Origin of the sequence: Brachybacterium phenoliresistens (assembly GCF_039530785.1) — a bacterium.
GTDB lineage: Bacteria > Actinomycetota > Actinomycetes > Actinomycetales > Dermabacteraceae > Brachybacterium > Brachybacterium phenoliresistens.
Window position 1 is genome coordinate 171,771 of sequence record NZ_BAAAOW010000001.1, and the last position, 57,671, is coordinate 229,441.

The 57,671-nt window shown below is 73.2% G+C and carries 48 protein-coding genes (2 of these 48 cut by a window edge); 37 read left to right on the forward strand and 11 right to left on the reverse strand.

Translation table 11 applies throughout. From position 1 onward, the window contains the following. The 8 genes from polA to aroD all read left to right on the forward strand — a co-directional run. Positions 1 to 2,190: the 3' portion of a DNA polymerase I gene (gene polA / locus ABD234_RS00775; RefSeq protein ID WP_038370277.1), read on the forward strand. The gene continues 528 nt to the left of window position 1, outside the view; 2,190 of the gene's 2,718 nt are visible here — the last part of the coding sequence; the start codon falls outside the window, past its left edge; it ends in the stop codon at positions 2,188 to 2,190. A gap of 266 nt (positions 2,191 to 2,456) precedes the next feature. After that, complete coding sequence (gene rpsA, locus ABD234_RS00780) at positions 2,457 to 3,935, forward strand: 30S ribosomal protein S1 (RefSeq protein ID WP_038370276.1); 1,479 nt, start codon at positions 2,457 to 2,459, stop codon at positions 3,933 to 3,935. 136 nt (positions 3,936 to 4,071) lie between these two features. Beyond that, positions 4,072 to 4,902 carry an HAD-IIA family hydrolase gene (locus ABD234_RS00785; protein WP_038370275.1) on the forward strand — a complete coding sequence of 277 codons (831 nt, stop codon included), beginning with the start codon at positions 4,072 to 4,074 and terminating at the stop codon, positions 4,900 to 4,902. 176 nt (positions 4,903 to 5,078) lie between these two features. Continuing rightward, positions 5,079 to 5,864, forward strand: a complete 786-nt coding sequence (locus ABD234_RS00790; protein WP_038370274.1) for a hypothetical protein — start codon at positions 5,079 to 5,081, stop codon at positions 5,862 to 5,864. A gap of 26 nt (positions 5,865 to 5,890) precedes the next feature. Next, positions 5,891 to 7,123, forward strand: a complete 1,233-nt coding sequence (gene aroC, locus ABD234_RS00795) for a chorismate synthase (RefSeq protein WP_038370273.1) — start codon at positions 5,891 to 5,893, stop codon at positions 7,121 to 7,123. After that, the gene (locus ABD234_RS00800) at positions 7,120 to 7,674 is read left to right on the forward strand and encodes a shikimate kinase (protein ID WP_232226153.1); all 555 of its coding nucleotides are present in this window, start codon (positions 7,120 to 7,122) and stop codon (positions 7,672 to 7,674) included. The genes aroC and ABD234_RS00800 overlap by 4 nt, the downstream gene beginning before the upstream one ends. Continuing rightward, positions 7,671 to 8,753: a 3-dehydroquinate synthase gene (gene aroB, locus ABD234_RS00805; protein WP_038370271.1), complete on the forward strand. Its 1,083-nt coding sequence runs from the start codon at positions 7,671 to 7,673 to the stop codon at positions 8,751 to 8,753. Before ABD234_RS00800 ends, aroB begins: the two co-directional genes overlap by 4 nt. Further along, positions 8,750 to 9,493: a type I 3-dehydroquinate dehydratase gene (aroD, locus tag ABD234_RS00810; RefSeq protein WP_038370270.1), complete on the forward strand. Its 744-nt coding sequence runs from the start codon at positions 8,750 to 8,752 to the stop codon at positions 9,491 to 9,493. The genes aroB and aroD overlap by 4 nt, the downstream gene beginning before the upstream one ends. A gap of 87 nt (positions 9,494 to 9,580) precedes the next feature. Here aroD and ABD234_RS00815 read toward each other — a convergent pair whose 3' ends face one another. Continuing rightward, positions 9,581 to 10,408, reverse strand: a complete 828-nt coding sequence (locus tag ABD234_RS00815) for a trimeric intracellular cation channel family protein (protein ID WP_051486417.1) — start codon at positions 10,406 to 10,408, stop codon at positions 9,581 to 9,583. Between the two features lie 41 nt (positions 10,409 to 10,449). Between ABD234_RS00815 and coaE the strand changes: the two genes are divergently transcribed. The 3 genes from coaE to uvrB all read left to right on the forward strand — a co-directional run bounded on the left by coaE (position 10,450) and on the right by uvrB (position 14,510). After that, positions 10,450 to 11,160, forward strand: coding sequence for a dephospho-CoA kinase (gene coaE / locus ABD234_RS00820; protein ID WP_084148183.1), 711 nt, complete (start codon positions 10,450 to 10,452; stop codon positions 11,158 to 11,160). Continuing rightward, positions 11,157 to 12,206, forward strand: coding sequence for a nitronate monooxygenase (locus ABD234_RS00825; protein ID WP_038370269.1), 1,050 nt, complete (start codon positions 11,157 to 11,159; stop codon positions 12,204 to 12,206). The genes coaE and ABD234_RS00825 overlap by 4 nt, the downstream gene beginning before the upstream one ends. Before the next feature lie 198 nt (positions 12,207 to 12,404). Beyond that, the gene (gene uvrB, locus ABD234_RS00830; RefSeq protein WP_038370268.1) at positions 12,405 to 14,510 is read left to right on the forward strand and encodes an excinuclease ABC subunit UvrB; all 2,106 of its coding nucleotides are present in this window, start codon (positions 12,405 to 12,407) and stop codon (positions 14,508 to 14,510) included. 3 nt (positions 14,511 to 14,513) lie between these two features. On the opposite strand, the gene ABD234_RS00835 is transcribed toward uvrB, so the two are convergent. Next, positions 14,514 to 15,194, reverse strand: coding sequence for an MBL fold metallo-hydrolase (locus ABD234_RS00835; RefSeq protein ID WP_038370267.1), 681 nt, complete (start codon positions 15,192 to 15,194; stop codon positions 14,514 to 14,516). An 86-nt stretch (positions 15,195 to 15,280) separates the two neighbouring features. On the opposite strand from ABD234_RS00835, the gene uvrA reads away from it, so the two are divergent. From uvrA to secG, 9 genes are all read left to right on the forward strand, one after another. Further along, complete coding sequence (gene uvrA / locus ABD234_RS00840; protein ID WP_038370266.1) at positions 15,281 to 18,148, forward strand: excinuclease ABC subunit UvrA; 2,868 nt, start codon at positions 15,281 to 15,283, stop codon at positions 18,146 to 18,148. 3 nt (positions 18,149 to 18,151) lie between these two features. Further along, the gene (gene uvrC / locus ABD234_RS00845) at positions 18,152 to 20,044 is read left to right on the forward strand and encodes an excinuclease ABC subunit UvrC (RefSeq protein ID WP_038370265.1); all 1,893 of its coding nucleotides are present in this window, start codon (positions 18,152 to 18,154) and stop codon (positions 20,042 to 20,044) included. A 23-nt stretch (positions 20,045 to 20,067) separates the two neighbouring features. After that, the gene (rapZ, locus tag ABD234_RS00850) at positions 20,068 to 20,967 is read left to right on the forward strand and encodes an RNase adapter RapZ (RefSeq protein ID WP_051486416.1); all 900 of its coding nucleotides are present in this window, start codon (positions 20,068 to 20,070) and stop codon (positions 20,965 to 20,967) included. Next, a complete protein-coding gene (locus ABD234_RS00855; RefSeq protein ID WP_084148182.1) occupies positions 20,964 to 22,031 on the forward strand; it encodes a gluconeogenesis factor YvcK family protein in 1,068 nt (355 codons plus the stop codon). The genes rapZ and ABD234_RS00855 overlap by 4 nt, the downstream gene beginning before the upstream one ends. After that, positions 22,015 to 22,992, forward strand: coding sequence for a DNA-binding protein WhiA (gene whiA, locus ABD234_RS00860; protein ID WP_038370264.1), 978 nt, complete (start codon positions 22,015 to 22,017; stop codon positions 22,990 to 22,992). Before ABD234_RS00855 ends, whiA begins: the two co-directional genes overlap by 17 nt. Before the next feature lie 186 nt (positions 22,993 to 23,178). Continuing rightward, positions 23,179 to 24,183, forward strand: a complete 1,005-nt coding sequence (gene gap, locus ABD234_RS00865; RefSeq protein WP_038370263.1) for a type I glyceraldehyde-3-phosphate dehydrogenase — start codon at positions 23,179 to 23,181, stop codon at positions 24,181 to 24,183. 117 nt (positions 24,184 to 24,300) lie between these two features. Beyond that, entirely contained in the window at positions 24,301 to 25,500 is a 1,200-nt protein-coding gene (locus ABD234_RS00870; protein WP_038370547.1) for a phosphoglycerate kinase, read from the forward strand. Continuing rightward, entirely contained in the window at positions 25,497 to 26,273 is a 777-nt protein-coding gene (gene tpiA / locus ABD234_RS00875; RefSeq protein WP_038370262.1) for a triose-phosphate isomerase, read from the forward strand. Before ABD234_RS00870 ends, tpiA begins: the two co-directional genes overlap by 4 nt. Positions 26,274 to 26,372: 99 nt before the next feature. Further along, positions 26,373 to 26,615 carry a preprotein translocase subunit SecG gene (gene secG / locus ABD234_RS00880; protein ID WP_038370546.1) on the forward strand — a complete coding sequence of 81 codons (243 nt, stop codon included), beginning with the start codon at positions 26,373 to 26,375 and terminating at the stop codon, positions 26,613 to 26,615. A gap of 84 nt (positions 26,616 to 26,699) precedes the next feature. Here the strand turns inward: secG and ABD234_RS00885 are convergent, their stop codons facing one another. The 5 genes from ABD234_RS00885 to tkt form a co-directional block, all read right to left on the reverse strand. Beyond that, positions 26,700 to 27,233: a hypothetical protein gene (locus ABD234_RS00885; protein WP_156954011.1), complete on the reverse strand. Its 534-nt coding sequence runs from the start codon at positions 27,231 to 27,233 to the stop codon at positions 26,700 to 26,702. 384 nt (positions 27,234 to 27,617) lie between these two features. Beyond that, positions 27,618 to 29,321 (reverse strand): 6-phosphogluconolactonase, encoded by a 1,704-nt coding sequence (pgl, locus tag ABD234_RS00890; RefSeq protein ID WP_038370260.1) that lies wholly within the window; start codon positions 29,319 to 29,321, stop codon positions 27,618 to 27,620. After that, entirely contained in the window at positions 29,318 to 30,853 is a 1,536-nt protein-coding gene (gene zwf / locus ABD234_RS00895; RefSeq protein WP_038370258.1) for a glucose-6-phosphate dehydrogenase, read from the reverse strand. The genes pgl and zwf overlap by 4 nt, the downstream gene beginning before the upstream one ends. Positions 30,854 to 30,924: 71 nt before the next feature. Beyond that, on the reverse strand, positions 30,925 to 32,037 hold the full coding sequence (gene tal, locus ABD234_RS00900) for a transaldolase (protein ID WP_038370257.1): 1,113 nt from the start codon (positions 32,035 to 32,037) through the stop codon (positions 30,925 to 30,927). 107 nt (positions 32,038 to 32,144) lie between these two features. Beyond that, the gene (gene tkt / locus ABD234_RS00905; RefSeq protein ID WP_038370256.1) at positions 32,145 to 34,262 is read right to left on the reverse strand and encodes a transketolase; all 2,118 of its coding nucleotides are present in this window, start codon (positions 34,260 to 34,262) and stop codon (positions 32,145 to 32,147) included. A gap of 321 nt (positions 34,263 to 34,583) precedes the next feature. Between tkt and ABD234_RS00910 the strand changes: the two genes are divergently transcribed. From ABD234_RS00910 to ABD234_RS00960, 11 genes are all read left to right on the forward strand, one after another. Further along, a complete protein-coding gene (locus ABD234_RS00910) occupies positions 34,584 to 35,540 on the forward strand; it encodes a heme o synthase (RefSeq protein ID WP_038370255.1) in 957 nt (318 codons plus the stop codon). Between the two features lie 15 nt (positions 35,541 to 35,555). Next, positions 35,556 to 36,521: a tyrosine recombinase gene (locus ABD234_RS00915; protein ID WP_051486414.1), complete on the forward strand. Its 966-nt coding sequence runs from the start codon at positions 35,556 to 35,558 to the stop codon at positions 36,519 to 36,521. Positions 36,522 to 36,691: 170 nt separating this feature from the next. Further along, on the forward strand, positions 36,692 to 37,564 hold the full coding sequence (locus ABD234_RS00920; protein WP_038370254.1) for a ParA family protein: 873 nt from the start codon (positions 36,692 to 36,694) through the stop codon (positions 37,562 to 37,564). Continuing rightward, positions 37,564 to 38,418, forward strand: coding sequence for a pseudouridine synthase (locus tag ABD234_RS00925; RefSeq protein ID WP_051486413.1), 855 nt, complete (start codon positions 37,564 to 37,566; stop codon positions 38,416 to 38,418). The genes ABD234_RS00920 and ABD234_RS00925 overlap by 1 nt, the downstream gene beginning before the upstream one ends. Further along, complete coding sequence (locus ABD234_RS00930) at positions 38,415 to 39,566, forward strand: prephenate dehydrogenase (RefSeq protein ID WP_051486412.1); 1,152 nt, start codon at positions 38,415 to 38,417, stop codon at positions 39,564 to 39,566. Before ABD234_RS00925 ends, ABD234_RS00930 begins: the two co-directional genes overlap by 4 nt. Before the next feature lie 19 nt (positions 39,567 to 39,585). After that, complete coding sequence (gene der / locus ABD234_RS00935) at positions 39,586 to 41,832, forward strand: bifunctional cytidylate kinase/GTPase Der (RefSeq protein ID WP_084148181.1); 2,247 nt, start codon at positions 39,586 to 39,588, stop codon at positions 41,830 to 41,832. Positions 41,833 to 41,895: 63 nt separating this feature from the next. Next, on the forward strand, positions 41,896 to 42,369 hold the full coding sequence (locus ABD234_RS00940; protein ID WP_038370253.1) for an NUDIX hydrolase: 474 nt from the start codon (positions 41,896 to 41,898) through the stop codon (positions 42,367 to 42,369). Further along, entirely contained in the window at positions 42,366 to 42,998 is a 633-nt protein-coding gene (locus ABD234_RS00945; protein WP_344353412.1) for a hypothetical protein, read from the forward strand. Before ABD234_RS00940 ends, ABD234_RS00945 begins: the two co-directional genes overlap by 4 nt. Positions 42,999 to 43,135: 137 nt before the next feature. Continuing rightward, a complete protein-coding gene (locus tag ABD234_RS00950) occupies positions 43,136 to 44,524 on the forward strand; it encodes an extracellular solute-binding protein (RefSeq protein WP_038370251.1) in 1,389 nt (462 codons plus the stop codon). Then, a complete protein-coding gene (locus ABD234_RS00955) occupies positions 44,521 to 45,471 on the forward strand; it encodes a carbohydrate ABC transporter permease (protein WP_038370250.1) in 951 nt (316 codons plus the stop codon). Before ABD234_RS00950 ends, ABD234_RS00955 begins: the two co-directional genes overlap by 4 nt. Next, positions 45,468 to 46,337 carry a carbohydrate ABC transporter permease gene (locus tag ABD234_RS00960; RefSeq protein ID WP_038370249.1) on the forward strand — a complete coding sequence of 290 codons (870 nt, stop codon included), beginning with the start codon at positions 45,468 to 45,470 and terminating at the stop codon, positions 46,335 to 46,337. Before ABD234_RS00955 ends, ABD234_RS00960 begins: the two co-directional genes overlap by 4 nt. A 106-nt stretch (positions 46,338 to 46,443) precedes the next feature. Here the strand turns inward: ABD234_RS00960 and ABD234_RS00965 are convergent, their stop codons facing one another. Next, entirely contained in the window at positions 46,444 to 47,631 is a 1,188-nt protein-coding gene (locus ABD234_RS00965) for an acyltransferase family protein (protein WP_084148180.1), read from the reverse strand. A 122-nt stretch (positions 47,632 to 47,753) separates the two neighbouring features. Between ABD234_RS00965 and ABD234_RS00970 the strand changes: the two genes are divergently transcribed. Together ABD234_RS00970 and ABD234_RS00975 are read left to right on the forward strand one after the other, a co-directional pair. Next, positions 47,754 to 49,025, forward strand: coding sequence for a sensor histidine kinase (locus tag ABD234_RS00970; protein ID WP_051486411.1), 1,272 nt, complete (start codon positions 47,754 to 47,756; stop codon positions 49,023 to 49,025). Continuing rightward, positions 49,022 to 49,642 (forward strand): response regulator, encoded by a 621-nt coding sequence (locus ABD234_RS00975; protein WP_038370248.1) that lies wholly within the window; start codon positions 49,022 to 49,024, stop codon positions 49,640 to 49,642. Before ABD234_RS00970 ends, ABD234_RS00975 begins: the two co-directional genes overlap by 4 nt. Positions 49,643 to 49,702: 60 nt before the next feature. Here the strand turns inward: ABD234_RS00975 and ABD234_RS00980 are convergent, their stop codons facing one another. Beyond that, positions 49,703 to 50,587, reverse strand: a complete 885-nt coding sequence (locus tag ABD234_RS00980; RefSeq protein WP_051486410.1) for a formyltetrahydrofolate deformylase — start codon at positions 50,585 to 50,587, stop codon at positions 49,703 to 49,705. Between the two features lie 127 nt (positions 50,588 to 50,714). Next, positions 50,715 to 51,794: an NADH:flavin oxidoreductase/NADH oxidase gene (locus ABD234_RS00985; RefSeq protein WP_038370247.1), complete on the reverse strand. Its 1,080-nt coding sequence runs from the start codon at positions 51,792 to 51,794 to the stop codon at positions 50,715 to 50,717. A 173-nt stretch (positions 51,795 to 51,967) separates the two neighbouring features. On the opposite strand from ABD234_RS00985, the gene ABD234_RS00990 reads away from it, so the two are divergent. Continuing rightward, positions 51,968 to 52,468: a universal stress protein gene (locus ABD234_RS00990; protein ID WP_038370246.1), complete on the forward strand. Its 501-nt coding sequence runs from the start codon at positions 51,968 to 51,970 to the stop codon at positions 52,466 to 52,468. Here ABD234_RS00990 and ABD234_RS00995 read toward each other — a convergent pair. Further along, on the reverse strand, positions 52,432 to 53,160 hold the full coding sequence (locus ABD234_RS00995; protein ID WP_051486409.1) for a DedA family protein: 729 nt from the start codon (positions 53,158 to 53,160) through the stop codon (positions 52,432 to 52,434). The genes ABD234_RS00990 and ABD234_RS00995 overlap by 37 nt on opposite strands. A gap of 212 nt (positions 53,161 to 53,372) precedes the next feature. Between ABD234_RS00995 and ABD234_RS01000 the strand changes: the two genes are divergently transcribed. The 3 genes from ABD234_RS01000 to ABD234_RS01010 all read left to right on the forward strand — a co-directional run. Beyond that, on the forward strand, positions 53,373 to 54,548 hold the full coding sequence (locus tag ABD234_RS01000; protein WP_051486408.1) for a sensor histidine kinase: 1,176 nt from the start codon (positions 53,373 to 53,375) through the stop codon (positions 54,546 to 54,548). Next, positions 54,541 to 55,257, forward strand: coding sequence for a response regulator (locus ABD234_RS01005; RefSeq protein WP_269518582.1), 717 nt, complete (start codon positions 54,541 to 54,543; stop codon positions 55,255 to 55,257). The genes ABD234_RS01000 and ABD234_RS01005 overlap by 8 nt, the downstream gene beginning before the upstream one ends. A 100-nt stretch (positions 55,258 to 55,357) precedes the next feature. After that, a protein-coding gene (locus ABD234_RS01010; protein WP_038370245.1) for a PEP/pyruvate-binding domain-containing protein crosses the window boundary here: on the forward strand, positions 55,358 to 57,671 show its 5' portion. The gene runs 161 nt beyond the window's last position; 2,314 of the gene's 2,475 nt are visible here — the first part of the coding sequence; the start codon lies at positions 55,358 to 55,360; its stop codon lies beyond the right edge, outside the window.

Sequence of the window (57,671 nt, forward strand, 5' to 3'; positions counted from 1 at the left end):
TACCAGCTCGCCCCGGCGCGCTACCCGGACCTGGCCGCCCTGGTGGGGGAGAGCGCCGACAACCTGCCCGGTGTGCCCGGCGTCGGCCCCAAGACGGCGGCGAAGTGGATCCAGAAGTACGGCGACCTCGAGGGCGTGCTCGAGCACGCCGAGGAGATCGCCGGCAAGGCCGGACAGTCCCTGCGCGAGAACATCGACGGCGTGCGCCGCAACCGCCTCATGAACGCCGCGGTCACCGACCTCGAGCTCCCCGTTGATGCGTCGGCCTTCACCCTCGGCCGCGGCGACCGCACCGCCGCGCTCGCGGTCTTCGACGAGCTCGCCTTCGGCGACACGACGCGTCGCGACCTCCCGGACCTCTTCTTCCCCGAGGGCGCCGCGGCGCCGGAGCCCCTCGCGGGGCAGGAGGTCCCCGCGGATCTCCCGATCGCCGGGGCCGAGGATCTGCGGGCGCTGCTCGCGGCGGCCCCCTTCGAGCTGGCGCTGGATGTCGCCGACGACGTCCGCGGCGGGGCGCTGCTGGGCATCGCGACCACCGGACGCCGCGGCGTCCTGGCCCTCGAGCAGCTGGACCAGGACGCCTCGTCCGCCCTGGCCGAGGTGCTGGACTCCGCCGAACTCGTCCATGTCGCCGACGTCCCCGCCGTGCGCGTCTGGCTGCGCGCCCAGGGGTACGAGCTCACCGCCCCGGTGCGGGACCTGGCGCTGGAGGCCTTCGTGCTGCGGCCGGGCGCCCGCAGCTACGACGCCGAGAGCCTGGCGCACGACCTGCTCGGCACCGTCCTGGATCCGCGCCCGCGCAGGCCCACGCCGGCGACCCTGAAGAAGGAGACGGCGGAGGCACGCGCCGAGCACCTCGCCGTGGCCTCCGCCCGGCTCGCCGACTCCGCGGCCGCGCTGCTCCCGGTCGCCGCGCACCTGGATGCGGCGCAGGAGGAGGAGCCCTGGACGCGGCCGCTGCTCGAGCAGCTGGAGGTCCCGCTGCAGCGGGTGCTGGAGACCCTCCATGAGCGGGGCATCGCGATCGACCGGCCCACCCTGGACCAGCTCAAGGACGAGTTCGACGGCTTCGTCGCCCAGGCCCGCCGGGAGGCCGGGGCGATCGTGGGGGAGGAGGTCAACCTCGCGTCCCCCAAGCAGCTGCAGGCCGTGCTGTTCGAGACCCTGGCCCTGCCCAAGACCCGCAAGATCGCCTCGGGCTACTCGACCGATGCGGAGTCGCTGATCGACCTGCGGGACTCCCTGCCTCCGGAGTCCTCGGGCCATGCCTTCCTGTCCTGGCTGCTGCGGTTCCGCGAGATGAGCAAGCTCACCGGGTACGTGAGCGGGCTGGACGCGGCGACCGACGGCACCGGCCGCGTCCACACCACCTTCCAGCAGACCGCCGCCGCGACCGGCCGGCTGGCCTCGACGGAGCCGAACCTCCAGAACATCCCCGTGCGCACGGCGGAGGGGCGCCGGCTGCGCGGCGTCTTCGCCGCGGGCGACGGCTACGAGGCGCTGCTGACCGCCGACTACTCGCAGATCGAGATGCGCATCATGGCGCATCTGTCCGAGGACGCCGGCCTCATCGAGGCCTTCCGCTCGGGGGAGGACCTGCACCGCTTCGTCGCCTCCCGGGTGTTCTCCGTCGCCCCGGAGGACGTCGATGCGGCCATGCGCTCGAAGACGAAGGCCGTCAGCTACGGCCTGGCCTACGGCCTGAGCGCCTTCGGCCTCGCCCGTCAGCTGCGGATCAGCCAGGCCGAGGCGACCGCCCTGCGGGACGGGTACTTCGAGCGCTTCGGCGGCGTGCGCGACTACCTGCGCGCCAGCGTGGACCGTGCCCGGGAGACGGGCTACACCGAGACCATCCTCGGGCGCCGCCGCTACCTCCCCGACCTGCGCAGCGACAACCGCCAGCGCCGGGAGAACGCCGAGCGGGTCGCCCTGAACTCGCCGATCCAGGGCAGCGCGGCGGACATCATCAAGCTCGCCATGCTCGCGGTCGAGTCGCGGATGCGCGAGGCCGGGCTCGGCTCCCGCATGCTGCTGCAGGTGCACGACGAGCTCGTGGTCGAGGTCGCCCCGGGAGAGCTCGAGCAGGTCCGCGAGATCGTCGTGGACGGCATGGACGGCGCCTACGAGCTGTCCGTGCCGCTCGAGGTGGGGGTGGGCATCGGCCGCACCTGGCTCGACGCCGCGCACTGAGCGGGCCGAGCGCCGCGCCGTGCGCGGGGGCCGATGGGCATGCCCGCCGGGCCCCCGCGCGCCCGGCGGGTCCGCTCGGGGGCGCTGCGAGCGCATCCCGGGCGCGCACCGGGAGCACGCCCGGCGGCATGTGCGACGGGGCATGCGGAAAAGCCGTCGTCACCGAGACGCGGCCCTGCTATGCTTGAGTCCGTCTGTGCGCTGACCGCGCCCGGATGTTCGTCCCCGTTCCTACTCATTCCTGTTCCTACGGAGTTCCGACCTACATGACCGACACCACCGCCCCTCAGATCGCCATCAACGACATCGGCACGGCCGAAGATCTCATGGCCGCCATCGATTCGACCATCAAGTACTTCAACGATGGCGACATCGTCGAGGGCACCGTGGTGAAGGTCGATCGCGACGAGGTCCTGCTCGACATCGGCTACAAGACCGAAGGCGTCATCCCGTCCCGCGAGCTCTCCATCAAGCACGACGTCGACCCCTCCGAGGTCGTCGAGGTCGGCGACGAGGTCGAGGCCCTGGTCCTCCAGAAGGAGGACAAGGAGGGTCGCCTGATCCTGTCCAAGAAGCGCGCCCAGTACGAGCGCGCCTGGGGCACGATCGAGCAGATCAAGGAGGACGAGGGCGTCGTCACCGGTCACGTCATCGAGGTCGTCAAGGGCGGCCTGATCGTCGACATCGGCCTGCGCGGCTTCCTCCCCGCCTCCCTCGTCGAGATGCGCCGCGTCCGCGACCTGCAGCCGTACGTCGGCCAGGAGATCGAGGCCAAGATCATCGAGCTCGACAAGAACCGCAACAACGTGGTCCTCTCGCGTCGCGCCTACCTGGAGGAGACCCAGTCCGCGGTCCGCTCCGACTTCCTGCAGACCCTGCAGAAGGGCCAGGTCCGCGAGGGCGTCGTGTCCTCGATCGTCAACTTCGGCGCCTTCGTCGACCTGGGCGGCGTGGACGGCCTCGTGCACGTCTCCGAGCTGTCCTGGAAGCACATCGACCACCCCTCCGAGGTCGTCGAGGTCGGCACCAAGGTCAAGGTCGAGGTCCTGGACGTCGACATGGACCGCGAGCGCGTCTCCCTGTCGCTGAAGGCGACCCAGGAGGACCCGTGGCAGCTGTTCGCGCGCACCCACGCCATCGGCGAGGTCGTGCCCGGCAAGGTCACCAAGCTGGTCCCCTTCGGTGCGTTCGTCCGCGTCGAGGACGGCATCGAGGGCCTCGTGCACATCTCCGAGCTGGCCGTGCGCCACGTGGATCTGCCCGAGCAGGTCGTCACCGTCGACCAGGACGTCTTCGTCAAGGTCATCGACATCGATCTCGAGCGTCGCCGCATCTCGCTCTCGCTCAAGCAGGCCAACGAGGGCGTCGACCCCGAGGGCGACGACACCACCTTCGACCCGGCCCTCTACGGCATGGCCGCGGAGTACGACGCCAACGGCGAGTACAAGTACCCCGAGGGCTTCGACCCGGAGACCAACGAGTGGCTCGAGGGCTACGACGCGCAGCGCGAGGAGTGGGAGGCCCAGTACGCGGCCGCCTACGAGCGCTGGACCGCGCACAAGGCCCAGGTCGCCGAGGCGCTCAAGGCCGACGAGGAGTCCGCTTCCGGCGCCAGCACGCAGACCGAGTCCGCTGCTCCGGCCCCGGCCGCCCAGGCCTCCTACCAGTCGAGCTCCTCGGACGAGGGCACGCTCGCCTCGGACGAGGCCCTGGCCGCCCTGCGCGCCAAGCTCACCGGCAACTGATCGGACCGGAGGCCGGCCGCGCGCCGGCCTCCGCCTGATCGCCCGACGGGGCACCACCGCATCGGTGGTGCCCCGTCGTCGTCCGCGGCGGGCGAGCGCGGTGGCCCGCGCGGGGAACCTCGGGCAGACTGTCCTCATGACCACCACTTTCGATGACCGTCCTGTCAGCACCTGGCTCACCGACATGGACGGGGTGCTCGTCCATGAGCAGATGGCGCTGCCGGGGGCGGCGGAGTTCATCGCCGAGCTGCAGCGCTGCGGGCGCCGCTTCCTGGTCCTCACCAACAACTCGATCTTCACGCCTCGGGACCTGCGTGCCCGTCTCGCGCGCGCCGGGATCGACCTGGAGGAAAACGCGATCTGGACCAGCGCCCTGGCCACCGCGCAGTTCCTGTCCGAGCAGTCCCCGGGCGGCTCCGCGTACGTGATCGGAGAGGCCGGCCTGACCAGCGCCATGCACGAGGCCGGCTTCATCCTCTCGGACACCGACGTCGAGTTCGTGGTGCTGGGGGAGACGCGCACCTACTCCTTCGAGGCCATCACGCGGGCGATCCGCCTGATCGGCTCCGGGGCGAAGTTCATCGCGACGAACCCGGACGTGACCGGGCCCAGCCCGGAGGGGCCGCTGCCGGCCACCGGGGCGGTCGCGGCGATGATCACGGCCGCGACCGGCATCCAGCCCTACTACGTGGGCAAGCCCAACCCGCTCATGATGCGCACGGCGCTGAACCGCATCGAGGCCCACTCGGAGACCTCCGTGATGATCGGCGACCGGATGGACACCGACGTGAAGTCCGGCCTGGAGGCGGGCATGCGCTCGATCCTCGTGATGACGGGGTCGACGCGTCCGGAGGAGATCACCCGCTTCCCGTACCGGCCCTCGCTCGTGCTGGACGGCATCAAGGACGTGGTGCCGCTGATCGACGGTCTCACCCCCCTTCCCTCGGTCGAGCTCGACGAGGACTGAGAGGTCCCGGGGCGGCGGATGGTTGACGCCCACGCGTCCGCATGCCATGGTGTTGCTCGGTTGATGATTCGGTAAAGCCGTGGTCAAGTGTCCAGGTTCTTCGGGCCTGGCGGGCCACGGAGCATCGGCCGGAGGCGTTGCACGGCGCCTCGCACCGACAGCAAGGAAGTCCCCGCATGCCGTACCGCCCCCGTCGCACCGCCGTCGCGACCGTCGCCGCCCTGACCGCCCCGGTCCTGGCCGGCCTCGGGTTCGCCGCCGCCGCCTTCGCGACCGCCCCGGCGGTCCCCGCCCATCTGCCGACGGAGCCGTCCGCCGCGGAGACGACGGACTCCGCGCCCGCCCCCACCCAGCTCATCGCCGCCGGGCCGGGGGTCTTCACCCCGGAGCAGCGCGCCGGCAGCGACCGCACGGTGCCCCGCGACCTCGTCGAGGACCGCCTGGCCGAATGGGTCGCCCTGCCCGGCCAGGTCGACGACGCGTTCTGCACCGGCACCCTGTCCACGGAGAGGCCCGGGCAGTTCTCGACCTGCTCCATCACGGACGCGTCCGGGCAGAAGCAGACCTACTACGGCTACGTCGCCGAGAGCCTCGCCTACGGCTCCGACTTCCAGCTGTTCTACGCCGAGGGGGCGCCGCTGTCCGACGAGGCGACCGCCGTGCTCACCGACGAGGACGCCGCCGTGATCGTGTATCCCGTCTATGACGAGACCTCCGCGGTCAAGCCCCGCTCCCTGACCTCCCAGCGGGCGGTCTCCGCCGGCAACCGGATCCTGGAGCTCGCGGGCCAGCGGGATCTGCGGATCGTCTCGGTGCTGGACCGGGTGGACCTGACCTCGCCGGAGCCCGTCGAGGCCGTGGCCGAGGACCGGACCACCGGTGCGGTGCGCACCGTGCACCTGCTGCCGGTGGTGATGGAGGGGGAGAGCCCCGTCCTGGTGGTGAGCGTGGAGGCCGTCTGACCTCGTCCCATGAGAGAATCGCGCTCATGCTTCGATGGATCACCGGTGGGGAATCCCACGGCCAGTCCCTGATCGCCCTCCTCGACGGCGTCCCCGCCGGGATCGCCCTGACGACGGACGATCTCCGTGCCGTCCTGGCGCGCCGTCGCCTCGGCCACGGCCGCGGCACCCGGCAGAAGTTCGAGCAGGACGTCGTGCGCGTGCTCGGCGGCCTGCGCCACGGCGTGACCATGGGCTCGCCGATCGCGATCGAGATCGCCAACAGCGAGTGGCCCAAGTGGGAGAAGGTCATGTCCGCCGATCCCGTCGCCCGCGAGGACCTGATGGTCGACGCCGGCACCGGGGACGAGCGCGAGATCGCCCGCAACAAGCCCCTGACCCGCCCGCGCCCCGGCCATGCCGATCTCGCCGGCGTGCTCAAGTACGGCTTCGACGAGGTGCGCCCGGTCCTCGAGCGGGCCAGCGCCCGCGAGACCGCGGCGCGGGTCGCCGCCGGCAAGGTCGCGGCGGCGCTGCTCGAGCAGGCCGCCGGCATCCGCCTGGTCTCCCACACCCTCTCCGTCGGGCCGATCCGCGTCCCGGAGGACGCCCCGCTGCCCACCCCGGAGGACGGCGCCGTCCTCGACGCGGATCCGGTGCGCTGCTTCCACCCGGAGACCTCCGCGCGGATGGCCGCCGAGATCGACGCGTGCAAGAAGGACGGCGACACCCTGGGCGGGGTGGTCGAGGTCCTCGCCTACGGGATGCCCATCGGCCTGGGATCGCACACCCAGTGGGACCGGCGGCTGGACGGGAAGCTCGCCCAGGCGATCATGTCGATCCAGGCGATGAAGGGCGTGGAGATCGGCGACGGCTTCGCCACCGCCGCCCGGCGCGGCTCCGCGGCGCACGACGAGATCCTCGCCGGGGCGGACGCCGCCAGCACCCAGCGGGCGAGCAACCGCGCCGGCGGGCTCGAGGGCGGCATCTCCAACGGCCAGGTGATCCGGGTGCGCGGGGCGCTGAAGCCGATCTCCACCGTGCCGCGCGCCCTGCGCACCGTCGACATCGTCACCGGGGAGCAGGCCACCGCCAACCATCAGCGCTCGGACGTGTGCGCCGTCGCGCCCGCCGCGGTGATCGCCGAGGCCATGGTCGCGCTCACCCTGGCCGATGCCCTGCTCGAGAAGGCCGGAGGGGACAGCGTGGAGGAGATCCGCGCCCACCTGTCCGCGACCGGAGCGCTGCAGCGGGAGGGCAGGGAGGGCTCCGCCTCGTGAGCGGAGCGGACGCCGGCCCCTGCATCGTCCTCATCGGCCCGATGGCCGCGGGCAAGAGCAGCATCGGCCGCCGGCTGGCCTCGCTGCTCGAGGTGCCCTTCGCCGACCTCGACGACCTCGTCGTCGAGCGCGACGGCCGCGAGATCCCGGACATCTTCGCGGCCGACGGCGAGGAGTCCTTCCGCGCCCTCGAGGCCCGCGTGCTCACCGAGGCGCTGCGCACCCACCGGGGCGTCCTCAGCCTCGGCGGCGGGGCGCCGATGACCGCGTCGGTCCAGCCGCTGCTGCGGCAGGCGCCGGTGGCGCTGCTGGAGATCGGGCCCGAGACCGCCGCGCGGCGCATCGGCACCGGCACCGGCCGGCCGATGCTGCGCGGCGAGGACCCCCTGCAGCGCTGGACCCGCCTGGCCGAGGAGCGCACCCCCACCTACCGCGCGCTCGCCCGCTGGCGCATCGACGCCGATCGCGGATCGGTCACCGGCCTGGCCCGCCGCCTCGCCGACCTGATCCGCACCCCCGCCCCCACCTCCTCCGGGAAGGACCGCGCATGAGCACCACCGTCATCCCCGTCAGCACGCCCACCGGGAGCTACGACGTCCACGTGGGGCGCGGGATCCTCGCGCAGCTGCCGGAGCACGTCCCCTCCCGGGTGCGGCGCATCGTCGTGGTCCACCAGCCGAGCCTGCGGCAGGTCGCCGAGCAGCTGCGCGAGGCGCTGCTGGCCAGCGGCCGCGAGGCCTTCCTCGCCGAGGTCCCCGACGGGGAGGAGGCCAAGACCGCCCAGGTCGCCGGCTTCCTCTGGGGAGTGTGCGGGCAGGCCGAGATCGGCCGCACCGACCTGGTGATCGGCCTGGGCGGCGGCGCCGCGACCGATCTGGCCGGCTTCGTCGCCGCGACCTGGCTGCGCGGCGTGGACGTGCTGCAGGTCCCCACCACGGTCGCCGCCATGGTCGATGCCGCCGTCGGCGGGAAGACGGGGATCAACACCGCCGAGGGCAAGAACCTCGTCGGCTCCTTCCACCCGCCGATCGCCGTGGTCGAGGACCTCGACGTCCTGGCCGGGCTCGGCGCCCATGACGTCGCCGCGGGCCTCGCCGAGGTCGTCAAGGGCGGGTTCATCGCCGACGAGCGCATCCTCGAGATCGTCGAGGCCGATCCCTCCGCCGTGCTGGACGTGTCCAGCGAGGCCTTCCGCGAGGTCGTCGAGCGGAAGATCCGGGTGAAGGCGAAGGTCGTCTCCGCGGACCTCACCGAGCAGGGGGACCGCGAGATCCTCAACTACGGGCACACCCTGGCCCACGCGATCGAGCGCAACGAGCGCTACCAGTGGCGCCACGGCGCCGCGGTGAGCGTGGGGATGATGTTCGCCGCCGAGCTGTCCCATCTCGCCGGGAAGCTCTCCGAGCAGGACGTGAACCGCCACCGCGAGATCCTCACCTCCCTGGGGCTGCCCACCACCTACCGCGACCGCCAGTGGCCCAAGCTCGAGGACGCCATGCGCCGGGACAAGAAGACCCGCGCCGGCACGCTGCGGTTCATCGTGCTGGACCGGGTGGGCAAGGTCTCCCGCCTCGAAGGACCGGACCCCGCGCTGCTGCTGGCCGCGTACGACGCGGTCACCGAGGGATGATCCCGGCGGCGCCGCTGGACGGCAGCGGGCCGACGGCCGTGATCGTCCCGGTCACCGCGGCGGATCCGGCGCGGCTGGCGCAGGAGGTCCGGACGGCGGCCGATGCCGCCCCGGATCTCCTCGAGTGGCGGGCCGACCCGCTGCTCGCCGCCGGGCACGCCGGAGCGGTCGCCTCGCTCGCGCAGACGGTGCGGGAGGCCGCCGGGGACATCCCCCTGCTGGTCACGGTGCGCACGCGCGCCGAGGGCGGCGCGGCGGACCTGACCGGCGTTGCGACCACGACGCTGCACGAGCGGCTGCTGGCCACCGGGGCGGCGGACCTCCTGGACGTCGAGATGCTCACGGACCCGACGGCCGCCCGGGCCTCCCTCGAGGCCGCGCATCGGGCCGGCGTGCGGGTGGTGGGATCCCACCACCGCTTCGACGCGACCCCGGACGAGGACGAGATGGTCGCGGCGCTGCACCGCATCGCCACCGCGGGGGCCGATGTCGCCAAGCTCGCCGTCATGCCGCACAGCCCGCAGGACGTCCTCGCGCTGATGCGCGCGACGCTGCGCGCCCACGAGGAGCTGCCGGTCCCGGTGGTGACCATGAGCATGGGGCCGCTGGGGGCCCTCAGCCGCCTGTCCGGCCCGCTCACGGGCTCGGCGGCGACCTTCGCGACCGTCGGCGCGGCCTCCGCCCCGGGACAGCTGACCCTGGCGCAGGTCCGCGCGGCCCTGGCCGCCCTGGCCGGCTGACCTGATCCCGGACCCGGCGCGGTCTGTCCCGCGGACGGCTCCTGACGGCCCGGTCCGGGGCCCCCGCCTCCGCGGCGGGAGCGCCGCTCAGGCCGGGGAGCCGGGGGAGCGGGGGCTGGCGGCGGAGGCGGCGGAGCCGAGGTCCTCGGCGACCAGATGGCCGTCGGCCGCATCGGGCGGGAGCACGGGGATGGCGCCGGTCTCGCGGGCCACGCGGCGCCGCTCGCTGCGGCGCACGCGGCGCACCATCGTGCGCATCTGGCTCGCCGAGAGGGTGACCTGCCAGTCCTGATGGCTGGGCAGGCCCCAGCTGCGCCACTGCGACAGGATCGCGAGGCTGGTCCCGAGCACCACGGCGACCAGGACCAGGGCGCCCGGCAGGTGCAGGGCCTGCACCAGGACGGCGCCGGTCGCGGTGACCAGGGCGCTGGTGGCGTACAGCGGCCCGCCCCCGAAGATCACCGGGATCCGCCCCACCAGGAGGTCGCGGATCGCGCCCCCGCCCACGGCGGAGACGATCCCCAGCAGGATCGCGGCCAGCACGTCCAGGCCTGCGGCGAGGGACTTCAGGGTGCCGGTGGCCGCCCACAGCCCCAGGGCCGTCGCATCCAGCCCCACCATGAGCCGGCGCCAGGCGGTGCCGTCCGCGGCGACCAGGAAGGAGAAGCCCGCGCCGGCGAGCGCGCACACCAGGTACCAGGGCCCGCCGAAGGCGGCCGGCACCCCCTGGTCCAGCATCACGTCGCGGAGGATCCCACCGCCGAGCCCGGAGACGATGCCGATGGCGGCGAAGCCGACCGGATCGAAGCGCAGCCCCCGCGCGATCGAGCCGCCGGTGATGCCCATGACGACCACGCCCACCAGGTCCAAGGCGCGCAGGAGGTCGTTGGAGGCGAGCAGCTGCACAGGGGTCACAGCAGGCCACGATAGGCGAGCCCATGCCTAGACTGACAGGTATGGAACGCTCCGTGACGGGATCCACCCTCGTGCGCATCGGACTCACCGGCGGCATCGGTGCGGGCAAGTCCACCGTCGCGGAGATCTGGCGCGAGGAGGGGGTCCGGGTGATCGACCTCGACGCCCATTCCCGGGCCGTGCTGGACCGGCCCGGGGAGGGCCTGGAGGAGGCGATCGCCCGGTTCGGGGAGCAGTACCGCAGCGATGCCGGCACCGCCGACCGGGAGGCGCTGGCCCGCCTGGTGTTCTCCGATGCCGCGGCCCGCGCCGACCTGGAGCGGATCGTCCTGTCCCGCGTGGACGCCGCGATCGCGGACGAGGAGGCGGCGGCCGTCGCGGCGGGGGAGCGGATGGTCGTCCACGACAGCCCGCTGCTGCTGGAGAAGGGCCACGACGACGGACGGTACCGGTGCGTGGTCGCGGTGATCGCCCCGCGCGAGCAGCGGCTGCGCCGCATCGAGGAGGGGCGGGGGCGGCCCCGCAGCTACACCGAGTCCGTGATGGGCGCCCAGGTCGGCGACCTCGAACGGATCCGCCGTGCCGATCGGCTGATCATGAACGGGCAGGGCCTGGAGGCCCTGCGCGCACGCTCCCTAACCCTGCTGGCCGCCCTGCGCGCCGAGCTCGGCGCCGCGGCCTCCCCGCCGCCCGCCCGGCCTGCGGCGCCGACCGCGGCCGTCCGCGAGACCGCCGCCGGGCAGTCCCGATGAGCGCGAGCGCCGTCCTGGACGCCCTGCGCCTGCCCCTCGTGGGAGCGCCGATGGCCGGGGGTCCCAGCACCCCGGGCCTGGCCGCCGCCGTCACCGAGGCCGGGGGACTGGGGAGCCTGGCCGCGGGATACCGCACCGCGGCGGAGGTGCGCGCGCAGATCGCGGCCGCCCGGGAGCTGACCGGCGGCCCGCTGAGCGTGAACGTCTTCATGGCCGAGACCCATCGTCCCGATCCCGCCGCGCTGGCGCGCTACGGAGAGGTCCTCGCCCCGTGGGCGCGGGAGGTCGGCCGGCCGGCGCCGCGGCCCGTCGTGGTCGACCCGGAGGTCGAGGCGCGCGAGGTCGAGGAGGTCCTCTCCGCGGCGCTGGACGCCCCCGGGCGCGGGATCGACCTGCTGACCACGACCTTCGGTCCGCCCTCGCCGGCGCAGGCCCGGCGGGTGCATGCCGCCGGCGTCGAGCTCGGCGTCACGGTGACCAGCGCCGCCGATGCCCGCAGCGTGCTCGCGCTCGCGCCGGAGGTGCTCGTCGTCCAGGGCCCCGAGGCCGGGGGCCACCGCAGCACCTTCCGCGCGGACGCCCCGCCGCCGCAGCTCCCGCTGCCCGGGCTGCTCGCCGAGGTCCGTGCCCTCGTGGGCTCCGCGGCCGATGCCCCGTCGCTGGTGGCCGCCGGCGGCGTCGCCTCGCGCACGCACGTGCGGGAGCTGCTCGCCCTCGGGGCCGACGCGGTGCAGATCGGGACGCTGCTGCTGGCGGCGGAGGAGGCCGGCACCCGGCCCGCGCATCGGCGCGCCCTGGGCGGCGACGCCCCCACCGTGGTCACGCGGGTGTACAGCGGGCGGCCGGCGCGGGCGATCCGCAGCCGCACCATCGACGAGCTGGGGCCCCACGAGATCACGGCCTATCCCCATGTCCATCGCATGACCGCGCCGCTGCGCGCCGCCGCGGGGGAGGACGCCGGGCGGCTGAACCTGTGGGCCGGCACCGGCCACGCCGCGGCCCGCCCGGGCACCGCCGCGGAGATCATCGGCCGCCTGGCTCCCTGACCCCGCGCGATCCCTGACCCCGCGCGATCCCCGACGCTGCGCGATCCCCGACGCTGCGCGGCCCCTGACGCTGCGCGGTCCTGGACCCCGCGCGATCCCCGGCCCGGCGCGCCGCTCCCCGCGCGATCCGGGCGCCGGACCCTGCGTGCCGCGCCACAGAGGTCACCTCCTGTCCGCCTCGGGTCGTAGGCTCGTCCCATGCGTCCCGTCACCGATCTCGTCCGCTCCGTCAACCCCTTCGAGGTCGTCTCCCCGTACCAGCCCTCGGGGGACCAGCCCCAGGCCATCGCCGAGCTCGCCCGCCGCATCGAGGCCGGGGAGCAGGACGTCGTCCTGCTCGGGGCGACCGGCACCGGCAAGAGCGCGACGACGGCCTGGCTCATCGAGAAGCTGCAGCGCCCCACCCTGGTGATGGCCCACAACAAGACGCTCGCCGCGCAGCTCGCGAGCGAGTTCCGCGAGCTGCTGCCGAACAACGCGGTCGAGTACTTCGTCTCGTACTACGACTACTACCAGCCGGAGGCGTACGTCCCGCAGTCGGACACGTACATCGAGAAGGACTCCAGCATCAACGCCGAGGTCGAGCGCCTGCGCCACAGCGCCACCAACTCGCTGCTGACCCGCCGCGACACCGTCGTGGTCAGCTCCGTCTCGTGCATCTACGGCCTGGGCACCCCGCAGGAGTACGTGGACCGCATGGTGCGCCTGGCCGTGGGCCAGCAGATCGATCTCGACGAGCTGCTGCACCGCTTCGTGGACATGCAGTACGACCGCAACGACGTCTCCTTCGAGCGGGGCACCTTCCGGGTGCGCGGCGACACCGTCGAGATCATCCCCATGTACGAGGAGCTCGCGATCCGCATCGAGTTCTTCGGCGACGAGATCGACGCGCTGTACACCCTGCACCCCGTGAGCGGCGAGGTGATCCGCAAGGAGGAGCAGATCCACGTGTTCCCGGCCTCCCACTACGTGGCCGGGCCCGAGCGCCTCTCCCGGGCGATCGAGTCGATCGAGGTCGAGCTCGCCGAGCGGCTCGAGGAGCTCGAGGGGCAGAACAAGCTGCTCGAGGCGCAGCGGCTGCGGATGCGCACCACCCACGACCTGGAGATGCTGCGCCAGACGGGCAGCACCAACGGCGTGGAGAACTACTCGCGCCACCTGGACGGGCGCGGACCGGGCACCGCCCCCAACACCCTCATGGACTACTTCCCCGAGGACTTCCTGCTGGTCATCGACGAGTCCCACGTGACCATCCCGCAGATCGGCGCCATGTACGAGGGGGACCGCTCGCGCAAGCGCACCCTGGTCGACTTCGGCTTCCGCCTGCCCAGCGCCCTGGACAACCGCCCCCTGACGTTCGACGAGTTCGTCCGGCGCACGGGGCAGACCGTCTACCTCTCGGCCACCCCGGCGGCCTACGAGCTGGAGCGCTCGCACGGCGCGGTGGAGCAGATCATCCGCCCGACGGGGCTGGTGGACCCGCGGGTGATCGTCAAGCCCGTCAAGGGGCAGATCGACGACCTGCGCGCCGAGATCGAGAAGCGGGTCGCGGCCGATGAGCGCGTGCTGGTCACCACCCTGACCAAGCGCATGGCCGAGGACCTCACCGACTACCTGCTCGAGAACGGGGTGCGGGTGCAGTACCTGCACTCCGACGTCGACACCCTGCGCCGTGTGGAGCTGCTGCGCCAGCTGCGCCTGGGGGAGTTCGACGTGCTGGTGGGCATCAACCTGCTGCGCGAGGGCCTGGACCTGCCGGAGGTGTCGCTGGTGGCGATCCTCGACGCGGACAAGGAGGGCTTCCTGCGCTCGCGCACCTCGCTGATCCAGACCATCGGCCGTGCCGCCCGCAACGTCTCCGGCGAGGTGCACATGTACGCCGACCGGGTCACCGACTCGATGCAGCAGGCGATCGACGAGACCAACCGGCGCCGCGAGAAGCAGATCGCCTACAACGAGGAGCACGGCATCGACCCGACGCCGCTGCGCAAGCGGATCGCGGACGTCACCGACATGCTGGCCCGTGAGGACATCGACACCGAGACCCTGATGTCGACCGACTACCGCTCGGGGAAGGACCGGGTCGCCCGGGACCGCGCCCGCTCGCAGGCGGTCGACGCCGTCTCGGCCCGCAGCGTCGACCTGGGCGACGACCCGGTCGGCTCGCTCACCGGCATGATCGACGAGATCACCGCCCAGATGCACCAGGCGGCGGAGACGCTCCAGTTCGAGGTCGCCGCGCGCCTGCGCGACGAGGTCACCGAGCTCAAGAAGGAGCTGCGGCGCATCCAGCGCAGCTCCTGAGGATCACCAGCCCCGCTCGGCCCATTCGTCCAGGTGCGGGCGCTCGGCGCCGAGGGTGGTGTCGTCGCCGTGCCCGGGGTAGACCCAGGTCCCGTCGCCCAGGCGGTCGAAGATGCGCTCGCGCACGTCGCCCAGGAGGAGCCGGAACCGCTCCGGGTCGCTCTGCGTGGCCCCGACCCCGCCGGGGAAGAGCGTGTCCCCCGTGAAGAGATGGTCGCCCTCGGCGCCCCCGCGCCACAGCAGGGCGACCGAGCCCGGCGTGTGCCCCCGCAGCACGATCACCTCGAGGTCGTGCACCCCGACGCGGATCGTGTCCCCCTGGCGCAGCGGCTCCGCGGTGGCCACGGGGATCCCGTCCATGTCCTCGGCGCCGGCGGCCGTGACCGCGCCGGTCGCCGCCTCGACCTGGGCGAGAGCGCCCCAGTGGTCGTGGTGCTGGTGGGTGGTCACGATGGTGTCCAGGCGGGAGGTGGGGGATCCCTCGCGCACCAGCTGCAGCAGGCGCGGGGCATCGGCGGCCGCATCGATCAGCAGCTGCGCCCCGGAGACCCGGCAGCTGAGCAGGTAGGCGTTGTTGTCCATCGGCCCGACGGCGGCCTTGCGGATGATCAGGGTGGACAGCACGCGCATGGCGGCGGGTCCCCCGACCTCGACGTGCGGGGTGTACGAGTCCTGGGAGGTCATGCCCCGAGCATATTCGCGGACAGGATGTGTCCGCTCGGACACCCCCGGCCCGACCACGTGTCGGATCCGGCCACTACGATGGACCGGTGAGCGATTCGCTGGTTGTCCGTGGTGCCCGGGAGCACAATCTGAAGGATGTCGACATCGAGATCCCCCGGGATCGTCTGGTGGTGTTCTCGGGGCTCTCCGGATCGGGGAAGAGCTCCCTGGCCTTCGACACCATCTTCGCCGAGGGCCAGCGGCGCTACGTCGAGTCGCTGTCCTCCTACGCCCGCCAGTTCCTGGGGCAGATGGACAAGCCGCAGGTCGATCACATCGAGGGGCTCTCCCCGGCGGTGTCCATCGACCAGAAGTCGACCAACCGCAACCCGCGCTCGACGGTCGGCACGATCACCGAGATCTACGACTACCTGCGCCTGCTGTTCTCCCGCACCGGTGTGCAGCACTGCCCCGTCTGCGGCGAGGTGGTCACCGCCACCAGCGCCGAGCAGATCGTGGACATCCTCCTCGAGCTCGAGCCGGGCACGCGCTTCCAGCTGCTGGCCCCGGTGCTGCGCGGCCGCAAGGGCGAGCACGCCGACCTGCTGTCCTCCCTGCGCACCCAGGGCTATGCCCGGGCCCGCATCGACGGGCGCCTGCGGCGCCTGGACGAGGACATCACCCTGGACCGCAAGCTCAAGCACTCGATCTCGGTGGTCGTGGACCGCCTGGCCGCCAAGCCCGACGCCCGCCGGCGCCTGACCGACTCCGTGGAGACCGCCCTGCGCCTGGCCGAGGGCCTGCTGGTGGTGGACTTCGTCGACCGCGACGAGGACGATCCGCAGCGGATGCGGCGCTTCTCCGAGGCGCGCGCCTGCCCCAACGGCCACGAGCTCACGATCGACGACATCGAGCCGCGCTCCTTCTCCTTCAACGCCCCCTACGGCGCCTGCCCGGAGTGCACGGGTCTGGGCCAGAAGCTCGAGGTCGACCCGGAGCTGGTCGTCCCGGACGAGGACCTGAGCCTCGCCGAGGGCGCCATCGCCCCCTGGACCATGGGCTCCAGCGACCACCACCAGGAGATGCTGGCGGGCCTGGCCGAGGAGCTCAAGTTCTCGATGGACACGCCGTGGAGGGCGCTGCCGCAGCGCGCCAAGGAGGCGCTGCTGCACGGCAACGACTTCGAGGTCCACGTGCGCTACCGCAACCGCTTCGGCCGCGAGCGCACGTACTCCACTGGCTTCGAGGGGGTCATGCACTTCCTCCAGCGCCGCCACTCCGACACCGAGTCGGACTGGGCCAAGGACAAGTACGAGCAGTTCATGCGCGAGGTGCCCTGCGCCGCATGCCACGGGGCGCGCCTGCGCCCGGAGATCCTCGCGGTCACCGTCGGCGGCCGGTCCATCGCCGAGGTGTGCGAGATGTCCATCCGCGAGGCCCAGCAGTTCATCGTGAACCTCAGCCAGAGCGAGCGGGACGCCGAGATCGCCGCGGAGATCCTCCGCGAGGTGCGCGCCCGCCTGGGCTTCCTGCTGGACGTCGGACTGGACTACCTCTCGCTCGCCCGCGCCGCCGGCACCCTCTCCGGCGGGGAGGCGCAGCGCATCCGCCTGGCCACCCAGATCGGCTCCGGCCTGGTGGGCGTGCTCTACGTCCTGGACGAGCCCTCCATCGGCCTGCACCAGCGGGACAACGAGCGGCTGATCGCCACGCTCACCCGGCTGCGGGACCTGGGCAACACGCTGATCGTCGTCGAGCACGACGAGGACACCCTCAACGCCGCCGACTGGGTCGTGGACATCGGCCCGCTGGCGGGGGAGTACGGCGGCCACGTCGTGCACTCCGGGAGCGTGGAGGCCCTCAAGCTCAACCCCGAGAGCCTGACCGGCAAGTACCTCAGCGGCGAGCTGTCCATCCCGGTGCCGCCGGTGCGCCGTCCCGTGGACCCGCAGCGGGTGCTGAAGGTCATCGGCCCGCGCGAGAACAACCTCCGCGGCACGGACGTGACCTTCCCGCTGGGCACCCTGACCGCCGTCACCGGCGTCTCGGGCTCGGGCAAGTCCACGCTCGTCAACGACATCCTGTTCTCGGTGCTCGCCAAGGAGCTCAACCGTGCCCGGGTGGTGCCCGGGCGCCACAAGCGCGTCACGGGGCTCGAGCACCTCGACAAGGTCGTGCACGTGGACCAGTCGCCCATCGGCCGCACCCCCCGCTCGAACCCGGCGACGTACACCGGGGTCTGGGACCGGGTGCGCACCCTGTTCGCCCAGACCTCCGAGGCGAAGATCCGCGGCTACCAGGCCGGCCGCTTCTCCTTCAACGTCAAGGGCGGGCGCTGCGAGGCGTGCTCGGGCGACGGCACCATCAAGATCGAGATGAACTTCCTGCCGGACGTCTACGTCCAGTGCGAGGTGTGCCACGGCAACCGCTACAACCGCGAGACGCTCGAGGTCCGCTTCAAGGGCCGCAACGTCGCCGAGGTGCTGAACATGCCGATCTCGGAGGCCGTGGAGTTCTTCGACGCCGTCCCGGCGATCCGCCGCCAGCTGCAGACCCTGGTCGACGTGGGCCTGGGCTACGTGCGCCTGGGCCAGAGCGCGACCACCCTCTCCGGCGGCGAGGCGCAGCGCGTGAAGCTCGCCTCCGAGCTGCACAAGCGCCACAACGGGCGCAGCGTGTACGTGCTCGACGAGCCCACCACCGGCCTGCACTTCGAGGACGTGCGCAAGCTCCTGGGCGTCCTCGACGGCCTGGTGGACAAGGGCAACACGGTCATCGTCATCGAGCACAACCTCGACGTCATCAAGAGCGCCGACTGGGTGATCGACCTCGGGCCCGAGGGCGGCGCCGGCGGCGGCCAGGTCGTCGCCACGGGCACGCCGGAGAAGGTCGCCCAGGTGGAGGCCTCCTACACGGGGCGCTTCCTGGCGCCCATGCTCGAGGGGACCGCGCGGACCGCCGTCGGAGCGCGCTGATCCATGGCCGATCCCGCGACCTATCGCCCGGCGCCCGGGACCATCCCGACCTCCCCGGGGGTCTACCGCTTCCGCGACGCCGACGGCCGGGTGGTCTACGTCGGCAAGGCCAAGAACCTGCGCCAGCGGCTGTCCAACTACTTCCAGGACATCTCGGCGCTGCACGACCGCACCCGCCGCATGGTCACCACCGCGGCGAGCGTCGAGTGGACGGTGGTGGGCACCGAGGTCGAGGCGCTCACCCTCGAGTACACCTGGATCAAGGAGTACGACCCGCGGTTCAACGTCAAGTTCCGCGACGACAAGTCCTACCCGTTCCTCGCGATCACCATGGGGGAGCGGTTCCCGCGGGTGCACGTCACCCGCAGGCCGCGGGCGAAGGGGGACCGCACCTTCGGTCCCTACGCCCAGGTCTGGGCGATCCGGGAGACGGTCGACCTCATGCTGCGCGTGTTCCCGGTGCGGACCTGCACGCCGGGCGTGTTCCGCCGGGCGGAGCGCAGCGGCCGCCCCTGTCTGCTGGGGTTCATCGGCAAGTGCTCGGCGCCGTGCACGGGGGAGATCTCCGAGCAGGACCATCGCCGCCTGGCCGAGCAGTTCGCGGACTTCATGGCCGGCAACACCGCGACCTACACCCGGCGCATCGAGCAGCGCATGCGGGAGGCCGCCGCGGCGATGGACTACGAGACGGCCGCCTCGCTGCGCGACGACCTGCAGGCCCTCACCGCGGTGATGGAGAAGAACTCGGTCGTGCTCTCCGATGCGACCGATGCGGACCTGGTCTCCATCGTGCAGGACGAGCTGGAGGCCTCCGTGCAGGTCTTCCACGTGCGCGGCGGCCGGATCCGCGGCCAGCGCGGCTGGACGGCGGAGCTGCTGGACGAGTCCACGCCCTCCGATCTCATGGAGCGCGCCCTGACCCAGCTCTACACCGACGGGGAGGCGCCCCGCGAGGTGCTCGTCTCCGAGCTCCCCTCGAACGAGGACCAGGTGCGCCAGCTGCTGGGCCGCGGCGCGGACCTGCGGGTGCCGCGACGCGGGGAGAAGAAGGAGCTGCTGGGCACCGTCACCGCCAACGCGCAGGAGGCCCTGCGCCTGGGCCGGCTGCGCCGCACCGGCGACCTCACGGCCCGCTCCAAGGCCCTCGAGGACCTGGGGGAGGCCCTCGAGCTGGCCGAGCCGCCGCTGCGGATCGAGTGCTTCGACATCTCCCACTCCCAGGGCACGAACGTGGTGGGGTCGATGGTGGTCTTCGAGGACGGACTGCCCCGCAAGAGCGAGTACCGCCGCTACTCGGTCAGCGGGGAGGCGGCCCGCGACGACACCAGCTCGATGTACGACGTCATCCGGCGGCGCCTCCAGCGCCACCTGAACCCGCCCGAGCAGAGCGAGGAGGATGCGCGCCGCTTCGCCTACCCTCCCTCGCTGATCCTCGTCGACGGCGGGGCGCCGCAGGTCGCCGCCGCCCAGCGCGCCTTCGACGACCTGGGGGTGAGCGACGTGGCGCTGGCCGGGATCGCCAAGCGCCTCGAGGAGATCTGGCTGCCCGGCGAGGAGCACCCGCTGATCCTGCCGCGCACCAGCGAGGCCCTGTTCCTCGTGCAGCGGCTGCGCGACGAGGCCCACCGCTTCGCCATCAGCTACCACCGCTCCAAGCGGGGCCGCGCCCAGAACCAGAGCGCCCTGGACGGCATCCCGGGGCTGGGCCCGGCCCGGCGGCGCGCGCTGCTGGACCGCTTCGTGACGGTCCGGGCGATCCGCGAGGCCGAGCCCGAGCAGCTGCGGGAGGTCGACGGGATCGGGCCGGCATTGGCCGCGCAGATCCTCGCCGCGCTACGATCCGAGGAGCCCGGACCGGCGGTGGACATGTCCACCGGGGAGATCCTCGAGCCGTGAGCGGGCCCGCGGAAGGAGAGCACGTGACCAGTTCATCCGGTCAGCAGGCGCAGCCTGCCGGAGGTCCGGGGGAGATCGTCATCATCACGGGGCTCGCGGGCTCGGGCCGCGAGACCGCCGCCCATGCCCTCGAGGACCTGGGCTGGTACGTCGTCTACAACATCGCCCCCCAGCTGATCGGGACGCTGTACGAGCTGCAGGCCCAGGCCGAGGGGCGGGACACCCGCTTCGCCGTGGTCGTGGATCCGCGCTCCGGCCCCTTCTTCTCCGAGCTGTCCGAGGTGGTCCAGACCCTCCGCCGCGCCGAGCTGCGCCCGCGCCTGGTGTTCCTCACCGCCAAGGAGGACGTGCTGGTGCGGCGCTTCGACTCGGTGCGCCGCCCCCACCCGCTGCAGGGCGACGAGGGCGTGCTCGAGGGGATCCGCCGCGAGCGGGAGATGCTCGCCCCCTACCGCCGCCTGGCCGACGTCGTCATCGACACCAGCGGCATGAACGTCCACCAGCTGACGATGAAGATGCGCACCAGCTTCGGCTCCTTCGAGGAGCAGTCGCTGACGGTCAACGTGGTCTCCTTCGGGTTCAAGTACGGCATCCCCATCGAGGCCGACCATGTCAGCGACGTGCGCTTCATCCCCAACCCATACTGGGTCGAGGGGCTGCGCGCGAAGCGGGGCACGGACCCGGAGGTCGCCGAGTTCGTGCTGGAGAACGCCAACGCCCGCGAGTTCGCCGAGCGCTATCTCGACATGATCGCGCCGGTCCTGCGCGGGTACACCGGCGAGAACAAGCACTTCACGACCCTGGCGATCGGCTGCACCGGCGGCAAGCACCGCTCCGTGGCGATGGCCGAGCACATCGCCGACGGCCTGCGCCAGAGCGGTCATGCCGTCCGGGTCCGTCACCGCGACCTGGGGCGCGAATGAGCCCCGCGGCGCGGCCGGGGACGCCCCGGCGACGCGGGCGCGCGCGGATCGGCAACCCCTCCACCGGCATGCGGGTGGTGGCGCTCGGCGGCGGGCACGGCCTCGCGGCGAACCTGCGCAGCCTGCGCCTGCTGGTCGAGGACATCACCGCCGTGGTGACCGTCGCCGACAACGGCGGCTCCTCCGGCCGGATCCGGACGGAGCTGCCGGTGCTGCCGCCGGGGGACCTGCGGATGGCCCTCGCCGCGCTGTGCGAGGACTCCGACTGGGGCTCGATCTGGCGCGACGTGATCCAGCACCGCTTCTCGACCACGGGCGAGCTGGACGGGCACGCCCTCGGGAACCTCCTGATCGTCGCCCTGTGGCAGATCCTCGAGGACCCCATCGCCGCGCTCGACCAGATGGGCGAGCTGCTGGGCGCCCGCGGGCGCGTGCTGCCGATGGCCCTGGAGCCGCTGGACATCGAGGCCGATGTGCTCGACGCCTCCGGGACGATGCGCCTGGTGCGCGGGCAGGCCCAGGTCGCCAAGGCCGACGGCCGCGTCCAGGAGGTGCGCCTGCTGCCGGCCACCCCGCGGGTCCCCGAGCAGGTCATCGAGGCGATCCATCGGGCCGACTGGGTGATCATCGGCCCCGGCTCCTGGTACACCTCCGTGCTGCCGCACCTGATGATCCCCGAGATCGCCGAGGCGATCCGCACCACCAGCGCCCGGCGCTGCGTGACGATGAACCTCAGCGCCGGGACGCAGGAGACCGAGGGCCGCTCCAGCCGGGACCTGCTCGAGGAGCTCTTCGAGCGCGAGCCCGGCATCCGCTTCGATGCGCTGGTGGCCGATCCGACCGCCCTCGAGGACGCCTCGGAGCTCGCCGATCTGGCCGACCGCCATGGCATCCGCACCCTGCTGCGGCAGGTGAGCGTGCGCACCGGGGTCGCCGTGCATGACCCGATCCGCCTGGCCGCGGCGTACCGTGACCTGTTCGACGGCGCCTACGGCGACGTGGACGACCAGGCCCCCACCCCGCCCCTGCAGATGGAGGATCCCCGCGATGGCGCTCACCGGTGACGTCAAGGAGGAGCTCGCCCGCCTCGAGGTGACCCGGCCCTCGGCACGCAAGGCCGAGGCCGCCGCGATGCTCCGCTTCGCCGGAGGACTGCACCTGGTCGCCGGGAAGATCGCGGTCGAGGCCGAGCTCGACCATGCCGCCAGCGCCCGGCGCCTGCGCGCCGCGATCGCGGACATGTACGGGCACTCCAGCGAGATCGCGGTGCTCGCCGCCTCCGGGATCCGCCGCTCCACCCGCTACGTGCTGCGGGTCCACGGCGACGGCGCGGTCCTGGCCCGGCAGACGGGCCTGCTCGATGCCCGCGGCCGCCCGGTGCGCGGCATGCCGCCGGCCGTGGTCGGCGGCGCCCTGCCCGACGCCCAGGCCGCCTGGCGCGGCGCGTTCCTCGCCCGGGGCTCGCTGACCGAGCCCGGCCGCAGCTCGGCCCTCGAGCTCAGCTGCCCGGGACCGGAGGTGGCGCTGGCGATGGTCGGGGCCGCGCGCCGCCTCGGCGTGACCTCCAAGGCGCGCGAGATGCGCGGCATCGACCGGGTGGTGCTGCGCGACGGCGACCAGATCTCCGCGCTGCTGACGCTGATGGGCGCGCACCAGACCGTCCTCACCTGGGAGGACCGCCGCACCCGGCGGGAGGTGCGGGCGACCGCGCACCGCCTGGCGAACTTCGACGACGCCAACCTCCGCCGCAGCGCGCGCGCCGCCGTGGCCGCGGGCCAGCGCGTGGAGCGGGCCCTGGAGATCCTCGGGGACGAGGTCCCCGACCACCTCCTGCAGGCCGGCCGGCTGCGCCTCGAGCACCGCCAGGCGAGCCTGGAGGAGCTGGGCCGCCACTCCGATCCGCCGATGACCAAGGATGCCGTCGCCGGGCGCATCCGGCGCCTGCTGGCGCTCGCGGACAAGCGCGCCGAAGAGCTCGGGATCCCGGGCACGGACGCGGGAGTCCGCGACGAGGACGCCTCCTGACCTGCATCGATGCCGGGCGCGGGACGTCCCGTCTCACGGTGTGCGCACGCTGGGCGGCGGGTCCCTGAAGCATTGGTACGCTATCGGGTGGCCGGGCACACATCGCCCGGTCGTCCGAGCGTACGACGGTGTGCGCGACACCCATCGCCGCGGCATCTCCGAGGTGCCGCGATCCAAGGAGGAACCGTGGCCCTCAAGGTCGGTATTAACGGATTCGGTCGCATCGGGCGCAACTTCCTGCGCGCCGCGCTCGAGCAGAAGGCAGACATCGAGATCGTCGGCGTGAACGACCTGACCGACAACGCGACGCTCGCCAACCTCATCAAGTACGACTCCATCGGCGGCGTCCTGCCCTACGACGTCTCGTTCGACGACGAGTCCATCACCGTCGGGGAGAACACCTTCAAGGCCTTCGCCGAGCGCGACCCGGCCAACCTCCCCTGGGGCGAGATCGGCGCGGACGTCGTCATCGAGTCCACCGGCATCTTCACCAACGCCGAGAAGGCCAAGGCCCACCTCGACGCGGGGGCCAAGAAGGTCATCATCTCCGCTCCCGCCACCAACGAGGACGCGACCTTCGTGATCGGCGTCAACGAGGGCGACTACGACCCGGCGACGCACCACATCGTCTCCAACGCCTCCTGCACCACCAACAGCCTCGCGCCGCTGGCCAAGGTGCTGAACGAGAAGTTCGGGATCGTCAAGGGCCTGATGACCACGATCCACGCCTACACCTCGGACCAGGTGCTGCAGGACGGCCCCCACAAGGACCCGCGCCGTGCCCGCGCCGCCGCCCTGAACATCGTCCCCACCACCACCGGCGCCGCCAAGGCCGTCGCCCTGGTGCTGCCCGAGCTCAAGGGCAAGCTGGACGGCTACTCGCTGCGCGTGCCGGTCCCCACCGGCTCGATCACCGACCTGACCTTCGAGGCGACCCGCGAGGTCACCGCCGAGGAGATCAACGCCGCCGTCAAGGAGGCCGCCGAGGGCCCGCTCAAGGGCATCCTGCGCTACACCGAGGACCCGATCGTCTCCAAGGACATCGAGGGCGACCCGCACTCCTCGATCTTCGACGCGCAGCTGACCAAGGTCAACGGCAACCTCGTCAAGGTCTTCGCCTGGTACGACAACGAGTGGGGCTTCTCCAACCGCCTCGTCGAGCTCTCGCAGCTCGTCGGCAAGTCCCTCTGATCCGCCCGTCGTCGCGCTGACGACACGGACAGCCACGGAGCCCGCCGGACGCCACCCTGCAGGGTCGGCGACCGGCGGGCTCCGCTCGTCCCCCTCCGACCGGAAGGAAGCTCTGTGCTGAAGACCCTCGAATCGCTCGGCGATCTGCGCGGGAAGCGCGTGATCGTGCGCGCGGACCTCAACGTCCCCCTCGACGGCGAGACCATCACCGACGACGGCCGCATCCGCGCCGCCCTGCCCACCCTGACCCGCCTGGTCGACGCCGGCGCCCGCGTGGTCGTCGTCTCCCACCTCGGCCGCCCCAAGGGCGCCCCCGAGGACCGCTACTCCCTGCGCCCCGTCGTGGCCCGCCTCGGCGAGCTGCTGGGCCAGGAGGTCGCCTTCGCGAACGACACCGTGGGCGAGAGCGCCCGCGAGGTCGTCTCCGCGCTGGAGGACGGCCGCGTCGCCGTGCTGGAGAACCTCCGCTTCAACGCCGGCGAGACCGCCAAGGACGAGTCTGAGCGCACCGCCTTCGCGCGCGAGCTCGCCGAGCTGGGCGACGCCTTCGTCTCCGACGGCTTCGGCGTCGTCCACCGCAAGCAGGCCTCCGTGTACGAGCTCGCGCAGCTCCTGCCCGCGGCGGCCGGCGAGCTGGTCGGCCGCGAGGTCGAGGCCCTGCGCAAGGTCACCGACACCCCGGAGCGCCCCTTCGTGGTGATCCTGGGCGGCTCGAAGGTCTCCGACAAGCTCGGCGTCATCGACACCCTGCTGACCAAGGCCGACCGCATCCTCATCGGCGGCGGCATGGCCTTCACCTTCCTCAAGGCCAAGGGCTGGGAGATCGGCACCTCGCTCCTGGACGGCGATCAGCTCGAGACGGTGCGCGGCTACATCGCGCAGGCCGAGTCCGCGGGCGTCGAGCTCGTGCTGCCGGTGGACGCCGTGGTGGCGCCCGCCTTCGCGGCCGACTCCCCGGCGACCACCGTCGCGGCCGACGCCATGCCGGTGGACCAGATGGGCCTGGACATCGGACCGGAGTCCGCGAAGCTCTTCGCCGAGAAGATCGCCGATGCGGCGACCGTCTTCTGGAACGGGCCGATGGGCGTGTTCGAATTCGAGGCCTTCGCCGGCGGCACCCGCGCCGTCGCCGAGGCCCTCGCCGAGGCGCCCGGATACACCGTGGTCGGAGGCGGCGACTCGGCCGCCGCCGTCCGCACCCTGGGCTTCGAGGAGTCGAAGTTCTCGCACATCTCCACCGGCGGCGGTGCGAGCCTCGAGCTGATCGAGGGCAAGGCCCTGCCGGGCATCACCATTCTCGAGGAGGACGACAAGTGAGCAGCCGCACCCCGCTGATGGCGGGCAACTGGAAGATGAACCTGGACTGGAAGCAGGGCCTGGCCCTGGTCGAGGACCTGGGCGACGCCCTGAAGGACGTCGACACCGACGCCGTCGAGGTCGCGGTGATCCCGCCGTTCGTGGACATCCGCACCGTGCAGACCGCCGTCGAGGCCGGGAAGCTCCCGATCGCCTACGGCGGCCAGGACATCTCCGAGCACGAGTCCGGCGCCTACACCGGCGAGACCTCCGGGCAGATGCTCGCCGCCCTCGGCGCGACCTACGCCCTGGTGGGCCACTCGGAGCGGCGCCAGTACCACGCCGAGACCGAGCAGATCACCAACGCCAAGGTCAAGGCCGCCTTCGCCGCCGGCCTGGTGCCGATCCTCTGCGTCGGGGAGCCGCTCGAGGAGCGCAAGGCCGGCAAGCACGTCGAGTACACCCTCGCCCAGCTCGAGGGCGGCGTCGAGGGCCTCTCCGCCGAGGACGCCGCGAAGATCGTCATCGCCTACGAGCCGGTGTGGGCCATCGGCACCGGCGAGGTCGCCACCCCGGAGGACGCCCAGGAGGTCTGCGCGGCGATCCGCGAGGCGCTGCGCGGCCTGTTCTCCCCGGAGGTCGCCGACGCCGTCCGCGTGCTGTACGGCGGCAGCGTGAAGTCCTCCAACGTCGCCGAGATCATGGGCAAGGAGGACGTCGACGGGGCTCTCGTGGGCGGCGCCTCGCTCAAGGCCGACGAGTTCGCGAAGATCGCCGGGTACCAGAGCGCCTGATCCCTGTGCGCCGGCCCACGGGCCGCGTCCCCCAGGGGGCGCGGCCCGTGCCGTATCCTGGACGCGTACGTGCTTCGACCGGAAGGGGTCTTCGTGGACCTGTCCCTGCTGCGGATCATCCTGCAGGTGTTCATCGCGGTCACCGGGATCCTGGTGATCATGCTCATCCTGCTGCACAAGGGCCGGGGCGGCGGCCTGTCGGACATGTTCGGCGGCGGCGTCTCCTCGACCGCGAGCGCCTCCGGCGTCGCGGAGCGGAACCTGAACCGCCTCACCGTGACCCTGGCCGTGCTGTGGGCCGCCGGTGCCGTGGGCCTGGGCATCATCGAACGCATCCTGTGATCCGAGCGCGCTGCGGCGCGCACCGAACGGGCCGTCCCCTCCGGGGCGGCCCGTTCCGTCGTTCCTGGGCCGGGGGAGACGCGCTCACGCGGCGACGGCCATCTCCTCCGCACGGAGGTCGATGAGCACGTCGTGCTCGGCGGCGATCGGCACCAGGTGGCGCTCGAGCGGGGTCGTCCTGGGCGTGCTCGCCGTGATCCCCTCGGGATGCGCCGCGGCGATCCGTTCGCCGTCCATCTCCACGTCGATGCCGACGTCGAGGTGGTTCCCCACGATGTCGATCCCGGCGCTGATGATGCCGAGGCCCTCGGCGCCGTCCCCGGCGAACACGGCGTCCTGCGCGGCCGTGAGCTCGTCCCAGGAGTGCTCGACGGGCGCCACGCGGACGTAGGCGTCGAACTCGGCGCCGAGGAGATCGCGCGCCTGGTCGACGACCTCCGCGCCGTCGTCCGTCACGAAGATCTCGAGCATCGTGCCGTCCGAGGTGAGCGCGGCGCCGGCGAAGACGTCCGTGCGGGTCCACAGCAGCTCCTGCACCGGCAGGGTCGCGGCGGCCTCCATCGCCGGATCGGGGGCCCCGTCCCAGACCCGCTGGCCCTCCTCGTCGGTGCGGTTCACGCCGCGGTCCGGCGGGGCGGCGGGGGAGGAGGGCGGCGGTCCGGACGAGGGAGGCGGCGCGGACGGGGGAGGCGGCGGGGAGGGGCTGCTCGACGGGCCGGCCCCGTTCTGCGGCGCCCCCGAGGATGAGAGCACGATCGCGACCACGAGGCACAGCACGGCGAGGGCGGAGGCCCCGACCGTCAGCAGGACCGACGCACGGGCACGGACCGGTGGCCCCATGGCTGCCCCCTCTCGATGCTCCCCGGGGCAGACAGTGTGGCACAGGGCGCCCCGGCACGGGCCTCCGGCGGCAGGAACGGCCGCAGGGCCCGTCCCCGCGCTCGAGCGCGGGGACGGGCCCTGCCAGGGGCGACGCGCACCGCGGGAGGCGGTGCGGGCCGATCAGGTCGTCGGCGGGAGCTCCGCGGCGGCGGCCTCGTCGAGGAACCAGGTGGTCGACTCCAGCCCGCGCACGGCCGAGGCCGGTGTGCCGGTCGGGTCGATCTCGCCGTGGCCGCGGGCGACGGCGGCGGCCTTCTCCGCGCCGGCGACCAGCAGGGCCACGTGGCGGGCGGAGTTCACGACCGGCCAGGTCAGCGAGATCCGCTCGGCCGGGGGCTTCGGGGACTCGCGCACGGGGATCACGTTCGCGCTCACGTCCTGCTGCGCCGGGTGCTCCGGGAACAGGGAGGCGATGTGCCCGTCGGGGCCCATGCCCAGCAGGATCACGTCGAAGAACGCCTGCCCGCGGGTGCGGAACGGGGCGTCGCCGCCGGCGAGGTCCAGCTGCTGGCCGTACCAGGCAGCGGACTCGTCCAGAGACATCCCGTCCGAGGTGGCGGGCATGCGGTGCACGCGGTGGGCGGGCAGGCCCAGGGCCTCGATGGCGGGCTGCACGGCGGCGTCGTTGCGGTCCGGGTGGCCCGCCTCGACGAAGCGCTCGTCGCCCCACCACAGGTGCAGGGCGCCGGTGTCCACGCCCGCCGCCGCGAGGGCGTCGGGCAGGGCCAGCGCGGTCTTCACGCCGACGGTGCCGCCGGTGAGGACCAGGTGCGCCACGCCCCGGGCGTCGATCGCCTCGCGCAGCCGGGCGGCGACGTGCGCCGCCGCATCGGCCGCGACGGCATCGGCGTCGGCTGAGATCGCATCGGTCGGGGCGGGCTTGTCCTTGGCATACGTGGACAGGTTGCGCACCACCGAGTACGCGTGGGAGAGGACGTCGCCGTAGACCTCGTCGGGGTCCAGGCGCCGCAGCTCCTCGGCGAGGAGCTCGTACAGCGAGCGCTCCGGCATCGCCACGTGCTGGCCCGCCTGGTCGCCCGGGAGGGTCAGGACGATCGAGTCGTCGTTCTCGCGGCGCAGGCTCACGGTGCCCTCGGCGCGGTGCAGGACGATGCCCTGCACGCCGGGGGCGTCCGTGCTCGGGGCCTCGACCCGGACCTCCGTGCCCAGGGACAGCTCGAGCCAGGAGGCCAGCAGCACCACGGACGGGTCCTCCGCCCGGCCGGTGACGACCACGCGGTCCGGCGTGGTGGCCGGCGGCACCTCGTAGGCGGTGGCCACCAGGCCGCGCCAGTTGGTCAGCCGGGCCCAGGCCAGGTCCGAGTCCCCGCTGGAGTACCCGCGGCGCAGCCGCTTGAGCGTCGCCGTCGGCTCGCCGCAGGCGAGCGCGTCGGTGATGCGGCGCTGGGACATGGAGCCGAGCACGTCGTGGACGGGGGAGGAGGGAGCGTTCTCGGGCCACCAGGTGACGATCGGCGCATCCGGCAGCAGCAGCGGCATGATCAGCGTGTCGAGGTTCGCCATCACCTCGCCGCGGGCGCGCAGGATGATGATCTCCCCGGCGCCGGCGTCGCGCCCCACACGGATCTCCGCGTCGAGGCCTGAGACCTCGGCGTCGCGATCGGCGTCGACCACGATGACCCGGCTGGGGTGCTCGTGGCTGGCGCGCACGGCGGCCTCCAGGGGCGCGTCGATGTCCTCGCCGGTGGCGACGATCAGCAGGGTCAGCACGCGGCCGATGGTGTTGGCCCCGAACGTCTCCCGCATCTGCGTCATCTTCTTGTCGATCGCCGACGCGGTGGTATCGGTCAGGGTGGTGATCACGGTCGCCTCCAGGCGCGCCCGTCGCGGGCGAGCATCTCGTGTGCGGTGTCCGGGCCCCAGGTCCCGGAGCGGTACGGGGTGGGGGGCAGCTGCTCGGCCCAGAACGCGGTGATCGGGTCCAGGATCTTCCAGGACAGCTCGACCTCCCGCTGGCGCGGGAACAGCGGCGGGTCGCCCAGCAGCATGTCGAGGATCAGGCGCTCGTAGGCCTCCGGGGACTCCTCGGTGAAGGACGAGCCGTAGGCGAAGTCCATCGTCACGTCCCGCACCTCCATCTGGGTGCCCGGGACCTTGGAGCCGAAGCGCATGGTGACGCCCTCGTCCGGCTGGACGCGGATGACGATCGCGTTCTGGCCCAGATCCGCCGCATCGGTCGACCGGAAGGGCAGGAACGGCGCGCGCTTGAGGATCACGGCGATCTCGGTGACGCGGCGTCCCAGGCGCTTCCCGGCACGCAGGTAGAACGGCACGCCCGCCCAGCGGCGGGTGGCGATGTCCAGGCGGATCGCGGCGAAGGTCTCGGTCTGCGAGTCGGCCGGGATCCCGTCCTCCTCGAGGTAGCCGCGCACGTGCTCGCCGCCCTGCAGCCCGCCGACGTACTGTCCGCGGGCGGTGTGGGCCCCGAGCTCCTCGGGGAGGGTGACGGCCGCGAGGACCTTCTCCTTCTCGGCGCGCAGGTCGCTGGCCTCGAAGGAGACGGGCTCCTCCATGGCGGTCAGCGCCAGCAGCTGCAGCAGGTGGTTCTGGACGACGTCCCGGGCGGTGCCGATCCCGTCGTAGAACCCGGCGCGGGAGCCGATGCCGATGTCCTCGGCCATGGTGATCTGCACATGGTCGACGTAGTTCGCGTTCCAGATCGGCTCGAACATCTGGTTGGCGAAGCGCAGCGCCAGGATGTTCTGGACGGTCTCCTTGCCCAGGTAGTGGTCGATGCGGAAGACGTCCTCGGGACGGAAGACCTTCTCGACGACGTCGTTCAGCTCGCGGGCCGACTCGAGGTCGTGGCCGAAGGGCTTCTCGATGACCACGCGGCGCCAGGATCCGTCCCGGCTGGTGTTCAGGCCGGAGTTGGCCAGCTGCTCGCACACCTGCGGGAACGCGCCCGGCGGGATGGAGAGGTAGAAGGCGTGGTTGCCGCCGGTGCCGCGGGTGCGGTCCAGCTCGCCGACCACGCGGGTCAGCTCCTCGAAGGCGGCGGCGTCGTCGAACTCGCCCGTCACGAAGCGGAGCCCGCCGCGCAGCTGCTCGAAGACGGCCTCGCTGAAGGGCGTGCGGGCATGCGCCTCGACGCTGTCGTGCACGTACTGCGCGAAGTCCTCGTCGCTCCAGTCGCGGCGGCCGAAGCCGACCAGTCCGAAGCTGGGCGGCAGCAGGCCGCGGTTGGTGAGGTCGTAGATGGCCGGCAGGAGCTTCTTGCGGGCCAGGTCGCCGGTCACGCCGAACATCACCATCGAGCAGGGGCCCGCGATGAGAGGCAGACGGCGATCACGCGGGTCCCGCAAGGGGTTGCCCTGCGTCTCGGTGTCGTTCACGGTGTTCCTTTCGGCAGGATGCGGGGCCGGCCCGATGACCGGCCCCGCGCTGCGTCGTTCTGTGGTCCGGCTCAGGCCCGGGCGGCGTCGACGGAGGTCTGCACGGTCTCGAGGAGCTCGTTCCAGGCGACCTCGAACTTGGACACGCCCTCGGTCTCGAGCACGGCGAACACGTCGGCGAGGTCGACGCCGGCGGCGGCGATCTCGGCGAGGACCTGCTCGGCCTGCTCCGCCGACTCGGCGGTCAGGGCCGCGGCCGGGGCGGAGTGGTCCGCGACGGCCTGCAGGGTCTTCTCCGGCATGGTGTTCACGCTCGGATCCGCGACGAGGTTGTCGACGTAGAGCGTGTCGGAGTACTCCGGGTTCTTCACGCCGGTGGAGGCCCACAGGGCGCGCTGCGGGTTGGCGCCCTGCCCCTTCAGGGCGGCGAAGCGCTCGCCCCCGAAGGCGGCCAGGTACTCGCCGAAGGCGGCGACCGCGTTGGCGACGCCGGCCTTGCCCTTGAGCGCCGCGGCGTCGCCGCCGATCGCGTCCAGGCGCTTGTCGATCTCGGAGTCCACGCGGGAGACGAAGAACGAGGCCACCGAGTGGATGGTGGACAGGTCCTTCCCGGCCTGCGCGGCGAGCTCGAGCCCGGCGAGGTACGCCTCGATGACCTGCTGGTAGCGGGCCACGGAGAAGATCAGGGTGACGTTGACGCTGATGCCCTCGGCGATCACCGCGGTGATCGCCGGGAGGCCCTCGAGGGTCGCCGGGATCTTGATCATGACGTTCTCGCGGCCGACGATCTCGTGCAGGCGCTTGGCCTGCTCGACGGTCTTCTCCGTCTCGTGCGCGAGGCGGGGGTCGACCTCGATGGAGACCCGGCCGTCGAAGCCCTTGCTGGAGGCGTAGACGTCGGAGAAGAGATCGGCGGCGGTGCGCACGTCGTCCGTGGTGAGGACCTCGACGACGCCCTCGACGTCGGCGCCCTCGCCCGCGAGGCGGGCGATGTCGGCGTCGTAGTCGGAGCGGCCGGAGATCGCGGCCTGGAAGATCGAGGGGTTCGTGGTCACGCCGACCACGTTGACGGTGTCGATGAGCTCCTGGAGGTTGCCCGAGGAGATGCGCTCGCGGGAGAGGTCGTCCAGCCAGATGGAGACCCCGGCGTCGGAGAGGGCCTGGGTGCGGGGGTTCTGAGTCATGATGCGTTCTTTCCGGGCACGGGGTGCCCTACGTCGAACTGCGGTACAGCGGTGGTGCGGCGGGGAGCGGCGCGGGGCGGGACCATGGGGTCCCGCCCCGCGGACGGTCAGGCGCCGGTGGGTGCCAGGGCCTTCTCGGCGGCGGCGAGGGACTCCTCGGCCGCCGCGACGACGGCCTCCGGGGTGAAGCCGAACTCGCGGAACAGCGTCTTGGCATCGGCCGAGGCGCCGTAGTGCTCGAGGGACACCGCGCGGCCGTGGGCGCCGAGGAAGCGGTACCAGGGCATGGCGATCCCGGCCTCGACGGTGACGCGGGCGGTCACCGCGGCGGGCAGCACGGACTCCTTGTACTCCTCGTCCTGCTCGTCGAACCACTCGACCGAGGGCATGGAGACGAGGCGCGTGGGAACGCCCTTGGCCTCGAGCTCCTTCTGGGCCTCGACGGCGTACTGGACCTCGGAGCCGGTCGCGATCAGGATGACCTTCGGCTCGGCCGAGGCGTCCTTGAGGATGTAGCCGCCGCGGGCCACGCCCTCCGCACCGGCGTACTCGGAGCGGTCCAGCGTCGGCAGCGCCTGGCGGCTGAGGATCAGGCCCACGGGGCCGCGGTCGCGCTCGAGCAGGGCCTTCCAGGCCTGGGCGGTCTCGTTGGCGTCGGCCGGGCGCACGATCGAGAGGTTCGGGATCGCGCGATACGCGGCGAGGTGCTCGACCGGCTGGTGGGTGGGGCCGTCCTCGCCCAGGCCCACGGAGTCGTGGGTCCAGACGTAGGTGGCCGGCACGTTCATCAGGGCGGCCAGGCGCACGGCGCCGCGCATGTAGTCCGCGAACTGGAAGAAGGTGCCGCCGTAGGGACGGGTCAGGCCGTGCAGCGAGATGCCGGACAGGATCGCGCCCATGCCGTGCTCGCGGATGCCGAAGTGCAGGGTGCGGCCGTACACGTCGCCGGAGAACTCCTCGGAGGAGTGCTCGGCCGGGATGAAGGAGGGCTCGCCCTTCATCGTCGTGTTGTTCGAGCCGGCGAGGTCGGCGCTGCCGCCCCACAGCTCCGGCAGCACCGGGGCGAGGGCGTTCAGGACGGTGCCGGAGGCGGCGCGGGTGGCCACGCCCTTGGCGTCGGCGTCGAAGGTCGGGATCGCCTCGGCGAAGCCCTCGGGCAGCTCGCGCGCCTGGAGGCGGTCCAGGAGGGCGGCGGCCTCGGTGTGGGCCTCGCGCCAGGCCTGGTAGTCCTTCTCCCAGGCGGCCTTGGCCTCGGCGGCCCGGTCGGCGAGGGCGCGGGTGTGCGCGATGACGTCCTCGGGGACCTCGAAGGTCTTCTCCGGGTCGAAGCCCAGGACCTCCTTGAGGCCGGCCACGGCGTCGTCGCCCAGGGCGCTGCCGTGGGCGCTGTGGCTGCCCGACTTGCCCGGGGTGGGCCAGCCGATGACGGTGCGCAGGCGGATGAAGGTCGGCTTGTCGGTGACCTTCTGGCCCTCGAGGATGGCCTGCTTGAGCGCGGCGACGTCCTCGACGTACTCGGTGCCCCCGTTGGTCCAGTCCACGGTGCGCACGTCCCAGCCGTACGCCTCGTAGCGCGCGGCGGTGTCCTCGCTGAAGGCGATCGAGGTGTCGCCCTCGATGGAGATCTCGTTGTCGTCCCAGATGACGATGAGGCCGCCGAGCTGCTGGGTGCCGGCCAGGGAGCTGGCCTCGCTGCTCACGCCCTCCTGCAGGTCGCCGTCGGAGGCGATCACGTAGGTGAAGTGGTCGAAGGGGCTGGTGCCCGGGGCGGCCTCGGGGTCGAGCAGGCCGCGCTCGCGGCGCTGGGCCATGGCGAAGCCGACGGCGGAGGAGATGCCCTGGCCGAGGGGGCCGGTGGTGATCTCCACGCCCGTGGTGTGGAAGTTCTCGGGGTGGCCCGGGGTCTTGGAGCCCCAGGTGCGCAGCGCCTCGATGTCCTCGAGCTCGAGGCCGAAGCCACCCAGGTAGAGCTGGATGTACTGGGTCAGGCTGGAGTGGCCCGCCGAGAGGATGAAGCGGTCACGGCCCAGCCAGGCCGGATCCTTCGGATCGTGCCGCATGATGTCCTGGTAGAGCAGGTAGGCGGCGGGCGCGAGGCTCACGGCGGTTCCGGGATGACCGTTGCCGACCTTCTGCACGGCGTCCGCCGCGAGGACGCGCACGGTGTCCACGGCGCGCTTGTCGGTCTCGTTCCAGCCCTCGGGGGCCTTGAAGGTGTCGGTCACGTGTACTCCCTCATATCGATGGACCGGCCGGCACCCACTGAGGCGTCCGGCAGGCGTTCCCAGGCGCGCGGACATGCGCGCCGACACTGACACTCTAGTAGCGGGGGCGAGGCCCCGCCGAGCGTGCGTCATCAGATGGAACGCCGGGTCACGGATGGATCACCGCACCTGGTGAGCGGTCTCACGCGCCGCGTCCCATGTCACGCGGGCGCGAGGGCGGGGCGCGTCGGGATCGGGACCCTCCTCCGGTACTCTGGCGTCCGTACGTCCGTCCGGCGCCCGTCCCGCGCCGGGGGGCCCCTCGTGGAAGGACGGTGAGCGGTGGACGCCACCCAGGACACCCGACGCCAGGCCTCGGACCAGGCCCCGGCGCCGGTCGCCGAGAAGCGCTCCGCCGGATCCGTGCTGCGGGCCTATGTGGCCCTGACCAAGCCGCGCATCATCGAGCTGCTGCTGATCACGACCATCCCCACCATGTTCCTGGCGGCGGGCGGCTTCCCGTCCCTCGGCCTGATCGCCGCGACGATGATCGGCGGCTATCTCGCCGCCGGCGGCGCCAACGCGCTGAACATGTACCTGGACCGCGACATCGACGCCCGGATGAAGCGCACCCGCAACCGGCCGATCGTCACCGGCGAGGTGTCCCCGCGCGCCGCGGTGATCTTCGGCTCGGCGCTGTCGGTGCTCTCCGCCGTGTGGCTCGGGGTGCTGGTCAACGTGGTCTCGGCGGTGCTCGCCGTCGCGGCGATCCTGCTCTACGTCGTCTTCTACACGATGATCCTCAAGCGCCGCACGTCCCAGAACATCGTCTGGGGCGGGGTGGCCGGCTGCATGCCCGTGCTGATCGGCTGGTCCGCGGTGACCGGCGGCGTGTCCTGGACCGCCGTGCTGCTGTTCGGGATCATCTTCTTCTGGACCCCGCCGCACTACTGGCCGCTCGCGGAGAAGTTCACCAAGGACTACGAGACCGCCGGCGTGCCGATGCTCCCGGTGGTCGCCTCCCGCCGCAGCGTCGCCCACCAGATGATCCTGCACACCGCGCTGATGATCGCCTGCTCGCTCGCGATCATCCCGCTGGGCCACACCGGCTGGGTCTACGGCGTAGCCGCCGTCGTCACCGGCGGCTGGTTCGGGTTCCTCGTGATCCGCTACGCGGTGCGCACGCACCGCGGGCTCACCGGCAAGCAGCTCGGGCCGATGGTCGTCTTCCACGGCTCGATCACCTACCTCACCCTCCTGTTCGTCGCCCTGGCCGTCGACCCGTTCGTCCGCCTCTGAGGCCGGAGGGGACACGTGGACGCCGCCGCGGACCTGTCCCGCGCCCACGGGCGGACCCTCGAGCAGTACCTCGCGCACCTGCGCATCGAGCGCGGGCTGTCCGCGAACTCCGTGGCGGCCTACCGCCGCGACCTGACCCGCTACCTCGCGCATCTCGAGGCGGCGGGTCTCGTGCTCGAGGAGGTCGATCCGGAGGGCGTGAGCGCCTACCTCCGCACGATCCGCGCCGGCGCGGACGGCCGGGCCCCGCTCGCCGCCTCGAGCGCCGCCCGGGCCCTCGCCGCGGTGCGGGGCCTGCACTCCTTCCTCGCCGAGGAGAAGGACCTCTCCGCCGGGGACCCGACGCGTCTGGTCGCGGCCCCCGGGCGGCCGCGCAGGCTCCCGCATCCCCTGGACATCGACGAGGTGCTCGCCCTGATCGAGGCGGCGGGCCGGGAGCGCGGGGGAGTGCTGTCCGCCGAGCGCGCCCTGCGCGACCGGGCGCTGGTGGAGGTCCTCTACGGGCTCGGGGCGCGCATCTCCGAGGCGGTGGGGATCGACCTCGACGACCTCGATCGCGAGGGGCGTGCCGTCGTCCTGCGCGGCAAGGGCGACAAGCACCGCGCCGTCCCCGTGGGGCGCTGCGCCGTGGAGGCGGTGGACGCCTATCTCACCCGAGGCCGTCCGGCCCTGGCGGCGCGCGGCCGCGGCACCCCGGCGCTGTTCCTCGGCAGCCGCGGCGGGCGCCTCACCCGCCAGGCGGCGTGGCAGATCATCCGGGCCGCCGCCGAGGAGGCGCGGCTCGCGGATCGCGTGAGCCCGCACACGCTGCGCCACTCCTACGCCACCCATCTGCTGCACGGCGGGGCCGATGTGCGCTCCGTCCAGGAGCTGCTGGGGCACGCGAGCGTCACCACCACCCAGCTGTACACCAAGGTCACGGTCGACTCGCTGCGCGAGGCGCATGCCGCCGCCCATCCCCGGGCCAGCGAGTGGGCATAGACTTGTCGGCCAGGAGACCGGACCCGCCGGGCCCCGCCCCCGAGGACACGCCCGTCCAGCAGACGCTGCCGGGGCTGGGGATCGGGCCGGATCCCGCCGTGGCCGCCGCAGCGCCCCGCAGCGCTCGGCACCGGCGCCCCCGACCGCGACGCAGACGACAGGACACATACGTGAGCGACACAGCAGCGCAGACGCTGGAACTCGGCCTCGGGCCCACCGGACGCCCGCTCCCGGAGTTCCCCGAGCCGCCGGCGCTCGACGGGCACGGTCCCGCACGGGTCATCTCGATGGTCAACCAGAAGGGCGGGGTCGGGAAGACCACCAGCGTGATCAGCCTCGGGGCGGCGCTGGCGGAGATCGGCCGCCGCGTGCTCCTGGTGGACCTGGACCCGCAGGGAGCCCTGTCCGCCGGCACCGGCATCAACCCCTACGACCTCGACGTGACCGTCTACAACCTGCTCATGGAGCGCGACCACGACGTGCGCGAGGTGATCCAGGAGACCCGCACCGAGAACCTCGACGTCCTCCCGGCGAACATCGACCTCTCCGCGGCGGAGGTCACGCTGGTCAACGAGGTCGCCCGCGAGATGGCGCTGGCGCGCGTGCTGCGCCCGGTGATGGACGACTACGACGTGATCATCATCGACTGCCAGCCCTCGCTGGGCCTGCTGACCATCAACGCCCTGGCCGCGAGCCACGGCGTGATCATCCCGCTGGAGGCCGAGTACTTCGCCCTGCGCGGCGTGGCGCTGCTGGTGGAGACCATCGAGAAGGTGCAGGACCGCATCAACCCGGCCCTGGAGATCGACGGCATCCTCATCACCATGTTCGACCAGCGCACCCTGCACGCCCGGGAGGTGTGCGCCCGCGTGGTCGAGGCCTTCCCGGACGTCGTCTTCCACACCACCATCAACCGCACCGTGAAGTTCCCCGACGCCTCCGTGGCTGCGGAGCCGATCACGAGCTTCGCCTCCAACACCAAGGGCGCCGACGCGTACCGCCAGCTGGCCCGCGAGCTCATCGCGCGCGGCGGCGCCGCCTGATGGCCGAGGGCCGGGCTCCGCGCCGGCGCCGTCGCAGCGCCTTCACCCCGCCGCGCACGGTCCGGCTGCGCGACAGCGAGGGCCGGGCCGATGCGCGGCCCGAGCCGGAGGAGATCCATCGCGAGGACGGCGAGCGGCTGCAGAAGGTCCTCGCCCAGGCCGGCCTCGGCTCGCGCCGCGCCTGCGAGGCGCTGATCGCCCAGGGCCGGGTGGCCGTGGACGGCGTGATCGTCACCGAGCAGGGCGTGCGCGTGGACCCCGCGCGGCAGGCCGTCCACGTGGACGGGCGCCGGCTGCAGCTGGACGGGGGGACGCTGACCGTGGTGCTGAACAAGCCCCGCAAGGTGATGACCTCCCTCGGGGACCCGGAGGGCCGGCGCGACCTCACCGAGTTCGTCGAGCGCTACGACCAGCGCCTCTACCACGTCGGGCGTCTCGACTACGAGACCGACGGGCTGCTGCTGCTGTCCAACGACGGGGAGCTCACCCACCGCCTGACCCATCCCAGCTTCGCCATCGAGAAGACCTACGTGTGCCGCTTCGCGGCCCCCGGCGCACCGCCGCGCGGCCTCGTGAAGACGCTGCGGGAGGGCGTCGAGCTCGAGGACGGGCCGGCCCGCGCCGACAGCGCCAAGCTGGTGGCCCACAACGGGCGCGAGGCGGTGGTCGAGGTGACGCTGCACGAGGGCCGCAACCGGATCGTGCGGCGCATGTTCGCCTCCCAGGGCTTCGAGCTCACCCACCTCACCCGCACCCGCATCGGCCCCGTGCTGCTGGGGGACCTGCGCCCCGGGCAGACCCGCGAGCTGACCCGGCGCGAGCTGGGCACCCTGATGGCCGAGGTCGGGCTGTGAGCCCCGAGGACCGGGCGCCCGGCGGGACCGTGCTGGTGCCCGGCCCGGTGCGGATCATCGGCACCGGGCTGATCGGCGGCTCCCTGGGGCTCGCGCTGAGCGCCGCCGGGGTCGACGTCGTCGTCCAGGACGTGTCCCCGGGCACCCAGGCCCTCGCGGTGGAGATGGGCGTGGGACGCGCCCCGCGCCCCGGGGACCCCGACCCGGCCCTCGTGCTCGTCGCCGCCCCGCCGGACGTCGCCGCCCAGCTCGCGGTCGAGGCCCTGGCCCGGTGGCCCCGCGCGATCGTCGCGGACGTGGCGAGCGTGAAGACCACCGTGCTGGCCGGGATCGTCGCCGCCCGGCGCGCGGGCGACCTCGACGAGGACGCCCTGGCGCGCTACGTCGGCACCCATCCCATGGCCGGCCGCGAGGTCGCCGGGGTGATCGCCTCCCGCGGTGACCTGTTCCAGGGGCGGCCCTTCGTGGTCGTCCCGCACGGGAGCACCCGGCCCGAGGCCCGCTCGATCCTGCGCGCCCTCGCCGTCGAGCTCGGCTCCGTCCCGGTGGAGATGGACGCCGCCACCCACGACGCCGCCGTCGCGCTGGTGTCCCACGTCCCCCAGATCATGTCCTCCCTGCTGGCCGCCACCCTCGTCGACGGCCCGGAGCAGGCGCTGGGCCTGGCCGGGCAGGGGCTGCGCGACACGACCCGCATCGCCGCCTCCGACCCGCGGCTGTGGGTCGAGATCCTCGGCGCGAACGCCGCGGCCATCGGCCCGGTCCTGCGGGACGTGCGCGAACGGCTCGAGGCCGTCCTCCAGGCGCTGTCCTCCCTCGAGGGGGACCCGGATCCGGGCGTCGGGTCCCGGCGGGCTCTCGCGGGCCTCATCGCCGACGGCAACCGCGGCGTCCAGCGCATCCCCGGCAAGCACGGCGGCGCCGGCGACGCCTTCACGACCATCGTGGTGCTGGTGCCCGATCGCCCGGGCCACCTGGCGCGGCTGCTCACCGAGATCGGCCAGATCGGCGTGAACCTCGAGGACCTCCACCTCGAGCACACCCTGGGCAAGAAGGTGGGCCTGGCCCACGTGTCGATCGAGCGCGCCCATGAGTCACTGCTCACCCAGGCGCTCCGCGAGCGCGGCTGGACCGTCGCGGAGAGCTGATCGCCCGTATCCTGGGGGGATGAACGCCTCCGATCCCGCGCCCGCGCACGCCGAGACCCCGCCCAGCGCACCCGCCGGCAGCGCCGTGGTGGTCGCCATCGACGGTCCCGCCGGATCGGGCAAGTCCACCATCGCCCGCCGGACGGCCCTCGCCACCGGCGGCGGCCTGCTCGACACCGGCGCCATGTACCGCGCCGTGACCTGGACCGCCCTCGAGGACGGCGTGGACCTCGCCGACCATGCGGCCGTCGCCGCCCTGGCCGAGGAGCTCGACCTGGACCTCGGCACCGACCCGGAGGACCCGCACGTCCGCGTCCGCGGCCGGGACATCACCGCGGAGATCCGCACCGAGCGGATCAGCGCCGCCGTGAGCGACGTGGCCACCAACACCCGGCTGCGCCCGGTGCTGCAGCGCCTCCAGCGGGAGATCCTGCAGTCCGCCGCCGCGCAGCGCGGCGTGTGCGTGGCCGAGGGCCGGGACATCACCACCGTCGTCGCGCCCGATGCCGAGGTCCGCGTGCTCCTGTCCGCGAGCGAGGAGGCGCGCATGCGCCGCCGCGCCGAGGAGCTGGGCCTGGAGGATTCCGCCGAGACCCGCGAGCGCATGCACGACCAGGTCGTGCGCCGCGATCGCGACGACTCCTCGGTCTCGGAGTTCCTCACCGCCGCCGAGGGCGTGGTCACGATCGACACCACCGACCTCTCCGTGGACGAGGTTCTCGAGCGCGTGCTCGCCCTCGTCGACGCCGCCCGCGGGATCGAGGCCCCGGCCGTTCCCGGTCCGACGGCCGACGCCGATGCCGCCGCGACCGGGATGCCGGGTGCGACGGGCGTCGACGACGAGGCCGTCGAGGCGGCCTGGCGCGCCGGGCTCGAGGACTACGCGCTCGACGAGGAGGACCTCGCCCTGCTCGCCGGCGACGAGGAGGAGCTGCCGCGCGGCGCCGAGCGCGCCCCGCTGCCCGTCCTGGCCGTCGTCGGCCGCCCCAACGTCGGTAAGTCGACGCTGGTCAACCGCATCCTGGGCCGCCGCGAGGCGGTCGTCGAGGACGTCCCGGGCGTCACCCGCGACCGGGTCTTCTACGAGGCCGAGTGGTCCGGCACGGACTTCTGGCTGGTCGACACCGGCGGCTGGGAGGACCGCGTCCAGGGCATCGCCTACCGCGTGGCCGAGCAGGCCGAGCTCGCCGTCGAGCTGGCGGACGTCGTCCTGTTCGTCGTGGACGCCAACGTCGGCATCACCGCCACCGACGAGCAGCTGCTGAAGGTCCTGCGCCGCGCGAAGCGCCCCATCATCCTGTGCGCCAACAAGGTCGACGACGAGCGCGGCGAGCTCGAGGCCGCCGCCCTGTGGAACCTGGGCCTCGGCGAGCCGCACCCGGTCTCGGCCCTGCACGGGCGCGGCTCGGGCGACCTGCTGGACGCCGTGCTCGCGGTCATGCCGGAGGAGGGCCGCGGCCTGCCCCCGGACAGCGGCCCGCGCCGGGTGGCCCTCGTCGGCCGCCCCAACGTGGGCAAGTCGTCGCTGCTGAACCGTCTCGCGGGGGAGAACCGCGTGGTGGTGGACGACGAGGCCGGCACCACCCGCGACCCGGTCGACGAGAAGATCGAGCTGGGCGGGGTGCCGTGGACGTTCGTGGACACCGCCGGGATCCGCCGGCGAGTGCTCCAGTCCCAGGGCGCGGACTTCTACGCCTCGCTGCGCACGCGCTCCGCGCTGGACCGCGCGGAGGTCGCCGTGGTGCTGCTGGAGGCCTCCGAGACCATCTCCACCCAGGACCTCAAGATCATCGACATGGTCCTGGAGTCCGGGCGGGCCCTGGTCCTCGCCTTCAACAAGTGGGATCTCATCGACGAGGAGCGGCGCGCGCAGCTCGAGCGGGAGATCGAGAAGGACCTCGCGCACGTCGCCTGGGCGCCGCGCGTGAACCTCTCGGCCAAGACCGGCCGGCACACCGACAAGCTGGTCCCGGCGCTGAACACCGCCCTGGACTCGTGGGACACCCGCATCCCCACGGGCCGCCTGAACGCCTTCCTGGGCACCCTGGTCGCCGCGCACCCCCACCCGCTGCGCGGCGGCAAGCAGTCGCGGATCCTCTTCGCCACCCAGGCCCGGACCCGCCCGCCGCGCTTCGTCATCTTCGCCAGCGGCTTCCTCGAGCACGGCTACCGCCGTTTCATCGAGCGCCGCCTGCGCGAGGACTTCGGCTTCGCGGGATCGCCCATCGAGATCGGTGTGCGCATCCGCGAGAAGCGCCGCCGCTGATCGGGGCGGCGGGTCGCCGCGGGCCTCGCCGCCCCCGGCGGGGACGGCCCGTACAGTGGCGGCATGCCCACCCCTGATTTCGTCCTCGCGCTGCGCGAGAGGATCGGCCATGCCCCGCTGTGGATGCCGGGCGTCACGGCCCTGGTCCTGGACGCGCAGCGCACCCGAATGCTGGTGGTGCGCCGCGCCGACACCGGGGCGTGGACCCCGGTGACCGGGATCATCGATCCGGGCGAAGAGCCCGCCCGCGCCGCGGTGCGGGAGGTCGCCGAGGAGGCCGGGGTGCAGTGCCGTCCGCTGCGCCTGATCGACGTGCGCACCCTGCCGCCGATGACCTACCCCAACGGGGACCAGGCCCAGTACCTCGACCTGTGCTTCCTGCTCGAGCACACCGGCGGGGAGCCGCACCCGGCCGACGGCGAGAACACGCAGGCGCGCTTCGCCCCGCTGGACGATCTGCCGCCGATGAACCGGCGCTTCCAGGAGATGGTGCAGATCGCGCGGGAGGACCGGCCCGAGGCCCGCTTCCGCCGATGAGGATCCACGAACCGCCCGCCCCGGGCACCGTGCTCGACCTTCCGCTGTCCCCGGCGCCGGGCGACGTCGCCCAGGTGCGGGTGCTCGCCGCCGCCCGCCGGGACCTGCTCACCGCCCCGGACCCCGCCCCGGCCCTGCGCCGGTTCGCCGATGCGGTGCTGGTGGAGGTCTCCTTCCGCGGGCGCGACCTGCTGCCCGGCGCCTGGGTCGACGACTCGCTGGGGAGCCTGGCCCGCCGCCCGCGCCCCTCTCCCGTGGACTCGGCGCGGATCCGCTTCCCCGCCGTCGTCCTCGGGGAGGGCCGGGGCAGCGTCCTCGCCTGGGGCGAGACGAGCTGGCCGCTGCCGCTGGACGGCAGCGTGCAGGTGCCCGCGTCCTGCCGGCCCGGGGTGCATCGGGCGGCGGAGCTGCGCCGACTGGCCCTGACGGCGCTGGGCCGCCGGGCCGAGGTGGCCCTGACCCGCTGGCGCGAGGAGCAGTTCGACGTGCCCTGGCACGATGTGCGGCTCGTGCCCCACGCCGCCTGGTGGTTCGACATCGCGCAGGTGCCGCGCGAGATGCGCTACGCCGATGCCGCCCGCGGGCAGGGACGCTCGCCGGAGCGCTTCGTGCTGACGCCGTCGTCCTGACCGCCCGCGGTGGGCGGGATCGGGGCGCGCGCGTCGCGCCGGGACGGCGCGGAGCACGTGTGTAAGGTGGATCACCCGTCCGGCCCGAGGCCCGCGCGGTCCCTCGGGCGATTCCGTCGTCGAGGAGGACGCCACCCATGCCCGCCCCCATGCGACCGTCGCCGCCCGGGCGACGCACCTTCCTCCGGATCGCGGCCGGCTCCGCGGTCGTGCTGCCGCTGGCGGCGCTGGCCGGATGCACCGGCGCGGACCGCGACCCCGGCACCATCCGGGTGGCCTACCAGCAGTTCGGCTCCGGGACCCAGATGGAGACGATGCTGCGGCGGGTCTCCGAGAGCTACACCGCGCAGAACCCCGGCGTGAGCATCGAGTTGGTCCCCATCGTCGCGGCCGAGAACGACTACTTCACCAAGAACGAGCTGCTCATGTCCTCCCCGCGGACCTCGGCGGACGTCGTCTACGAGGACTCCTTCATCCTGCTGTCCGATGTGGGCGCGGGCTATCTGCAGAGCATCGACGACCAGATCGCCGGATGGCCCCTGTGGGACGAGATCGCCCCGGCCTCCCAGGAGGCGTTCACCGGCGAGGACGGCCACGTCTACGGGATCCCCGTCTCCACCGACACCCGCGCCCTGTGGTACCACCGCGACGTGTTCGCCGAGGCGGGGCTGCCGGACCCGTGGGAGCCGGCGAGCTGGGAGGAGGTGCTGGAGGCGGCCCGCACCATCCGCGACTCCGCCTCCGAGGCGGCGCCGCTGTTCGTCTTCTCCGGCAAGGCGCAGGGGGAGAAGGCCTCCATGCAGGGGTTCGAGATGCTGCTCTACGGCACCGGCTCGACCCTCTACGACGAGGAGACCCGCCGCTGGGTGCTGGGCAGCCAGGGCTTCGAGGACTCCCTGGCCTTCCTGCGGACGCTGTTCGACGAGGAGCTCACCCTCCCGCTGTCCCAGCACCTGGACCCCAACATCTCCGAGACCATCTACTCGACCCTGCTGCCCGAGGGACGGCTGGGGATCCTGCTGGACGGGTCGTGGATCTCCCGCAGCTGGGCGGAGGGCGCCGCCGGCGCCTGGCCGGAGTGGTCCGAGACCATGGGCCTGGCCAAGATGCCCACCCAGCACGGGCAGGACCCCGGATCGGTGACCCTCGCCGGCGGGTGGGGCTGGACGATCCCCCAGTACGCCACCGACAAGGAGGCGGCCTTCGACTTCATCGAGGCGCTGTGCGCCCCCGAGAACTCGGTCCTGCGGGCGATCGAGGACAACCACATCACCGTGCGGGCCGATGTCGCCGCCGACGAGCGCTACCTCGGGTACAGCCCGACGGTCGGCTTCTTCACCGAGCTGCTGGAGACGGCCCGGTACCGGCCCGCCCTGCCGGCCTATCCCGAGGTGTCCGCGGCGATCCAGGAGGCGATGGAGGTCGTGATGACCGGCACCGCCGATCCGGCCCAGGCCCTGGCCGCCTACGGCGACCAGGTCACCGGGATCGTCGGCGCCGAGAACGTCCAGGAGGAGGAGCGATGAGCACCACGGCATCCGCCGCACGCCCCGAGGCCGGCCGCCGCGGCACCGGGCGGTCCCGCCGCCGGGCGGGAATCGGGGACCGTCTGTCCCTGGTGCGCGCCCTGCCGATGCTCCCGGCCGCGATCCTGCTGCTCGCCTTCATGGCCGGGCCCATCCTGTACTCGCTGTACCTGGCCTTCACCGACAAGGCGATCCGCGGGGAGGGCGCTGCGGACACCTCCTTCGTGGGCCTGGACAACTTCGCCCGGGCCCTGGGGGACGGGGACTTCTGGAACGCGGTCGTGCTCACGATCGTGTTCACCACCATCTCCGCCGTGATCGGCCAGAACGTGCTGGGGATGACGCTGGCGCTGCTCATGGAACGGGCGCATCGTGCCGTCGCCTTCGTGATGACCTCGATCGTGATCGCCGCCTGGATCCTCCCCGAGGTGGTCGCCGGATACCTGCTGTACACGTTCTTCGCCGACGGCGGCAGCCTCGACGCGATCCTCGGCGTGGTCGGCCTGCCGAAGCAGACCCTGCTGTTCAGCGCGCCGATCATCGCCGTGAGCTTCGCGAACATCTGGCGCGGAGCGGCCTTCTCGATGCTCGTGTACTCCGCGGCGCTGGGGGCGATCCCCGGCGACGTGCAGGAGTCGGCGGCCATGGACGGCGCCGGGCCCGTGCGCCGGTTCTGGTCGATCACGCTGCCGCTGCTGCGCCCCGCGATCGCCACCAATCTCATGCTGATCACCCTGCAGACCCTGTCGGTCTTCGGGCTGATCTTCATCATGACCGGGGGCGGCCCGGCCCGGAAGAGCCAGACCCTGCCGCTGTACATGTACGAGCAGGCCTTCTCCTACGGCCAGCTCGGCTACGGCACCGCGGTCGCCCTGATCCTGCTGCTGATCGGCGCGGTCGCCTCCCTCGTCTACCTGCGCCTGCTCCCCGAGGAGGACAAGCGATGACCGCCTCCCGCACCCCCGTCCGCCCCCGCCGCAGCGGCAAGGGCCCGCGCGAGCGCACCGTGGAGACCGCCTCCAGCCTCGCCATCACCGTCATCGGCGTCGCCTTCCTGATCCCGCTGCTGTGGGTGGTGCTCGCCTCCTTCGACACCAGCGCCACCCTCGCCGTCTCCTGGCCGCAGCAGTGGAGCCTGGGCAACTTCGCCGCCATCTGGAACACGGAGACGACGTTCCGTCCGCTGGCGAACTCGCTGATCCTGTGCGGCGGCGCCACGATCGTCACCATGGTCGCCGCGGTGCTGTGCGCCTATCCCTTCTCCCGGTACCGCTTCGCGGCCAAGCGCCCCCTGCTGCTGACGGTCATCTTCGCCACGGGCCTGCCGATCACCGCGATCATGATCCCGGTCTACTCGCTGTTCGTGCAGGTCAACCTGATCGACTCGATGGTCGGGGCGATCCTGTTCCTGGGCGCCTCGTCGCTTCCCTACGCCATCTTCCTCACCAAGGGGTTCATGGATGCCGTGCCCGTGGAGATCGAGGAGTCGGCGTGGACCGAGGGGGCGGGGGTGCTGCGGACCCTGCGCTCGGTGGTGATCCCGCTGATGCGCTCCGGCCTCGCGGTCGCGACGATCTTCACCTTCGTGGGGATGTGGGGGAACTTCTTCGTGCCGTTCATGCTGCTGCTGAGCCCGGACCAGCTGCCGGCGGCGGTGACCCTGTACACCTTCTCCTCGCAGTACGGGCAGGTCGCCTACGGGCAGCTGGCCGCGTTCTCGATCTTCTACTCGCTGCCGGTGGTGGCCCTGTACCTCATCATGGGCCGCAGCCTCGGCACGGGATTCGCCGCAGCGGGAGGCGTCAAGGGCTGATCGGACCGGCTCCGGCCGGAGCCGAGGCGAGGCACGAGCGGCGGCGCAGGTCGGTGCCGATCCGATCGGCCGGGATCAGCAGGGCTGATCGGACCTCAGCCCTCGCTCATCGCCGTGCCCGGGTGAGGATCGCCCGGGGGCGGCGATGCCCGCTCAGCCATCGGCCGATCCAGGTGCTGCGCACGATCGCGTCGTAGACCAGCACCAGCAGGCCGGTGGTGACCACGAGGTTCACCGCCACCTTCACCAGGGCCGGCCAGGGCAGGTCGCCGAGCGCCATGCCCAGGGCCACCACCAGCGGCAGGTGCATCAGGTAGATCCAGTACGAGGCATCGGCCAGGTACCGGATCGCGGGGATCTCCCGGTCCAGGAACCGTGCGGTCACCCCGACCAGGGCATGCACCCAGGCCCACGAGGCCAGGGGCACCAGGACGATCTCCATCGGCCCGGGGACCAGGAAGGCGAGGACCGAGAGCACGCCGGCGAGCGCGAGCTTGACCGGCCAGGCCCGGGCTACCTGCGCCAGGGAGCCGGGGGCGGCGTGCAGGAACCAGCCCACCAGGAACGCGCCCAGGTAGGCGATGCTCGCGCCCGGCACCGGGACGATGGTCAGCGGCTCCTGGATCCCGCCGGTGCGCACGCCCTGGGCGAGCAGGCCCAGTCCGTAGGGCACCGCGGCGATGGCGATGCCGGCGGGGGAGGCGAGCACCGCGCCGAGGCGGCGGGAGATCGCCCCGGCGCGCTCCGTGCCGAGGACGCGCAGCAGGATCGCCCGGGAGAGGACGACCACCAGGGCGATCTCCAGCAGGAGCAGCAGGAACCAGAGCTGGCCGGGGGTGAGCATGTCCAGCAGGCCCGGCTGCTCGGCGGCGCGGGGGTCGGTGGGGATCTCCGTCCCGCGCAGGGCGGAGCCGACGACGATCACGATCGGCAGCGTCAGCACGGCCAGCGGCCAGAACGCCACCAGCGGCAGCCCGATGCGCAGCAGGCGGTCCTTCACGTAGGCGCCGGCGCCGCGGCGGTGCAGCACCATCCGGCCGAAGAACCCGGCCAGCATCATGAACAGCACCATCCGGAACAGATGGATGACGAAGATGACGGGCAGCGCCCAGCCTGCCGGCCGGGAGTCGATGAACAGCCAGGACTGCCCGGGCACGAAGCCGAGCAGGGTGTGCAGGACGACGCCCAGCAGCAGCGCGCCGCCGCGCAGGGCGTCGAGGTGGTGGAGGCGGGCGGGGGAGGGGTCGGCGCCGGTGCGTGCCGGCGCGGTCGCGGAGGAGGATGCGGATGTCATGGCACCGACGCTAGGCGGGGCCGCGCGGCGCGGCCTCCCCCGACCGGGTGGGCGAGGCTCCATCGATCGGTGGATGCCCCATCGCTGGTGCGGCACCGGGGCGCCGGGGGAGACTGGGGGACATGCTCGCCGACTCCCCCCGGATCACCCCCGGCTCCCCGCGGGAGTTCCTCGGGCCCCCGGGACGTCCCGCGATGGTCGGGCCGATCCCCGCGACCGACAGCCCGATGGGACGCTTCCTCGAGACCTGGCTGCCGGTGGTCCTCGCCGCGGTGTCCTTCGGCGTGGGGTGGCAGGTCTCGCCCTCGTTCGGATACGAGAGCTCCGTGCCGTACTCGCTGGCGCCTGCCGCCGCCACGCTGCTGCTGCGGATGCTCATGACCCGCCGCGCGCACCGCCGCGGCCCCGGGGACCCGCTGCTGACCGGCCTGTTCGTCCTCCACCAGGCACTGGTCCTGCTGACGGTGGCCCTGAACCCCCTGGCCTGCATCTACGCCTTCACCGGGTACATCGACGCCTCTCGCTTCCTCACCAGGCGCACGGCGCTCGTCTCCGTCATCGTCACCGCCATGATCTGCGCCTTCGGACAGTCCGGCGGGCCCTCCGGCGTCGCGGCGGTCCCCGCCCTGTTCGGCCTGCTGCTGCTGGTCAACGTGATGCTGAGCCTGGGGATGGGGTACCTCGCCGACGAGCGGGAGCGGCAGGTGGCCGCGCGCGAGCAGGCCGCCCGGGAGCTGGACCTGGCCACCCGGGAGAACCAGGCCCTGCAGGAGGAGCTGCTGCGCCGGGCCCGCGAGAGCGGCGTCCTGGCCGAGCGCACCCGCCTGGCCCGGGAGATCCATGACACCGTCGCCCAGGGCCTGGTGGGCGTGATCCGCCAGCTCGAGGCGCTGCCGGCCGACGCCCTGGGCGACCCGGCCCGCCAGCGCATCGCCATCGCCGAGGACACCGCGCGCGAATGCCTGGTCGACGCCCGGCGCGCCGTGGAGGCCCTCGCCCCGCAGCAGCTGGGGGAGGGGGACCCCGTGGAGGTGCTCGGAGAGATCGTGGGCCGCTGGGCCCGGGCCCACCGGGTGGTGGCGACCTTCGACGCGGACGAGGCGCCCCGGCCCTGCCCGCACCCGCATGTGCTGATCCGCGTCACCCAGGAGGCGCTGGCGAACGTGGCCCGCCACTCCCGCGCCGGCAGCGTCGAGATCACGCTCTCTGCCCAGGACGGGGACGCCCTGCTGCGGATCCGCGACGACGGCTCCGGCTTCGACCCCGCGGCAGTTCCCGCCGGCGGCCACGGCCTGCGCAGCATGCGCGAGCGCGTCGCCGAGACCGGCGGGAGCCTGCAGGTCGAGACCGCCCCCGGGCAGGGGACCCTCCTCACCGCGAGGGTCCCGCGATGACCGCGACGGTGCGGGTGCTGGTGGTGGACGACCATCCCGTGGTGCGCGACGGTCTCGTCGCCATGCTCGGCGCGGGGCCCGGGATCGAGGTCGTCGGCTCCGCCGAGGACGGGCAGGAGGCGCTCGCGATGATCGCCGAGCACGCCCCCGAGGTCGTCCTCATGGACCTGCGGATGCCGCGCCTGGGCGGGGTCGAGGCGATCCGGGCGCTGCGCGGGCGCGGGGACCGCACCCGGGTGCTGGTGCTGACCACCTACGACACGGACCGCGAGATCGTCGGCGCCCTGGACGCGGGGGCCGACGGGTATCTGCTCAAGGACGCCCGCGGCCCGGAGCTGGTGCGTGCCGTCCACGACCTGGCGGCGGGCCGCCCGGTGCTGGTGCCGGCGGCGCTGGCCGCCCTCACCGGGGCCCGGCAGTCGCGGCCCTCGCTCAGCGCCCGCGAGAGCGAGGTGCTGCGCCTGGTCGCCGACGGCTGCACCAATCGGGCGGTGGCCACGCGGCTGGGGATCGGCGAGGCGACCGTGAAGACGCACCTGGTGCACGTCTACGAGAAGCTCGGGGTCGGCGATCGCGCCTCCGCCGTGCGGACCGCCTGGGAGCAGGGCCTGGTCTGACGGGGAGGCGGGTCGTGGCCGGGCCGACGCGAGGCTCGCGATCCGGTCCCGGCCCGATGCTCAGCGGAAGATGATGGTGCGGGTGCCGTCCAGCAGCACGCGCGACTGGGCGAACCAGCCGACCGCCTGGCGCAGCGTGCGGGACTCCGCGTCCTGGCCGATGGCCATCAGCTCGCGGGGGGAGCGCGTGTGGTCCACGCGGATCACGTCCTGCTCGATGATCGGCCCCTCGTCGAGGTCGGTCGTCACGAAGTGCGCGGTCGCCCCGATCTGCTTGACCCCGCGGGCGTACGCCTGCCGGTAGGGGTTGGCGCCCTTGAAGCCGGGCAGGAACGAGTGGTGGATGTTGATGCAGCGTCCGGCGAGCGCCTCGCACAGCTCCGGGGAGAGGATCTGCATGTACCGGGCCAGGACCACCAGCTCGATGTCCGCCTCCTGGACGATCTCGAGCACGCGCGCCTCGAAGGCCGCCTTGTCCTCGGGACCGGCGACCGCGCGGTGCTCGAAGGGGACGCCGTAGTGCTGGGCCAGCGGGGCGATCACGTCGTGGTTGGCGAGGATCAGCGGGACGTCGATGGGCAGGTGGCCGCTGGCGCGCTGGTACAGGAGGTCGTTCACGCAGTGCGTGGCCTTGGAGGCGAGGATCAGCGTGCGGCGGGGACGCCAGGCGACGTCGAGGACGTGCTCGATGCGGTGGCGGGCCACCACGGGCGCCAGGGCCTGCTCGAACTGCTCCGCGCTCGCCGGCGAGGTGACCTGGAGGCGCATGTAGAAGCGACCGGTCTCCGCGCTCGCGAACTGCTGGCTCTCGGTGATGTTGCCGTCGATGCCGACCACCGCGCCGCTCACGCCGTGCACGATCCCCGGACCGTCCTCGCACACGAGGGTGAGGACGTACTCGGTGACGTCGCCGGCGGGGGACTGCGGGGCAGGGATGGTCGACATGGCCGGAATCCTATCGGCCCGCGCCGCCCCGCCGGAACGCGGCCCCGGGGTGCGGAGGCCGCGTTCCCCGGGGCCGCGCGGCGGGCGGGTGCCGGTGCGCTGCCCGGCGCCCCGGCCCGTCTCCCGTTCAGGAGTGGGCGCGCTCGTACTGCGGGGTGATGTAGTGGCCGGCGAAGCGCAGCGCCTTGGCGGCCCGGATCGGGAAGTTCTGGTCGCGCAGCATCTCGCGGCCCAGCAGCACCACGTCGGCCTGGCCGGTCGCGACGACCTGCTCGGCCTGGAAGGGCTCGTCGATCATCCCGACGGCGGCGGTGGGCAGGCCGCTGGCCTGCTTCACCGCGGCGGCCAGGGGGACCTGGTAGCCGGGGCCGACGGGGATCGGCGCCGGGTGGAGGTTGCCGCCGCTGGAGACGTCGAGCATGTCCACGCCGTGCTCGGACAGCCATGCCCCGACCTGTCCCACCTCCTCGAGCGTGAGGCCGCCCTCGAGCCAGTCGGTGCCCGACAGGCGCACCAGCACCGGCATGTCCTCGCCGACGGCCTCGCGCACGGCGTCGACCACGCGCAGGAGCAGGCGGGCGCGGCCGGCGAGGTCGCCGCCGTACTCGTCGGTGCGCTCGTTGCTCAGCGGGGACAGGAACTCGTGCAGCAGGTACCCGTGGGCGGCGTGGACCTCGACGAGGTCGAACCCGGCCTGCGCGGCGCGCACGGCGGAGGCGGCGAAGGCCTCGACCACCGCGTCGATGCCGGCGGCGTCCAGCGCCTCGGGCACGTCCAGGCCGGGGAAGGGGATCGCCGAGGGGGCGACGGTGCGCCAGGCGCCTTCCTCCGCGCCCAGGCTGCCGGAGCTGTCGGTGCCCCATCCCGGATGGGTGGAGGCTTTGCGCCCGGCATGCGCGAGCTGGATGCCGATGGCGGCGCCGTGGTCGTGGGCCAGCTGCACGATCGGGACCAGGGCGTCGCGCTGGACGTCGTTCCACAGGCCCGAGTCGCGCGGGGAGATGCGTCCCTCGGGCACCACCCCGGTCGCCTCGACGATGATCGCCCCGGCGCCCCCGCGCGCGAACGACCCGTAGTGCATGAGATGGAAGGGCGTGACCACGCCGTCCTCGGCGAGGGCGGAGTACATGCACATCGGCGGCACCCAGATCCGGTTGCGGATCTCGAGGCCGCGCAGGGTGATCGGGGTGAACAGGGCGTGGGTCATGGGGGCGTCCGGCTTTCTGCGTCGCGTGATCTGCCTCCGGGCGGCCGAGGGGCCGGCGGAGGCACGTGCCCCTATCCCAACTTCCGGGCGTCAGAAGTATTCCTGGGGACACGAGCCCATCACAGTGTGACCTGCGTCTCGCGCGAGGGGCCGGGATGTGCGACCATCGGGTCATGAACGCTCATGTGGTCGTGGGAGTCATCCCCGGGCAGCCGTCGGCCGTGGTGGAGACCGCCGCGGACTTCGCCTCCCGGTTCGGCGCGGATCTGGTCTGCGCGAGCGTGGACATCGCCCGATATACCGTCGCCCAGAGCTTGGACGGGACGATCATCGCCTCGTCGATCGACCCCGAGCTCATGGACGAGAAGGCGGAGCGGTTCGACCCCATGCTCGAGCAGAGCATCGGCCGCACCCTCGAGGGCCGCGGCATCAGCTGGTCGGTGCGGGCGCTCGCCGGCAATCCCGCGGTCGAGCTGTCCGATCTCGCCGAGCAGCTGGACGCGATCATGATCGTGGTCGGCACCCGCGAGGCGGGGCTGCGCGGCTCCCTGCGGGAGTTCCTCAGCGGATCCGTCGCCGCCCACCTGGCCCACCATCAGCACCGCCCCGTGCTCGTGGTGCCGCTGGACCCCCAGCCTCACGGCACGCAGATGCCCTGGGCCGGGGCCGACTGAGACCCGGCGCCGCCCCGTCCCGGATCCGGGGCCGGCTGCGCCGCCTGCCGCGGCGCGGGGACGTCGTCCGTCGCCGCCGCCGCGCCGTCCGCGCCCGGACGGGAGCGGGCCGTGCGCCGGGCCCGCAGGAGCTCCGCCCCGCCGCCGAGGAGCAGCGCCGCGCCGATGCCGACCGCGACCCCCACCAGCGGTCGGTCGCGGAAGGCGGCGCCGCCCAGCATGCCGATCCCCGCGCTGTACAGCGACCAGACGATGCCGGCGAGCGCGGCCCACAGCACGAAGCGCCGCCGGGGAAAGTGCAGGACGCCCGAGGTGATGGCCGTGGCGGTGCGCCCGCCGGGGATGAACCGGCCGGCCATGATGATCCCGGCCGCGCGCTGCTCGAGCCCGGCCTCCGCCCAGCGGAAGAGGCCGTCGGCGATCCGCGAGCGACGGGCCCAGCGGGCCAGCGGACCGGCGGCGCGCCCGACATGATGCGCGGCCAGGTCGCCGATCAGCGCGCCGGAGGCGGCGCTGAGCACCAGCAGCACCGGGTCGACCTGCCCGGCGGCGACGAAGGCTCCGGCGGCGATCACCATCGTCTCGGCGGGCACGAGGGGCAGCAGGACGTCGACGGCGACGGCCGCCAGGATCAGGGCGTAGAGCCAGGGGGAGGCGAGGGTCGCCTCGAGGAGCTGGAGCAGCGATTCCATGGTGGCAGGCTTCCGGGTAGGAGGTGCTTCCACGCTAGGGACCGCCCCCCGCGCCCGGACACGGGGCGGACTGCACGGCCGCGTACGGCCACCCGGACGCCGGTGTTACGGGAATCCCCATGCCGGCGCCCGCGCCCGCGTTGCTAGCATCGGCCCTCGTCGAAGCCCCTCGCCGCGGTGCGAGCCGGCACCGCCCCGGACAGATCGGACCTATGGACCGCGACGACTCGCTCCCCTCCCCGCTGCGCCAGGAGGCCGGACGGCTGCTGCGCCGGGCCGTGCGCAGCGTCGTGGCCGTCCTGCTGGGCCTGGCGACGGGGCCGCTGCTGATGCTCGCGGCGCTGCTGGCGCTGATCCGGATCCGCCGTCCGCTGGCCGCCGTGGACCGCTGGGACGCCCGGCGCCTGGAGCGCTTCGCCCGGTTCGTGCACCAGGATCCGGACGGCGCCGCGCTCGGGCCCGGGCGGGCCCTCCTGCACGGCGCCGGCTCGACGGTGCTCGGCCTGGTCATGGCCAATCTCCTGCAGCAGCTGATCGTGGTGACCCTCGGCAGCCTGGGCCAGCTGCTCTTCGGCGGAGAGGTCGTCTTCGTCTTCGAGATGTGGGTCGTGACCCAGTCCGCGCTGCTGGTGCTGCTCATCTACGGGCCGGCGACCTTCCTCGCCTGCGTCGGCTGGGCGGAGGTCGCGCTGTGGCTGCAGGCACGCCTGCTGCGGCGATGGTTCCCCACCATGCTGCGGGCCGATGCGCTCGAGACCCGGATCACGCGGCTGGTCACCACCCGGCGCGGCGTGGTCGTCGCGATCGACGACGAGCGCCGGCGCATCGAGCGCGATCTCCACGACGGCGTCCAGCAGAACGTCGTCTCCCTGTCCGTGCTCATCGCCCGTGCGCGGCGCTCGAAGGACCCCGAGCGCACCGCAGCCCTGCTGGACCAGGCCCACCGCCAGTCCCAGTCCCTCATCGACGAGGTCCGCCAGGTCGCCTGGAGGATCCACCCGACCGCGCTGGACGAGCGCGGGCTCGCCTCCGCGCTCGCGGAGGTCGCCGAGACCTGCCCCGTGCCCGTGCAGCTCGACGTGCAGCTGGAGGAGCGGCTGCCGGGGCCGGTCGAGTCCGCCGCCTACTTCGTGGCCCGCGAGGCCGTGACCAACGTGGTCAAGCACGCCCGGGCCGAGAGCATCCGCATCGCGCTGTGGCGCACGGGCGCCCCGCGCCGCCGGACCCTGCACCTGAGCGTGATCGACGACGGGATCGGCGGGGCCGACTCCGAGGGCGGCGGCCTGCAGGGCCTGGCGCGTCGCGTCGCGGCCCTGGACGGCAGCGTCGACGTCCACAGCCCGCCCGGCGGGCCCACCACCATCACCGCGGAGCTGCCCTATGCCTGAGACCACGACGACCGGATCCCCCCGGCCCGGCACCGGCCCCATCTCCGTCATCCTCGCCGACGACGCCGTGCTCCTGCGCGAAGGCCTGCGCAGCCTCCTCGAGGAGGAGGGCCTCGAGGTCCTCGCCTCCGTCGGCGACGGCGACGCGCTCCAACGGGCCGTCGCCGAGCATCGGCCGAACCTGGCGATCGTGGACGTGCGCATGCCGCCCACGCACACCGACGAGGGCCTCGTCGCCGCCCTCGCGATCAAGCGCGCCCGTCCCGAGGTCGGCGTGCTCGTGCTGTCCCAGTACGTGGTGCGGGAGTACGCCACCGAGCTGCTGGGCGCCGACATCCCGGGGGTGGGCTACCTGCTGAAGGACCGCATCACCGAGATCGACGCCTTCCTCGACGCCGTCCAGCGGGTGGCCGCCGGCGGCACCGTCATCGACCCCGCGGTGCTGCGGGGGCTGCTGGCGACCCCCGAGCAGCAGCGCCGCATCCAGCGCCTGACCCCGCGCGAGCTGGAGGTGCTCGAGGCGATGAGCGCGGGCATGTCCAACCGCGGCATCGCCGAGCAGCTGCATCTGTCGCTGAGCTCCGTGGAGAAGGCCTGCAGCGCGATCTTCGACAAGCTGGACCTGGTGGGAGACGACCGCTCCAGCCGGCGGGTGATGGCGGTGCTGCGGTACCACCAGGGACAGGAGGACCCCGGCCCTGCCCGGTGAGAGCTCCCGCGCGCGGGACTCCCGGGCGAGGGGACGTTGCGCTTCCGGTCGGGGAGGTCCAGCATGAGCATCCCGGCACCGCAGCTCGAGGAGGAGTGCCATGACCGCCCCATCGCCCCCGAGCCCGCCGGGCCGGTCATCGGTCCTCCCGCTCTCGGCGCTCGGCGCCGGGGACCTGGACCGCGCCGGCGGCAAGGCCGCGAACCTCGGGGAGCTGCTGCGCGCCGGCCTGCCCGTCCCGCCGGGCGCGGTGATCACGACCGACGCCTACGTCGCGGCCGCGCACCGCGCCGGTCTCGACGCTCTGCTCGCGGATCCCGCTGCGCCCCCGTCCGCCCTGCGCCGCGCCCTCGAGGACGCCCCGATCGCCGCGGACCTCGACCGCGAGATCCGCAGCGCCTATCAGGGACTGCGGGGCCCGGGGGAGGACGAGGCGCGGGTCGCGGTCCGCTCCAGCGCCACCGCCGAGGACCTGCCCGGCGCCGCCTTCGCCGGGCAGCAGGACACCGTCCTCGACGTCCGCGGGGAGGAGGAGGTGCTCGCCGCGGTGCGCCGATGCTGGGCCTCGCTGTGGACCGATCGGGCGGTGTCCTATCGGCGCGAGCGCGGGATCGATCCCCACGAGGTGCGGATCGCCGTCATCCTCCAGCGGATGGTCCCCGCCCGCTGGGCCGGGGTCGCCTTCACCGCCGATCCCGTCACCGGCGCCCGCGACCGCCTGGTGATCGACGCCGTCCCCGGCCTCGGGGAGGCGGTGGTGTCCGGAGCGGTCACGGCGGAGCACCTCGTGGTCGGCCCCGCCGGGCGCGTCCTGTCCCGCACCCCCGGCCGGGACCCCGCCACCGGCGCCGTCCCCGCCGCCCTGCCGCACGAGGTCCTCACCGCGCTGCTGCCGCTGGCCCGCCGCATCGACGAGCACTTCGGCCGGCCCCAGGACATCGAATGGGCCGCCGACGGCAGCGGCGTGCAGATCACCCAGGCCCGGCCGATGACGGCTCTGCCCCCGCCGTCCGTGCCGCTCTCGCCCGCCCAGCGCCTGCAGTGCTCCGTGCTGCTGGAGTTCCTGCCCGTGCGCCCGTACCCGCTGGACGTCACCACCCAGATCGCCCACGGTCCCGCACGCATGATGCAGGGCATCGCCCGGTTCTACGGGGTGGAGGGCCTGTTCGCCGGCTTCCTGCGGGAGGAGGACGGTGTCGCCGTCCAGCTGCTCCCCGCCCGGGCGCGGCCGACGGCCCGACTCCTGGCCACCCCGGCGAAGCTGGCGGCACGGATCCGCCGCTTCGACCCCGCGGTGTGGGCGCGGGACCCGCGCCAGCAGGAGTTCCTCGCCGAGATCGCGGCGCTCGAGGACCTGGACCTCGCAGCGCTGGACTGGCAGTCGCTGCTCGCCGTGCCGCCCCGGGCCTTCGCGACCCTGGAGACGTGCCGGGACCTGCGCATCGACTACCTGCCCGGCAGCGCCGCCGCCGTCGCCCGCCTCGCGCTGCTCGCCCTGCTGCTGGGCGAGCACGCGCTGATCGCGGATCTGCTGGGCGGCGCCCGCACCCGCACCGCCGACGCCGACCGCGCCCTCGAGGAGCTCGCCGACGCCGTGCGCGCCGATCCCGCCCTGACGGAGCGGATGATCGCCGCGCGGTCTCCCGAGGAGCTCGTCCGCCTCGCCGCGGACCGCGGGCACCCCCTCCTCCAGGACGGGCTGGCGAGGTTCCTCGAGGAGTTCGGCCGACGCGAGACGACCTCCTCGATGCTGGTGAGCACCCCGACCCTGGACGAGTGCCCGGAGATCGTGCTGGGGATGGTCCGGGCGAACCTCGCGCGACCCCGGGACGCGACGCCCCGGGCCTCCCGCTCCCGGGCGGCCCGCAGCCGGCTCCTGGCCCACCCCGGGCTGCGCGGGCCCCGCGCCGCCGACCGGGCGGACCGATGGATCCGCGCCGCGCAGGCCGGCGTGGCCTTCCGCGAGGACTCGCACTTCCACTTCACCGCCGCGCTGCCCACCCTGCGCCGGGCGCTGCGGGAGTCGGGGCGGCGCCTGGCGGCCGCAGGCGTGCTCGAGGACCCCGAGGACGTCCTCCACCTGCGCTGGGAGGAGATCTCGGCGATCCCGGCCCCGGAGAGCCTGCCGGAGGCCCGGTGCCGGGAGCTGCGCCGGGCCGTGCGGCGACGGGCGGCCCGCCGCGCCGAGCTCGAGGGGGTGCCGATGCTGGATGCGGCCCGGGTCTTCCCATCTCGCGGGGGTCCGGGGGCGCTCGCCACGGGCATGCCCTCGGGGGCGGGCATCGCCACGGGGCCGGCGCGGATCATCCGCGGGCCGGAGGACTTCGCCCGGCTCCAGGACGGGGACGTGCTCGTCTGCCCCTTCACCAACCCTGCCTGGACCCCTCTGTTCCTGCGGGCCGCGGCGGTCGTCG

Excerpts from the sequence above, each read along its gene's own strand:
- uvrC (WP_038370265.1), top strand. The coding sequence starts at position 18,152 with ATGGCCGATCCCGCGACCTATCGCCCGGCGCCCGGGACCATCCCGACC.
- aroC (WP_038370273.1), top strand. The coding sequence starts at position 5,891 with ATGCTTCGATGGATCACCGGTGGGGAATCCCACGGCCAGTCCCTGATC.
- ABD234_RS00990 (WP_038370246.1), top strand. The coding sequence starts at position 51,968 with ATGAACGCTCATGTGGTCGTGGGAGTCATCCCCGGGCAGCCGTCGGCC.
- ABD234_RS00925 (WP_051486413.1), top strand. The coding sequence starts at position 37,564 with ATGGCCGAGGGCCGGGCTCCGCGCCGGCGCCGTCGCAGCGCCTTCACC.
- ABD234_RS00945 (WP_344353412.1), top strand. The coding sequence starts at position 42,366 with ATGAGGATCCACGAACCGCCCGCCCCGGGCACCGTGCTCGACCTTCCG.
- der (WP_084148181.1), top strand. The coding sequence starts at position 39,586 with ATGAACGCCTCCGATCCCGCGCCCGCGCACGCCGAGACCCCGCCCAGC.
- ABD234_RS00950 (WP_038370251.1), top strand. The coding sequence starts at position 43,136 with ATGCCCGCCCCCATGCGACCGTCGCCGCCCGGGCGACGCACCTTCCTC.
- ABD234_RS00785 (WP_038370275.1), top strand. The coding sequence starts at position 4,072 with ATGACCACCACTTTCGATGACCGTCCTGTCAGCACCTGGCTCACCGAC.
- uvrB (WP_038370268.1), top strand. The coding sequence starts at position 12,405 with ATGCGTCCCGTCACCGATCTCGTCCGCTCCGTCAACCCCTTCGAGGTC.
- ABD234_RS01005 (WP_269518582.1), top strand. The coding sequence starts at position 54,541 with ATGCCTGAGACCACGACGACCGGATCCCCCCGGCCCGGCACCGGCCCC.
- ABD234_RS00965 (WP_084148180.1), bottom strand. The coding sequence starts at position 47,631 with ATGACATCCGCATCCTCCTCCGCGACCGCGCCGGCACGCACCGGCGCC.
- ABD234_RS00985 (WP_038370247.1), bottom strand. The coding sequence starts at position 51,794 with ATGACCCACGCCCTGTTCACCCCGATCACCCTGCGCGGCCTCGAGATC.
- ABD234_RS00975 (WP_038370248.1), top strand. The coding sequence starts at position 49,022 with ATGACCGCGACGGTGCGGGTGCTGGTGGTGGACGACCATCCCGTGGTG.
- ABD234_RS00835 (WP_038370267.1), bottom strand. The coding sequence starts at position 15,194 with ATGACCTCCCAGGACTCGTACACCCCGCACGTCGAGGTCGGGGGACCC.
- ABD234_RS00790 (WP_038370274.1), top strand. The coding sequence starts at position 5,079 with ATGCCGTACCGCCCCCGTCGCACCGCCGTCGCGACCGTCGCCGCCCTG.
- tal (WP_038370257.1), bottom strand. The coding sequence starts at position 32,037 with ATGACTCAGAACCCCCGCACCCAGGCCCTCTCCGACGCCGGGGTCTCC.
- ABD234_RS01000 (WP_051486408.1), top strand. The coding sequence starts at position 53,373 with ATGGACCGCGACGACTCGCTCCCCTCCCCGCTGCGCCAGGAGGCCGGA.
- aroB (WP_038370271.1), top strand. The coding sequence starts at position 7,671 with ATGAGCACCACCGTCATCCCCGTCAGCACGCCCACCGGGAGCTACGAC.
- rpsA (WP_038370276.1), top strand. The coding sequence starts at position 2,457 with ATGACCGACACCACCGCCCCTCAGATCGCCATCAACGACATCGGCACG.
- coaE (WP_084148183.1), top strand. The coding sequence starts at position 10,450 with ATGGAACGCTCCGTGACGGGATCCACCCTCGTGCGCATCGGACTCACC.
- ABD234_RS00955 (WP_038370250.1), top strand. The coding sequence starts at position 44,521 with ATGAGCACCACGGCATCCGCCGCACGCCCCGAGGCCGGCCGCCGCGGC.
- ABD234_RS00825 (WP_038370269.1), top strand. The coding sequence starts at position 11,157 with ATGAGCGCGAGCGCCGTCCTGGACGCCCTGCGCCTGCCCCTCGTGGGA.
- ABD234_RS00995 (WP_051486409.1), bottom strand. The coding sequence starts at position 53,160 with ATGGAATCGCTGCTCCAGCTCCTCGAGGCGACCCTCGCCTCCCCCTGG.
- ABD234_RS00970 (WP_051486411.1), top strand. The coding sequence starts at position 47,754 with ATGCTCGCCGACTCCCCCCGGATCACCCCCGGCTCCCCGCGGGAGTTC.
- aroD (WP_038370270.1), top strand. The coding sequence starts at position 8,750 with ATGATCCCGGCGGCGCCGCTGGACGGCAGCGGGCCGACGGCCGTGATC.
- whiA (WP_038370264.1), top strand. The coding sequence starts at position 22,015 with ATGGCGCTCACCGGTGACGTCAAGGAGGAGCTCGCCCGCCTCGAGGTG.
- ABD234_RS00960 (WP_038370249.1), top strand. The coding sequence starts at position 45,468 with ATGACCGCCTCCCGCACCCCCGTCCGCCCCCGCCGCAGCGGCAAGGGC.
- ABD234_RS00980 (WP_051486410.1), bottom strand. The coding sequence starts at position 50,587 with ATGTCGACCATCCCTGCCCCGCAGTCCCCCGCCGGCGACGTCACCGAG.
- ABD234_RS00855 (WP_084148182.1), top strand. The coding sequence starts at position 20,964 with ATGAGCCCCGCGGCGCGGCCGGGGACGCCCCGGCGACGCGGGCGCGCG.
- ABD234_RS00940 (WP_038370253.1), top strand. The coding sequence starts at position 41,896 with ATGCCCACCCCTGATTTCGTCCTCGCGCTGCGCGAGAGGATCGGCCAT.